Raw genomic sequence first — 56,786 nt, 5'->3', positions numbered from 1 at the left:
GCCGAGAGTGCCGAGCGTTTCGGCGCGCAATGCGAGGCGCCGCGCCGCCATGCTTCCTACCAGGCGCTGGCCGATGACGCCGGCGTCGACGTGATTTATATCGCCACGCCGCACACCCTGCATGCGGAAAACGCGCTGATGTGCCTGGCCGCCGGCAAGCACGTGGTGTGCGAAAAGCCGTTCACCATGAATGCGCGCGAAGCGCAAGGCGTGATCACGCTGGCGCGCGATAAAAAACTGTTTTTGATGGAAGCCATGTGGAGCCGCTTCCTGCCGGCGGTGCTGGAAGCACGGCGCCTGATCGCCAGTGGCGAAATCGGCACCGTGCAGCAGCTGCAGGCCGATATCGGCTTTGTCGCCAATTTTCCACCCGAGCACCGCTTGCTGAACCCGCTGCTTGGCGGCGGCGCGCTGCTCGATATCGGTATCTACCCGCTGTCGATGGCGGCCTTCTTTCTCGGCCCTGTGACGCAGGTGCAAACCCTGGCTGAAATGGGGCCGACCGGCGTCGACGAGCAGGCCGTGTTCAGCCTGCTGCATGAAGGCGGCGGCAGTTCTTCCTGCGCCTGCACCATGCGCGCCTTGAGCCCGACCGAGCTGACGATTACCGGCACTCTGGGCCGCATCCGCCTGCCGGGGCGCTTCTACAAACCCGATCACCTGACCGTCGAGCCGATGGACGGCGAGCGCCGCGTGGTGGCTGCGCCTTTTATCGGCAACGGCTATACGCACGAGGCGATCGAAGCGATGCGCTGCATCCGCGCCGGCCTGCTGGAAAGCCCGTTGATGCCGCACGCGGAAACGCTGGCGCTGATGGCCGTGCTCGACACCATGCGCGCGCAGGTGGGCCTGGTGTACGACGCCGACCGCAGCGTGGCGGTATGAACACGGCATCGCGCCCCAGCCTGAAAACCGTGCTGATCGCCAGCGGCGTCGTGCTGACGCTGGCAATGGGCGTGCGCCATGGCCTGGGTTTCTGGATGCAGCCGATCTCGCAAGCGAATGGCTGGACGCGTGAAACCTATTCGCTGGCCATGGCCATGCAGAACTTGATGTGGGGCGTGTTCGGGCCGTTTGCCGGCATGGCGGCCGACCGTTTCGGCACCATGCGCGTGGTGATCGTCGGCGCCATCAGCTATATGGCCGGCCTGGTCTGGATGGCGCTGGTGACCGACCCGACCCTGTTCATTATCGGCTCGGGCGTGTTCATCGGCCTGGCGCTGGCCTGCACCGCCTTTGGCGCCATCAGCGGCATTATCGGACGCAGCGCGCCGCCCGAGCAGCGCTCGTGGGCCTTCGGCATCTCGTCGGCGGCCGGCTCGTTCGGCCAGTTCCTGATGATGCCGATCGAGCAGCAGCTCATCTCTGCCATCGGCTGGCAGAACGCGTTTTATGTGCTGGCCGCACTGGTGGTGGCGGCCATGATCCCGATGGCCTTCTACCTGCGCGAGCCGCCCGTCACGCACTCTGGCGCCGCGCAGCAGAGCGTCGGCGAAGCCTTCGGCGAGGCGATCGGCAACCGCTCGTTCTGGCTGCTGCTGGCCGGTTATTTCGTGTGCGGCTTCCAGCTGGTCTTTATCGGCGTGCACCTGCCGGCCTACCTGAAGGATCAGGGCCTGATGAACCCGAACATCGCGGTGACGGCGCTGGCGCTGATCGGCCTGTTCAATATTTTCGGCTCCTACTACGCGGGCAAGCTGGGCGGAAAATTCGCCAAACGCCATCTGCTGTCGGCGATCTACCTGTCGCGCGCGGCCGTCATCGGCCTGTTCCTGGCCGCGCCCTTGTCGGCATGGACGGTGTACCTGTTCGCTGCCGGCATGGGCGTGCTGTGGCTGTCGACCGTGCCGCTGACGAACGGCATTATCGCCGGCATCTTCGGCGTCAAGCATTTGTCGATGCTGGCCGGCATGGTTTTCTTCTCGCACCAGGTCGGCAGCTTCCTCGGTGCCTGGCTCGGCGGCTTCCTGTACGAACGCATGGGCAATTACAGCGCGGTGTGGATCATCACCATCGGCCTGGGACTGCTGGCTGCGCTGATCAACCTGCCGATCGATGAACGCGCCGCTCCGCGCACGGTGGTGGCGTAATGAGCACGCGGCGCATCTGGCTATGGCGCCTGGCTGGCGCGGTGGTGCTGGCCTTGGTATTCATGGCGTATCTGCGGCCCGATTTCATGCTGGACCTGGCGAACCGTTTCTGGATGTGTTTGTAGGCTGTGCGGGAGCAAGTCTGCTGGTGGTTTGTCGGATTATGCTGAACGTCGGATTGCGCTGAACGTCGGATTACGCTACGCTAATCCGACCTACCCGACCTACCCGTAATTTTCGCGTAGGTCGGATTAGGCCAAAGGCCGTAATCCGACAACACCCGAACCCATGCGATACCGACGCTCATTCCAGCCAGGCGGCAGCTTTTTCTTTACGGTGGTGACGGCCCATCGCCGGCCGATTTTTGCTTCTGCAGTTGCGATTGCTCTGCTGCGCGAGGCTTTCAGGGTGGTCCGCAAAGCCCGCCCCTTCGATATCGACGCCATCGTCATCCTGCCCGACCATCTGCACTGCATCTGGACCCTGCCTGATGGCGATGCCGATTTCATGACGCGCTGGCGCTTGATCAAGACGTGGTTCAGCAAACACTCGGCATTCAAGAATATATGGCAGCAGCGCTACTGGGAGCATGTGTTGCGCGATGAACGGGACTTTGCTCATCACGTCGACTACATCCATTTCAATCCGGTCAAACACGGGCTGGTCGACAGCGTCGTCGAGTGGCCGTATTCGAGTTTTCACCGGTATGTGGCGCGAGGGATTTATGCGGCGGATTGGGGTGGGGCGTTTTTGGAGAGGGTGGGAGTAGGCAGGGAGTGAGGCCAACACAGTTGTCGGATTACGCGCGGAGCGCTAATCCGACCTACACTTTCAAAAACTCTTCCTTGTTGCCCAGCCAGCGCGCCAGGTGCGCTTCTACCGTTGCCGCGCTGGCCGGCGAGGTGGCGTGCAGCAGATCGTGCGCGACGTCGCGCGCCCGGTCGACCAGCCATTGATCGGTTTCCAGGTCGGCGAAGCGCAGCATGGCCTGGCCCGACTGGCGCGCGCCGAGAAATTCGCCGGGGCCGCGAATTTCCAGGTCGCGGCGGGCGATTTCAAAACCGTCGGTGGTTTCGCGCATGGTCATCAAGCGCTGGCGCGCCACGCCGCCCAGCGGGCCCTGGTACAGCAGCAGGCAGACGCTGGCGGCCGAGCCGCGGCCGACGCGCCCGCGCAGCTGGTGCAGCTGCGACAAACCGAAACGCTCGGCGTGCTCGATCACCATCAATGACGCATTGGGCACATCGACGCCGACCTCGATCACGGTGGTGGCTACCAGCACGTGCAGCTGGCCGGCGATAAAGGCGTCCATTACTTCCTGTTTTTCGGCCGGCTTCAATCGCCCGTGCACCAGGCCCACCTGCAGCGCGGGCAGGGCCTCGGCCAGCATCATGTAGGTGTCGGTGGCCGTTTGCAGCTGCAGCGCTTCCGATTCTTCGATCAGCGGGCAGACCCAGTACACCTGGCGGCCCTCGAGCGCGGCGGCATACACGCGGGCGATCACCTCGTCGCGCCGGTTCTGGTCGATGGCGCGCGTGACGATCGGGCTGCGTCCGGGCGGCAGTTCGTCGATCACCGACACTTCCAGGTCGGCGTAGTAGGTCATCGCCAGGGTGCGCGGGATCGGCGTGGCCGACATCATCAACTGGTGCGGCACGGCCGCGCTGTCGCCCTTGTTGCGCAGGGTCAGGCGCTGGCCGACGCCAAAGCGGTGCTGCTCGTCGACGATCACCAGGCCCAGTTTCGAGAACTGCACGTTGTCCTGGATCAGCGCGTGCGTGCCGATCACCAGCTGCGCTTCGCCCGATTCGATCAGGGCCAACGCCGCGGTTTTTTCCTTCTTTTTCAGGCTGCCCGTCAGCCAGGCGACTTTGACGCCCAGCGGCTCCATCCAGCCGGCGATCTTGCGAAAGTGCTGCTCGGCCAGGATCTCGGTCGGCGCCATCAATGCTGCCTGGTAGCCGCTGTCGATCGCCTGCGTGGCGGATAACGCCGCCACCACTGTCTTGCCGCTGCCGACGTCCCCCTGCAGCAAACGCTGCATCGGATACGGCTGGCGCAGGTCAGCGCGGATTTCATCGAGCACGCGCGCCTGCGCGCCGGTCAGCCTGAACGGCAGGGCAGCCTGGAAGGCAGTCGACAGGCTGCCGACGAACGGCAGGGCGGCCGCGCCCTTCGAGCGGCGGTCGCGCTGGGCGCGTTTCAGCGACAGCTGCTGGGCCAGCAGTTCATCGAACTTCATGCGTATCCAGGCCGGGTGCGAGCGGTCCATCAGCGCGCTTTCATCGATCTGCTGCGGCGGGTAGTGCAGCAGGCGCACGGCGGCCTGGAATGGCGACAACTGCATCTGACGCAGCAGGGATTCGGGCAAGGTGTCGGCCCAGTCGATGCGTTTCATCGCCTCGGCAATCTCGCGCCGCAACACATGTTGCGACAGGCCTTCGCCGGACGGATAAACGGGCGTCAGGGCGGTCGGCAGCGGCGCGCCCTCGTTGACCACCTTGTAGACCGGGTGGACCATCTCGGCGCCGAAAAAGCCGTGCTTGAGTTCGGCGCGTGCGCGCACCCGCGTGCCCTCGGCCAGTTGCTTGACCTGGCTGCCGTAGAAATTCATGAAGCGCAGCAGCAGGTCGCCGGTCTCATCGGCGATGGTGACGAGCAACTGCTTGCGCGGCTTGAAATTGACTTCGCACTTGGTAACCACGCCTTCGACCTGCCACGATTCGCCGCCGCGCAAGCAGGCGTCGCGTATCGTGTACACCTTGGTCTCGTCCTCGTAGCGCATCGGCAGGTGCAGCACCAGGTCCATATCGGTGCGCAAGCCCAGCCGGGCCAGCTTGGTGTCCGTGCTGACCACTTTTTTGACGGCTTTTGGCTTCGGTGCTGGCTTCGGTGCTGGCGGTAGATCTTGCTTTTGATCAGGCATATAAGAGATTTTGCTGCCGCTAGCGTAAAATAGAGGGTTGTCCGGCACACCCTGTGCGTACCGCAGAGATAATCTTGCGGCGGATTATTGTAATGCCTGTATAGGCGCACAGTATAGTGCCACACGCCGCATTGCGCACTCCTAATCATTGTTGACGTACTTTTCAAGCAAAACGCATGTATTCGCTTTCCGATTTCGATTTCAATTTGCCGCAAGAAAATATTGCGCAAACTCCCCTGGCCGAGCGCAGCGCTTCGCGCCTGTTGCACCTGGACGGCGACGCCGTGGTCGACCGCAGCTTTGCCGATATCGTCAATCTGCTGCAAGCCGGTGACCTGCTGGTGATGAACGACACGCGCGTGTTGAAAGCGCGTTTCTTCGGCGTCAAGGAAAGCGGCGGCAAGATCGAGGCCCTGGTCGAGCGCGTGCTTGATGACCGCACGGTGCTGGCCCAGGTGCGCGCCTCGAAGTCGCCGCCACCGGGCTGCCTCATCCGCCTGGCCGACGCCTTTGACGTCACGGTCGGCCAGCGCGCCGGCGAATTTTTCACCTTGCACTTCGAGGCCGACGTGTTCGAGCTGATCGAAGCGCATGGCCGCCTGCCGCTGCCGCCGTATATCGAGCACGACGCCGACGAGTTCGACGAAACGCGCTACCAGACCGTGTTCAACAAGGTGCCGGGCGCCGTCGCCGCGCCGACCGCCGGCCTGCATTTCGATCAGGCCCTGCTCGACCAGCTCAAAGCCAAGGGCGTCAATTTCGCCTATGTGACCCTGCACGTGGGCGCCGGCACCTTCCAGCCGGTGCGCACCGAAGTGTTATCTGAACACAAAATGCATACCGAGTGGTACACCATGCCGCAGGAAACCGTGGACGCCGTGCGCGCCACGCAGCAGGCCGGGCGCGACGTGGTGGCCGTTGGCACCACCAGCCTGCGCGCGCTGGAATCGGCTTCGCAAAGCGGCCAGCTGGAAGCGGGCAGCGCCGATACGGCCCTGTTCATCACGCCCGGCTATGCGTTTAAAACCGTCACGCGCCTGATCACCAATTTCCATTTGCCGAAGTCGACCCTGCTGATGCTGGTGTCGGCCTTTGCCGGCTATGAGCCGATCCGCCGCGCCTACGCGCATGCGATCGCGCAACACTACCGTTTCTTCAGCTATGGCGATGCGATGTTGCTCACCACGCAATCGCGCGCTCCGTTGAACATCACTCCTTCCGTGAAAGACTGACATGCTGGAATTTACATTACTCAAGACCGATACAAGCGGGTTGACCCACGCCCGCCGCGGCACCTTGAAACTGAACCATGGCGTCGTGCAGACGCCGATCTTCATGCCAGTGGGCACTTACGGTTCCGTGAAAGCCATGTCGCCGCTGGAACTCAATGAAATCGACGCGCAGATTATCCTTGGCAACACGTTTCACCTGTGGCTGCGCCCGGGCAATACCGTCATGGAAAAATTCGGCGGCCTGCACGGCTTCATGGGCTGGAACAAGCCGATTCTGACCGACTCGGGCGGCTTCCAGGTGTTTTCGCTGGGCGCCATGCGCAAAATCACGGAAGAGGGCGTGCATTTCAATTCGCCGATCAACGGCGACAAACTGTTTTTGTCGCCGGAAGTGTCGATGCAGGTGCAGCGCGTCTTGAATTCGGACATCGTGATGCAGTTTGACGAATGCACGCCATATGAAATCGCCGGCCGTCCTGCCACGCTGGAAGAAGCGGCCAAGTCGATGCGCATGTCGCTGCGCTGGGCGCAGCGCTCGAAGGACGAATTCCACCGCGGCGAAAACCCGAATGCGCTGTTCGGCATCGTGCAAGGCGGCATGTTCGAGATGCTGCGCGACGAGTCGCTGGCCAAGCTCGAAGAGATCGATTTCCCCGGTATCGCCATTGGCGGCCTGTCGGTCGGCGAGCCGAAGGAAGACATGATGCGCATGCTGGCTCACGTCGGCCCGCGCCTGCCGGCCAACAAGCCGCATTACCTGATGGGCGTCGGTACGCCGGAAGACCTGGTGGCCGGCGTGTCGAACGGCATCGACATGTTCGACTGCGTGATGCCGACCCGCAATGCGCGCAATGGCTGGCTGTTTACGCGTTTTGGCGACATCAAGATCAAGAACGCCAAGTACAAGGAAGACCAGGCGCCGCTGGACGAAACCTGCGGCTGCTACGCCTGCCGCAATTTTTCGCGTGCGTATCTGCATCACTTGCACCGCTCGAAGGAAATCCTCGGCGCGCGCCTGAACACCATCCACAACCTGCACTACTACCTGGACCTGATGCGCCAGATGCGCGAGGCGCTCGACGAAGACCGTTTCCACGCATTTACCTTGCAATTCCATGCGGAACGGGCACGCGGAACTTAAGAAATCCTTAGAGCAAGGACAACATCGGCGTGGCCGTATGTTTTCTGTCTTGCCGCTTGGTTGGGGGGGCAAAGCATTGCATAATGCTTTTTTAGCCCCATTTGGAGCTGCCATGCCTGCATTTGGGCAAGGTGGACGACAGCCGATGCTAGAATACAGCGCTATTTTTCCAAACTGATTAGAACTGGAGTCACCGTGTTTTTCATTTCCAACGCTTACGCGCAAGCCCCTACCGATGCCCTTGGCCTCGGCGGCAACCTGACCAGCTTCTTGCCGCTGGTATTGATGTTCGTGGTCATGTATTTCCTGATGATCCGCCCACAGCAAAAACGCGCCAAAGAACAACGGGCGATGATGGACGCGCTGGCCAAGGGTGACGAAGTCGTTACCGCCGGCGGCATGCTGGGCCGTGTTGTCAAGGTCGTGGACGCCTACGTCACCATCGAAGTGGCCACCGCTACCGAGATCACGGTACAGAAGAGCTCCATCACCACCTTGCTGCCTAAAGGCACGCTGAAGGCGCTGTAATTACCGCGGTAGTTATGTGACATGGGCGGCTATCCGCCGCCCAATGTGCTGCTTTCGACGCCTCCGACGCTCAACACTGAACGCTGAATCAATATGAATCGCTATCCTGTCTGGAAATACATCCTCATCGCCGTCGCCTTATTGCTGGGCATACTGTATACGGTGCCCAATTATTTCGGTGAATCACCGGCGTTGCAAGTAACCAGCGGCAAGTCCACCGTCAAGGTGAGCAGCGAGCTGATGACGCAAGTCGAGCAGGTGTTAACGAAAGAGAACATCAAGTCGGAGGCCATTACCTATGACGGCGTCGGCAACCTCGCCTCCGTGCGCGTGCGTTTCGCCGATCCCGATACCCAGTTCAAGGCCAAGCTGGTGCTGGAAAAGGATCTCAATACCGATCCGGCCGACCCGACCTATGTGGTGACGGTCAACCTGCAAGCCAATACGCCGCACTGGCTGCAGAAGATCCATGCTCTGCCGATGTTCCTCGGCCTGGACTTGCGCGGTGGCGTGCACTTCCTGATGCAGGTCGATGCAAAAGCCGTGCTGACCAAGAAAGTGCAAGGCATCCAGTCTGCCGCGCGCAGCGTCTTGCGTGACAAGAATATTCGCCATGCCGGCATCGACCGCGTGGGCGACAGCATTGAAATCAACTTCCGCGACGCCGATACGCGGCTGAAGGCCAAAAATACACTGGCCGACCAGATGACGGAACTGGCGTTTGCCGACACCGGCAGCGGCAGCGACCTAAAACTGGTGGTGACCCTGAAACCGGCGGCACTGAAAGCCACCGTCGACGAAGGCGTGAAACAGAATATTTCGACCCTGTCCAAGCGCGTCAACGAGCTGGGCGTGGCCGAGCCGCTGATCCAGCAGCAAGGTCCTGACCGCATCGTGGTGCAATTGCCTGGCGTGCAGGACGTGGCCCGCGCAAAAGCCATCATTGGCCGCACCGCCACCCTGGAAGTGCGCCTGGTCGACGAGACCATCGTGCCGGGCACCGAAATGTCGAGCGCGATTCCATTCAATTCCGAGCTGTTTACCGTCGGCAAAGGCGTGCCTGTCGTGCTGTCGAAAGACGTGATCCTGACCGGCGACTATATCTCCAGCGCCACCGCCAGCTTCGACCAGAACCAGCAGGCAGCCGTGTCGATCGACCTGAACGGCGACGGTGGCCGCAAGATGCGCGAAGCGACCCGTGAAAGAGTCGGCAAGCGCATGGCCATCGTGCTGTTTGAAAAAGGCAAGCCTGAAGTATTGTCGGTCGCCACCATCCAGCAGGAACTCGGTTCGCGCTTCCAGATCACCGGCATGGGCGGCGCCGAAAACGCCAACGAACTGTCGCTGCTGCTGCGCTCGGGCGCCCTGTCGGCACCGATGACCGTCATCGAAGAACGCACGATCGGACCGCAACTGGGCGCTGAAAACATCGCCAAGGGTTTCCATTCGACCATGTACGGCTTCCTGGCGATCGCCATCTTCATGATCATCTACTACATGATGTTCGGCGCCTTCAGCGTGCTGGCGCTGGCGTGCAACCTGTTGCTGCTGATCGCCTTGCTGTCGATGATCCAGATTACCCTGACCTTGCCCGGTATTGCCGCGATTGCGCTGGCGCTGGGCATGGCGATTGACGCCAACGTCCTGATCAATGAACGTATCCGTGAAGAACTGCGCGCCGGCAGCACGCCGCAGGCGGCGATCTCGGCCGGTTTCGACCGCGCCTGGGCCACCATCCTGGACTCGAACGTCACCACCCTGATCGTCGGCGTAGCCCTGATGGCCTTCGGCAGCGGTCCGGTACGCGGCTTTGCCATCGTGCACTGCCTGGGCATCCTGACCTCGATGTTCTCGGCCGTGTTTGTTTCGCGCGGCGTGGTCAACCTCTGGTATGGCCGCAAGAAAAAGCTGACCTCGCTGTCGATCGGCACGGTCTGGGTCCCTGGCATCAGCAAGTAAGCGGCCCGGCCTGACCCCATTAGCGTCATAGCGAAAGCGTCCGGTGGCCCAGCCGCCGGACGCACAGAATAGAACTCAGAGGATTTCATGGAATTTTTCCGGATCAAAAAAGATATTCCCTTCATGCGCCATGCGTTGATTTTCAACGTGATTTCGGCCCTGACATTTGTGGCTGCGGTCTTCTTCCTGTTCCACAAGGGCTTGCACCTGTCGGTCGAATTCAAGGGCGGCACGGTGATGGAGGTCAAGTACCCGAAGGCGGCCAATCTCGAAGGCATCCGCGGCACGCTGATCAAGATGGGCTATGAAGAGCCGGGCGTGACCAGCTTCGACACGGCGCGCGACGTGATGATCCGCCTGCCGGTGGAAAAAGGCGTGTCCGCCGCCAATACCTCGCTGCGCGTGTTTGAAACGCTGTGCAAGGTCGAGCAGGGCAGCACCAAGGCGATCGACACCGTCACCGAAAAAGGCGAGCACGTGCTCAAGAGCGCCTGCGTGGACGCGGCCGGCAATGAAGCGCTGGTGATGCAGAAAGTTGAATTCGTCGGCCCGCAAGTGGGCGAGGAACTAGCGCAGAACGGCCTGAACGCGCTGGTCATGGTGATTATCGGCGTGATGATCTACCTGGCGATCCGCTTCGAATGGAAATACGCCGTCTCGGCGATTTTCGCCAACCTGCACGACGTGGTGATCATCCTGGGCTTCTTCGCCTACTTCCAGTGGGAATTCTCGCTGACGGTGCTGGCGGCGATCCTGGCCGTGCTTGGCTACTCGGTCAATGAATCGGTGGTGATCTTTGACCGTATTCGCGAAAACTTCCGCAAGCAGCGCAAGGCGTCCGTGCATGAAGTGATCGACAACGCGATCACCAGCACCATCTCGCGTACCATCATCACCCACGGCTGTACCCAGATGATGGTGCTGTCGATGCTGTTCTTCGGCGGCCAGACCCTGCATTACTTCGCCGTTGCGCTGACCATCGGTATCTGCTTCGGCATCTACTCGTCGGTGTTCGTGGCGGCGGCGATCGCCATGTGGTTGGGCGTCAAGCGCGAAGACCTGATCAAGCCGGTCAAGGAAAAAGACGAAACCGACGGCGCCGTGGTGTAAGCCAGCGTTGTATGTCGAATGACAAGAACGGTCACCGCAGGTGGCCGTTTTTTTATAAGTGAGCGCATCATGAGCCGCAGCGGCCGCCTGTTTTTATTGATGGACGCCATGCGCGCCAAGCGGGTGCCGGTGACGGCGGCGCAACTGGCGCAGCAGTTGGGGGTATCCGAACGCACCATCTACCGCGACATCCAGACCCTGGCCGAGCTGGGCGCGCCGCTGCAGGGCGAGGCAGGGGTCGGCTATCTGCTGCGCCGTGGCGCATTCCTGCCGCCGCTGATGTTTGACGCCGACGAGCTCGAAGCGCTGGTGCTGGGCGCGCGCTGGGTACGCCGCCAGGGTGACTCTGCGCTGGCGCAGGCGGCCAGCAAGGCGCTGGCAAAAATCGCCGCCGCCTCGCCGCGTGACTTGCGCGACAGCATGGCCGAGACCAGCCTGTGGGTGCCGCTGGGCCAGGCGGCCGATGGTGGCGCCGTGGCCGACCGTTTCGTGCAGCCGGTACGCGAGGCGATCCGCCATGAATGCAAGCTCACCCTCGGTTACCAGGACGAGCACGGCAGCGCCACCGCGCGCACCGTCTGGCCGTTCGCGCTGGCCTATTTCGAAGGCAAGCGATTGCTGGCCGCCTGGTGCGAATTGCGCAGCGACTACCGCCATTTCCGCATCGACCGCATCGCCAGCGTCGACGGTGGCGAGCGCTACCCGAAGCGGCGCCACGAGCTGCTTGGCGTCTGGCGCAAGATGTACGATATCGAGCCGGAAACGTAAGCTGTTCTCCTGACAAAAACTGTCAGTGCCGGCTCTTACCATGGTGGCTTCTTTACTGACCGGAGCCATCATCATGCGCCTGTATCACAACCCCATGTCGTCCAACGCCCGCCGTACCCTGATGACGGCGATCCACCTCGAGCTGCCGCTGGAACTGGCCGAAGTCGACCTGATGAACATGGATGACCGCCGCCGCCTGGCCGAGCTCAACCCCAACGTCAAGGTGCCGGTGCTGGCCGATGGCACGTTTCTGCTGTGGGAGTCGTGCGCCATCATGCAATACCTGGCAGGCAAGGCGCCGGGCCAGACCCTGTATCCGGAAGCACCCCAGGCGCGCGCGGACGTCGACCGCTGGATGTTCTGGTGCGCCCAGCATTTCGCGCCGGCGATTGGCGTCTTGACCTGGGAGCGGGCGTGGAAGGGCATGACGGGCTGCGGCGACGCCGATCCACTGGAAGTGGCGCGCGGCGAACGCGAACTGGCCGAATGCGCCTTCGTGCTCGACAACCACCTGGCTGGCCGTGCGTGGGTTTGCGGCGAGCAGCTGAGCCTGGCCGACTTCGCGCTGGCCGCGCCGCTGATGTACCGCGACAAGGTGGAGCTGCCGCTGGCGCAGTACGCGCATCTGCAAGCCTGGTTTGCCCGCGTGCAGCAACTGCCGGCCTGGCAGGAAACCAATCCACTTTGGTAAGGCATGCTGTTTTAAGTTAGCCAGCGCACGGAGTGCGCCAGGCGGCGGCCATATGATGGAACTGTCTCTTTCAGGACATCCCTAGCTTTGGACTTTACCCGCTTTCGAGCGGGTTTTTTTTGGCTGCTTGAAAAGTCGATCATCGGCTGCATCTGGGCAGCATGCGACTTCTACAAGGAACGCCATGTTCTTCCCACGCCATCCCAAGCCCCTGCTCAGTACCAAAGCTGTTGCCACGATGGTGGTGCAGCAGCGGCAACGCACGCCGGCGATGGACAAGCATGTGCTGATTGTCGAGAGCGCCAAGCCGCTAGCAGCACCATTGGTGCCGGTGAAAAAGGATTAATGCACCAGCACGCGCAGCAGCGACTGTACTTCCTCGTCCGCATCAGCCAGGATGCTCGACAAGGTTGCATCGTCGCCGATCAGGCAGTCGATGCTGCGCGCGGCGCGGGCAGAGCGCACGGCAATCGCCGCCGGGCTTTCGTTCAAAGGCGATGAGACGGGCGCCAGGTCGTTGGCCAGCAGCAAGGTATCGCCCAGCGATTCAGGGGGAATTGCGCGCATGCCTTCCCACAGCGAAGCGATGGCGTTCATCACCGCTTCGGGCACCTTCAGCTTGGACAGCACGCCGTGGCCGATCGCCTGCTCGCCGTATTCCATCCATTCATGCGGCTCGCCATCGAGCAGGCCAGGAAACTCGGCCGCGCGCGACAGCAGATAAAAGCCGCCCACTTCATGCATGATGCCGGAAAACAGCGCCGTATCGGCGTCGACCTTGGTGACGCGGCGCGCGATCACCTGCGACAGCGCCGCCACATGGGCCGTGTGTTCCCACAGCTGGGCCGCCTTGGCCTGCAGCACCGGATCGGTGATGGTGCTGCCCAGCTGGCGCACGATCAGCGCGGCCACCACCGATTGCAAGGTGCGCACGCCCAGGCGCTGCACCGCGTTGCGCACGCTGGTGATTTCGATGCCGGAACGGTTGAAGGCAGCCGAATTGGCGATCGCCACCGTGCGCGCGGCCAGCAGCGGATCGGCCTGCACCAGCTTGGCGGCCGCTTCGATATGGCAATCGGGATCGGCCAGCGCCTGCTGCAGCTTGAGCGAAGCGTCCACATTGGCAGGGAAAGTCAGCTCGCCACGGCCAGCTGATGCGGCGATACTTTTAAAGGCGTCGAGTCTGTTCATCGAAAAAATTATACTCGCAATATTTCTTTGCGGAACTTTTTTGACTTGAGTTTTTCGCAAATAAAGCAAGTTGGCGCAAGCAACTGCCTGGTAAACGAAAAAGGCATGCTGACAGATACTGGCGCATGCCTGGTTTTACTACAGTCTTTTCAACGCTTAAGAAAACCGTAGCGAGCGGCAGTGATTTGTGGCTAAGAAGCGCAACCGTACTTTAGTACGGTGAGCATCGCAGGCCGCAAAGCGCGACGCGCAGTAGGTTTTATTACGCGTTATCAGAGTACTTCGCTGAAAATGGCGTCGCAGCCTTCCACCAGCTCATCGCTGTCTTCCAGCTCATCGGTCAAACCCAGGTCGAACAATTCCTCGACCGCGTTCATGAAGCTGTTGTGCTTGGTCGCGCCGATCAGGCGGTAGATTTCGCCGTCCTCGTTGCGTACGCCGATAATCAGCTTTTCCTGGCGCACCAGTTCCGGCGTGCTGGCGTTGAGCAGCAGGTTGCCGATAATGTGTTTATCGAAATGGGCAGGTTTTTTGCCGTCGAGCAGGGAGGTTTTCAACTTGGTTTCCTTTGATATTTTTTGGATGCTTGCTTGATGAGTTTTCAGCTGTGGCCGTTTGCAATGGCCTGTTTCAGTCCCGCCAGGGTGTTTTCCAGGCGGACGAAATCGTCTTCGGTATAGCCTTCAAACAAGTGCTGCCCTTGCCTGGTAAGCTTGGGAAACACTTCATGAAACACTTGCTCGCCTTCGCAGCTCAGGCGCACGGAATAGGACCGCTTGTCGTGCGGACAGCGCTCGCGCCTGACCAGTCCTTTTTGCTCCAGCCGTTCGATCACGCCCGTCAGCGTGCCCTTGGTGATCAGGGTTTTCTGCCCCAGTTCCTTGTACGGCATGCCGCAGGTATTGCCCAGCGTGGCGATGATGTCGAACTGCGCATGCGTCAAGCCGTACTGGCGCACGAAGTCGCTCGAAAACCGTTCGAAGCCTTGCATGCACTCAGCCAGCAGCCGGATACTTTTTAAATATCGTTCACCCATAGGCCGTGATTATATCCTTGTGGCCCGCTTTTTTCCGGCGCGCCAAACGCGTGGCCGAACTCCGGTATCATGTGCGCACTCCAGCCCTCGACCTGACTCCGCCTGCCGATGTCCTTTGCCAATCTTTCCCGTATCGGCCTCGATAAACCGCTGCGCTTGCTGCTGATCCATGCCGGCGACGCCGAGTCGATCACCTGGGCCGGCCTGGTGCAGCCGCTGCGCCTGTGCGCGCGCGCGCTGGGGCCGCAAGCGCTGCAACTGGAGATCCGCAGCCCCGAACAGGTGGCGGCCCAGGGCGGCAACTGGCATGTGGCCCTGCTGGTGGCCGACGAGACCGAAGCGCCGCTGGCGCCTGAACTGTGCCGCGCCGTGATCGAGCGCTGCCGCTCGGCGCCGTTCTGGGGCGGCGTGGGCGCGGCCGTGCTGTGGCTGGCCGACGCGGGCGTGATGGATGGCGTGCGCATCGCGCTGCCGTGGGCCTTGTATGCCGATGCGGAAGCCAAGGCCGAGCGCGCCATCCTGACGCCGCATCTGTTCGATATCGACGGCCCGCACATCACCTGTTGTGGCGGCGCGGCCAGCATCGACTTTTCGCTGACCCTGATCGAGACCATCTTCGGTGCCGACGCGCAGGCGCTGGTCAAGGAAGCACTGTGCGTCGACAAGGTGCGCGGCAAGGAAGAGCGCCAGCGCGTCGCCTTGCAGGCGCGTTTCGGCGTGCTGCAGCCAAAATTGTCGGAAGCGGTAACCTTGATGGAGACCAATATCGAGGAACCGCTGTCCACCGACGACATCGCCAGCCTGGTGGGCCTGTCGCGGCGCCAGCTGGAACGGCTGTTCAAGCAATACCTGGGCAGCCTGCCGTCGCGCTACTACCTGGAGCTGCGGCTGCAGCGCTCGCGGCAACTGTTGCTCGATACACACTATTCCATCGTGCAAGTGGGGCTGATGTGCGGCTTTTCGTCGGGATCGCACTTTTCCACCGCCTTCGGTACGCTGTTCGGCAACACGCCGCGCGAAGAGCGACAACGCAAATTGATGCCACCAGGCTAACTACAGCAACGGTTTTCCTGTGATCGATTGTGAAAATCCTTGTCGCAGATTCAAAAGAGTTTTAGCATCCCGCTTTTTATAATGCAGTACACGCGCAGCTGTCGTAGCTGCGGGAGTACCTAACATATTGATGGGGAATGCTATGAATGCCAAGCTTGATTCGACCGTAACGGCTCGTCCAGTCACCCGCGAAACCTATGATCAGGTTCTCGTTCCCACCTACGCTCCCGCTGCCATGGTGCCCGTGCGCGGCGCCGGCCTCGATCTGTGGGACCAGTCCGGCAAGCATTACCTCGATTTCACCTCCGGCATCGCCGTCAACAGCCTCGGTCACTGCCATCCAGCGCTGGTCGAGGTGCTGACCAAGCAGATCAATACCCTGTGGCACCTGGGCAATGGCTACACCAACGAACCGGTGCTGCGCCTGGCGCAGGCGCTGACCGAAGCGACCTTTGCCGACCGCGCGTTCTTCTGCAACTCGGGCGCGGAAGCCAATGAAGCGGCACTGAAACTGGCGCGCAAATATGCGCACGGCAAATTCGGCGCGCACAAGTCGCGCATCATCTCGTGCTTCAGCTCCTTCCATGGCCGCACCTTGTTTACGGTGTCGGTCGGCGGCCAGTCGAAATACACGGAAGGGTTCGAGCCGCTGCCGCCATCGATCGACCATATCGCCTACAACGATATCGAAGCGGCGCGCGCCGCCATCGGCGACGATGTGTGCGCGGTGATCGTCGAGCCGGTGCAAGGCGAAGGCGGCGTGGTGCCGGGCAATCCTGAATTCCTCAAGGAACTGCGCGCGCTGTGCGACAAGACCGGCGCCCTCTTGATTTTCGACGAAGTGCAGTGCGGCATGGGCCGTACCGGCGCGCTGTTTGCCTACATGGGCTATGGCGTCACGCCGGACATCCTGACTGCCGCCAAGGCGCTGGGCAATGGCTATCCGATCGGCGCCATGCTGACCACCGAAGCGCTGGCGCAAACGCTGGGCGTCGGCACCCATGGCACCACCTACGGCGGCAACCCGCTGGCCACCACCGTGGCGTTGAAAGTGCTGGAAACGATCAATACGCCGGCCTTTTTGGCGCGCGTGAAAGAGGCCAGCGTCAACACCATCGCCATGCTGGAAAGCCTGATCAACGACTATCCACAAGTGTTTTCGGTGGTGCGCGGCAGCGGCTTGCTGCTGGGCCTGGTCGTCAGCGACGCCTGGAAAGGCCGCGCGAAAGATATCCAGAAGGCCGCCGAAGCGCAGGGCCTGATGGTCTTGATCGCCGGCATGGATGTGGTGCGCCTGGCGCCGGCGCTGATCGTGTCGGACGAGCAGATTGCCGAGGCCGGCCGCCTGCTGCGGGTTGGCATTGACGGCCTGCTCAAGGCATAAACAACTACCGCGTCACACTTCACCGGCCCGCCGCCTTTGCCGCGGGCCGGCCTGGTTTTACCCTGTGATTAAGGAGTCTCCATGTATGTTGTCCGTCCGGTAGAAATCGCGGATATCGCGGCCCTTGAAGCGCTGGCCGCGATCACCATGCCGGGTGTCCATACCCTGCCGAAGACGCGCGAGAAAATCGCCGCTTCCGTCGAGCGCTCCATCGCCTCGTTTGCCGCCCATGTCGATATCCCCAGCGAAGAATCGTATCTGTTCGTGCTTGAATCGCTGGCCGACAACAGCATCCTGGGCACGGCCGCCATCTTCGCCTCGGCCGGCTCGAACGGCACCTATTTTTCCTTTCGCAACGACGTCATCCAGCAGGTCTCGCGCGACCTGAACATCAGCCACAGCGTGCATGCACTGACCCTGTGTTCGGAGCTGACGGCGTACTCGCAGTTGTCCGGCTTTTACGTGCGCAACATGGAGCAGGCGGGCCTGGAAGCGGCGCTGCTGTCGCGCGCGCGGCTGCTGTTTGCCGTCCTGGCGCCGCACCGTTTCGGCGACCGTTTTTTCGTGCCGCTGGCCGGCATCACCGACGGCAATGGCCAGTCGCCGTTCTGGGATGCGCTGGGCCGCAAGTTCTTCCAGATGGATTTTCTCGATGCCGAAAAAGTCATCGGCGGCGCGCGCAACCGCACCCTGATCGTCGAACTGATGCCGCACTACCCGGTGTATGTGCCGCTGCTGCCCGGCGACGCGCAGGCGGCCATGGGCCAGATCCATCCGAGCGGCGAGCTGGCCTTCAACCTGCTGACGGAAGAGGGCTTTGAAGCCGACGACTACATCGATATTTTTGACGGCGGCCCGATCCTGCAGGCGCACAAGAATTCGCTGCGCTCGTTTACCGGGTCGCTCACACGCCGCGTAACGGCAGGCATGACGCCCAGCCGCACCGGCCTGAAAGTCAATTACGCGATCGCCTCCGGCGCCGAGCGCAATTTCCGCGCCGTCACGTTCGCCTGCGATGCGCTTGAGGCGCAGGACACGGTGGGCCTGCCGGCCGACCTGCTCGACGCGCTGGCGGTGTCCGCCGGCGACAGCGTCATCTGCGTACGCATCTAAGGAGACCATCGCATGCTAGTAGTTCGCGCCATCAACGCCTCTGATCTCGACGCCCTGTATGGCCTGGCCAGCCAGGTCGGCACCGGCATGACCACCCTCAAGCCCGACATGACCATGCTGGGCGACCGGCTGGCGATTGCCTGCGCCTCGTTCGCCGAAACCATCCCGCCTGAAAAGCGCGACTACATGTTCGTCATGGAGGACACCGATTCGGGCCGCCTGGCCGGCGTGTGCGCCATCAAGGGCGCGGTCGGCCTGGAAGAGCCGTTTTACAATTACCGCATCGGCACGCTGGTCCATTCCAGCCGCGAGCTCGACGTGTTTACGCGCATGGAAACGCTGTACCTGTCGAACGACCTGACGGGCAGCACCGAACTGTGTTCGCTGTTCCTGCACCCCGATTACCGCAGCGGCAACAACGGCAAGCTGCTGTCGAAAAGCCGCTTCCTGTTCATCGCCCAGTTCCCGCACCTGTTCACCGAAAAGCTGATCGCCGAGATGCGCGGCTACCAGGCCCAGGACGGCAGCTCGCCGTTCTACGAAGGCCTGGGCCGCCACTTCTTCAAGATGGATTTTCACCATGTCGACGACCTGACCAGCCTTGGTAAAAAGTCGTTTATCGCCGAACTGATGCCGCGCCAGCCGATGTACGTGGCCTACCTGCCCGACGAAGCGCAGGAAGTGATCGGCAAGGTCCATCTGAGCACGGCGCCGGCGCGCCGCCTGCTGGAACAGGAAGGCCTGCACTTTGAAGGTTATGTCGATATTTTCGACGCCGGTCCGGTGCTGCAGGCGCGCGTGTCCGAACTGCGCGCCATGCGCGACAGCCTGCCGGCCGTGCTCGATGCGCAAAGCAGCGCGGAGGCCTGCGCACTGCCGGCCGATGCCGAGCCTTACCTGGTGTCGAACACCGACCTGAAGGATTTCCGCATGATCGTCACCGACGCCATGCCGCAAGGCGGCAAGCTGGCATTGCACGACGATGAATTGCACCTGCTGCGCTGCCGGCACGGCGATACCGTGCGCACGCTGTCACTCAACCCGAGGAAGCATACCCATGTCTGAACTGTTCAATGCAGCATCCGCCCCATCGAACTTCATCAACGGCGCCTGGCTGCCAGGCAGCGGCGCCGAACTGGTGACCATCGACCCGTCCACTGGCCGCCAGACCTGGGCCAGCCTGGCCGCGACCGAACTTGACGTGGAACAGGCCTGCCTGGCCGCCCGCGCCGCCTTTGACGCCTGGGCCGATACGCCTGTCGACGAGCGCATCGCCGCCTGCGTGCGCTTTCGCGACCTGCTGAAAGCCAATGCCGAAGAGCTGGCCCTGCTGATCTCGGAAGAAGTCGGCAAACCCTTGTGGGAGTCGCGTACCGAAGTGGCCACCATGGCCAACAAGATCGATATCTCGGTGCAGTCGTACAACGCGCGCACAGGCGTCACGCAAAGCACCATCGCCGACGGCGACGCGGTGCTGCGTCACCGCCCGCACGGCGTGTTCGGCGTGTTCGGCCCGTACAATTTTCCTGGCCATCTGCCCAACGGCCATATCGTGCCGGCCCTGATCGCCGGCAACACCATCGTCTTCAAGCCCAGCGAATATGCGCCGCGCACGGCCATCAAAACCGTGCAGCTGTGGCAGCAGGCCGGCTTGCCCGATGGCGTGATCAACCTGGTCAATGGCGCGCGCGATACCGGCGTCGCGCTGGGCGCCAACGCCTTGCTCGACGGCGTGCTGTTTACGGGCTCGTGCCAGACCGGCGTCAGCCTGCATCGCCAGTTCGGCGGCCAGCCGGGCAAGATGCTGGCGCTGGAAATGGGCGGCAACAACGCGCTGGTGGTGTGGGATATCCAGGACGTCGACGCGGCCGTGCACCACGCGATTTTTTCCGCGTTTGTCTCGGCCGGCCAGCGCTGCACCTGCGCGCGCCGCCTGGTGGTGCAGGATAACGCTGCCGGTGCCGCTTTCGTCAAACGCCTGGTGGAAGTGGCGGGCAAGCTGGGCATCGGCGCCTCGAACGCCCAGCCCGAGCCGTTCATGGGGCCTGTCGTCTCCGCTGCCGTGGCCAAGCGACTGGTGCAGGCGCAGATGGACATGGTCGCCAAGGGCGGCACCAGCCTGCTGCAGATGCGCCAGCTGAACCCGGAAGCGGGCTTTGTCACGGCCGGCATCGTCGACGTCACCGACGCGAAAGGCATCCCGGACGAAGAATGGTTTGGCCCACTGCTGCAGGTGATCCGCGTGAGCGACTTCGACGCGGCGCTGAAGGTGGCCAACGCCACCGAGTTTGGTCTCGCGGCGGCGCTGTTGTCGGACGATGCGGCACTGTGGAAAAAATTCCAGACGCGCGCACGCGCCGGCATCATCAACTGGAACCGCCCGACCACGGGCGCGGCCAGCACGGCGCCGTTCGGCGGCATCGGCAAGTCGGGCAACCATCGCCCGAGCGCCTATTACGCGGCCGATTACTGCGCCTACCCGGTCGCCTCGATCGAGAACGCGGCCTTGTCCCTGCCGGCCAAGCTGTCGCCCGGTTTGCATTTCTAAGGAGTTTTCATGCACGGCACGCGCGAATACAATTTTGACGGCCTGGTGGGCCCATCGCACAACTACGCCGGCCTGTCGTTCGGCAACGTGGCCTCGTTCAGCAATGTGAAAAGCGCTTCGAATCCGAAGCAGGCCGCCTTGCAGGGCCTGGCCAAGATGCGGGCGCTGGCCGCGCGCGGTTTTGCGCAAGCCCTGCTGCCGCCGCAGGACCGGCCCAATTTCCGCCTGCTGCGCTCCATCGGCTTCACCGGCAGCGACGCCGAGGTGCTGGCGCGCGCGTACAAAGAGTCGCCGGTGATCCTGGCCTGCGCCTATTCCGCTTCGCCCATGTGGACCGCCAATGCCGCCACCGTCAGCCCGTCGGCCGACACCGCGGACGGGCGCGTGCATTTCACCGCCGCCAACCTGAACAACAAGCTGCACCGGGCCTTCGAGCATGGTCAGTCGGCACGCAGCCTGCGCGCGATTTTCAGCGACGACAAGCACTTTGCGGTGCATGATGCACTGCCGTCGACGCCGGCATTTGGCGACGAAGGCGCGGCCAACCATACGCGTTTGGGCGCCTCGCACGGCGCGCCGTCGGTCGAATTGTTCGTGTATGGCCGGGTCGAGTTCGATCCTCCGGCCCCATCGCCGAAACGCTATCCGGCGCGCCAGACCCTGGAAGCGTCGCAAGCGGTGGCGCGCCTGCACGGCCTGGACGCGAAACGCACGGTCTACGTGCAGCAAAATCCGGATGTGATCGACCAGGGTGTGTTCCACAATGACGTGATCGCGGTCGGCAACGGCAATGTGCTGTTCTACCACGAGCAGGCGTTTGCCGACGAAGAGGCCAGCCTGTCGCAGCTGCGCCGCACTTTGCTCGATGCCGGTGCGCAGCTCACCGCGCTGCGGGTCGATACGGGGCAGGTGCCGATCCAGGACGCCGTGACCAGCTATCTGTTCAACAGCCAGCTGTTGACGAAAGAAGACGGCAAGATGGCGCTGGTGATCCCGCAGGAGTGCCAGGAAAACAAGGCGGTGTCGCGCTATCTTGAAGGCCTGGTGGCCGGCGGCGGCCCGATCGACGAGCTGATTCATTTCGATCTGCGCCAGAGCATGCGCAACGGCGGCGGGCCCGCCTGCCTGCGTTTGCGCGTCGCCTTGAGCGAACGGGAGGCGCGCGCCATGCATCAGGGTGTGATCATGACCGAAGCGCTGTACCATAGGCTGGTGGCCTGGGTGGAAAAGCACTACCGCGACCATCTTGAACCGTCCGACCTGGCGGACCCGCAGCTGGCCCTGGAAGTGCATGCCGCGCTTGAAGAATTGACGATCATCCTCAACTTGCCTGGGTTGTACGAATAGCCAGGCGCAGTACCCGATAACAGAATTGGACGGGCCAACCCCGCCCTTGACCAGCACGGCCGGCCAGCCACAAGCGAGCATTGGCCGCGCTGCACACACACTACCGACATGGAGATGCAAGATGAACCAAACGCCACAAGATCTGCGCACGCAAACGCTGCAACTGGTGCAGGCCAGCGCGGCCAGCGGGCCCGTTACCGAACTGGTACAAGCCTGGCTGGACTCGCTCGACGCCGAAGACCTGGCCGATATCGCGCCCGATAGCCTGGCGCCGGTGCTGGTCGACGGCTTCACGCAAGCTGCCACGCGCAACGGCGACGGCTGCCAGATCGCCACCCTGCGCTACGCCGATGGCCGTGGCGGCATGGCGAGCGCCTTGCTGATCCTGAACCAGGACATGCCCTATTTGGTCGACTCCATCGTGATGGCCATGCGCCGCCAGCACCTGGCCGTGCGCGGCGTGATGAATACCGTCTTGCCGGTGCGCCGCGCCCTCGATGGCAGCGTGGAAGCGGTGCGCCAGCCAGGCGACCCGCTCGAGTCCTATGTGCTGGTGCTGCTGGACGAAGAGCTGACGCCGGATGCGCAAGGCGCGCTGGTGGCCGCGATCGAACTGGTGGCGCGCGACGCCGCCGTGGTGCGCCGCGACAGCGCCGCCATGGACGAGCGCTTGTCGGCGGTGGCAGCATCGACCCAGGGCGAGGAAGGGCCGGAAGTGGCCGCCTTCCTGGAGTGGGCGCGCAGCGGCGGCTTTGAAGTGTTCGGTTATGGCTATTACCGCGTCAAGCCCGGCGTGCGCGAACTGGAACGCGACCTGGCCAGCCGCATCGGCGTGCTGCAGGACACGACACATCCCATCTACGACACCAGCCTGGCCAATATTCCCGGCGACTTCGACACCCTGGCCAAGCGCGAATCGAACCTGTCGATCGTCAAGGCCGACGTGGCCGGTACCTTGCACCGCGACCAGCAGCTCGATTTCATCGGCGTGCGCGACACCGACGCGCAAGGCGCGATCCTCGGCGAGCACTGTTTCGTCGGCCTGTTTACGCGCGCCGGCAACTCCACCCCGCTGGCAGCGCTGCCGTTTGCGCGCGGCCGCGTGGCCAAGGTACTGAGCCTGGCCGGCGTGCGCCAGCAAGGCTTCCGCGCCGAGAAATTCCGCGAAATCCTCGAATCCCTGCCGCGCACCGAAGCGCTGGAAGCGGACCTCGACTGGCTGGTGCAGGTGTGCGGCGCCGTCGTCTCGCTGTACAAGCAGCCGCGCACCAAGGTCTTCGCACGCCGCGACGTGTATGCGCGCCACCTGAACGTGCTGGTGTATCTGCCGCGCGAGCGCTACAGCGCCAGCGTCGCCAGCGCCCTGGCAAAAGCCCTGAAAACCAGTTCCGGCGCCACCCATGTCAGCATGCAGACCCTGGTGGCCGACGGCCCGCTGGCGCGCGTCTACCTGATTGCCCATGCGGCGCGTTATCCACTCGACCTGGAAACCGATATCGAGCAGCCGCTGCTGGGCGTGCTCGATGGCTGGCATAACAGCTTTGCCGCCGTTGCCGACGCCGTGCCCGACGTCGCCTTGCGGGCCAGCCTGCGCAAGTTGTGCGCCACCTTGCCGCTCGATTACGTGGCCGCCACCGCGCCGGCCGTCGCCTACCGCGATCTCGATACCATCTTGCGCAATGCCGATGCGGCCAACGTGGCGGTGCGCATCGAGTTCGGTCCCGTTACCACCATCCGCCTGTATTCAGCCAACCGCGTGCCGTCGCTGTCGACCATTTTGCCGGCGCTGCATAACGCCGGCGTGGCGATCGACCGCGAGCAGGCCTATTCGATCTTCTCGCCCGAGGGCACGCGCTACTTCGTCACCAGCCTGACGGTCGATGCGGCCAGTGCCGCCAAGCTGGCGCAGCCGCAGGTAGCGCATGTGGCGGAAGAACTGTTCGCCGCGCTGTTCAACGATACCGTCGAAGACGGCCGCTTGAATGGCCTGGTGATCGAAGGCGGCCTGTCGGCGCGCGAAGTGCAACTGGTGCGCGCCTACACCAGCTACTGGCGCCAGGCCGGCAGCAGTTTTTCGGTGCGCTATATCGCCGAAAGCCTGCGCCGCCAGCCAGCGCTGGTGAAAGCCCTGGTCGACGCTTTCCTGCAGCGCTTCGATCCATCGCTGTCCGATGCACAGCATGCCGCCGCGCTGGAAACGATGGCCGGCATCAAGGCCGGCCTGGCATCGGTCAACCATGCCGATACCGAGGAAATCCTGGCCGCGCTGGCCGACCTGATGGCCGCCACCCTGCGCACCAGCTATTTCCAGAACAACCAGGCCGGCGACAAGATCATCTTCAAGTTCGACACCAGCAGCCTGGCGCTGGTGCCGGAGCCGCGCCCGTACCGTGAAATCTTTGTGTTCTCGCGCCGCTTTGAAGGCGTGCACCTGCGCGGCGGCCCGGTCGCCCGTGGCGGCCTGCGCTGGTCCGACCGCATGGAAGACTACCGCACCGAAGTGTTGGGCCTGGTGAAAGCGCAGATGGTGAAAAACGCCGTCATCGTACCGGCCGGCGCCAAGGGCGGTTTTGTCTGCAAGCAGATGCCGAAGGATGCCGTGCGCGAAACCATCGCGGCCGAAGGCGAAGCCGTTTACCGCCTGTTCATTGCCAGCCTGCTGGAAGTGACCGACAACCGCTCGCTGGGCAATATCGTGCCGCCACAGGACACCGTCTGCTACGATGAAGCCGACCCTTACCTGGTGGTGGCCGCCGACAAGGGCACGGCGACGTTCTCCGACATCGCCAACGGCATCGCGGTGCAACGCGGCTTCTGGCTTGGCGACGCGTTTGCCTCGGGCGGCTCGAACGGCTATGACCATAAAAAACTGGGCATTACCGCCAAGGGTGCCTTCGAAGCCGTGAAACGTCATTTCTATGAAATGGACCACGACATGAATACCACCCCGATCACCATGGTCGGCGTGGGCGACATGTCGGGCGACGTATTCGGCAACGGCGTGCTGCTGTCGCGCCAGCTGAAACTGGTGGCCGCGTTCGACCATCGCCATATCTTCCTCGACCCGGCACCGGACGTCGCCGTCTCGTTTGAAGAACGCGCCCGCATGTTCGCCTTGCCGCGCTCGTCGTGGGAAGACTACAACAAGGAACTGATCTCCGAAGGCGGTGGCGTGTATCCACGCAGCGCGCGCTCTATCGAATTGTCGCCGCAGATCCGCGCCGCGCTCGATATTGCGGAGACCTCGTTGCCGCCGGAAGAGCTGATGCACCGCATCCTGAAAGCACCGGTGGACCTGTTCTACAACGGCGGCATCGGCACCTATATCAAGGCATCAAACGAAACCCATGCGCAGGTCAAGGACCGCGCCAATGACCATATCCGCGTCAACGGCAACGAGCTGCGCGTGAAAGTGGTGGCCGAGGGCGGCAATCTGGGTGCGACCCAGGCCGGCCGCATCGAATTCGCGCTGGCCGGTGGCCGCATCTTTACCGATGCGATCGACAATTCGGCCGGCGTCGATTGCTCGGACCATGAAGTGAACGTGAAGATCTGGCTCGACGTCGAAGTCAACGCCGGTAAACTCTCCGAAGAAGACCGCAACCGCGAGCTGTATGCGATGACGGACGATGTCGAACGCCTGGTTTTGCGCGACAACACGCAGCAGACGCATTTGCTGGTGCGCGAACTGCAGGCGCAAAGCGAAGGCGCGGTGCAGGACGGCTATGCAGCCCTGATCGCCAGCCTGGAAGAAGAGGGCGCCCTGTCGCGCGACCTGGAGCAGCTGCCGGCGGTGGCCGAACTGGCGCGCCGCAAGCAGGATGGCCGTGGCCTCACCACGCCGGAACTGGCGGTGGTGATCGCCAACGTGAAAAACCGCTACAAGCGCATCCTGGCGACCTTGCCATTGATTGAGGAAAGCTGGGCCGAGCCGGTCCTGAAACCGTATTTCCCGGCGCTGCTGGTGGAAACGCGTTCGGCGCTTGACCACCCGCTGGCCAACGCCATCCTGGCCACCGTGCTGGCCAATGAAGTGGTCAACCGTTGTGGCCCGCTGATGCTGCGCGAACTGGCGTCCGAGTACAACGTGGATGAGTCGACCGTAATCCTGGCCTGGGGCCAGGCCTGGGTAGCTTTGAACCTGGCGCCGGTGTTCGACGCGCTCGATGCGGACGCCTTGACGATTCCACGCGAGGTGTCGATCAAGGTCGATGCGCAAACGCGCGCGCTGCAAAAAACCATGATTGCCGGCGTGCTGTCGGTGCCCGGCGAGCAACTGCGCGGCGCCGGCCTGGCCGAGCTGACCGGCCTCTTTGGTGCGCAGTCGAAGCGCGACCTGCTGAAAGCCGTTGGCATCAAGTCGGAAGCGGCGCTGGTACCGGGCTTGACGCCGGCCTTTGTACAAGCCTGGGATGCGGTCGATGCGCTGGACGTGGTGGCAGGTTTCCTGTTCCCGGCCCTGTCGGTGCCGCGCCCTGCGGCGATGGACCTGGCGGCGTTCCTGCAAGTGGGCCTGGCCCTGCGCAGCCAGGCCGGCATCGATACGCTCGAGCGCGGCCTGAAACTGGCGGCGCAAGGCAAGTCGCAGGAACAGTTGCGCAGCTATGCGCAGCAAGCCCTGCGCCGCACGCAACAGCGTTTGCTGACACAGGTGCTGGCGCGCGCCGAGCAAGGTGACGGCAATGCGGTCGATGCGGTGACCAGCGCGCTGGGCCTGTCGGCGTATGTGGTGGCGACGGAACTGGAGCAGGCCATGCTCGATGTGTGGACCTTGTCCGAGACCGTCAACAAGGGTGTACCGGCGGAAGTGGCCGCGTAATGACTGCCGACGCAATCACGGCGACAGCGGCAAGCCCCTTGCCGCCGGCGGTGCAGGCGCTGGCGCAAGCGGACTTCGGCGCGGTGGCGCAACTGTTCGCCGATGCCGGTTTTGCCGTGGCGCTGCCAGCGCCCGGCATGCTGCAGGTGAAGTCTCGCCAGCCAGATGCGCAGCGCACCAGCGTGGTGCTGTCGGTTGGCGTGCATGGCGACGAAACGGGGCCGATCGAGGTCCTGGCGCACCTGCTCGACGCCTTGTCTCGTGACGCGCATGCGCTGGCGGTCGACCTGCTGGTGTGTGTCGGCAATGTCGATGCGATCCGCGCCGGCAAGCGCTTTATCGACGCCGACCTCAATCGCATGTTCCGTCCCGTGCGCGGTAGCCTGGCGCAAGCGGCGGAAAGCGCGCGCGCCGACCAGATGATTGCGGCGACCAGCGCGTTCTTCGGCGATGCGGGGCCAGGGCGCTGGCACCTGGACCTGCATACCGCCATCCGTCCATCCGTCTACCCGACCTTTGCCATCGTGCCGGACCTGGTGGAAGAGGGCGCCAAGGCAGTCTTGATCGACTGGCTGGGCCAGGCGGCAATTGGCGCCATCGTCATGAATCCGCAATCGGCCGGCACCTACAGCTATTACTCGGCCGAGCATTGTGGCGCGGCCGCCAGCACGGTGGAACTGGGCCGCGTGGGCATGCTGGGGCAGAATGACTTGAGTCCGTTCGACGACGTGTCGCAGGCGCTGGACGGCTTGCTGCGCGGCTTGCCGGCCCGGCCTGTCAAGGCGGCGCCGCATGTGTTCAAGGTGGCGCAGGAAATCATCAAGCACAGCGAAGAATTTCGCATGGCGTTTGACCGCAGCACCCGCAATTTCACGTCCCTGCCGCAGCATGCCGTGATCGCCAGCGATGGCGAAACGGTCTACACGGTGCGGCATGCGGAAGAGCTGGTGGTGTTCCCGAATCCCGATGTGCGCGTGGGCCTGCGCGCCGGGCTGATGGTGGTGCGCGTGGCCTGATTTTTAGTGACGCACAAGGCTATGGCGCCAGCGCGGGGTTTCCTGCCTGGCGCCATTTTTCATTGTTTGATTCCGCACGGCAATAATTATCCATCGAGCAATTATTTCATTTAAAATAACTGTCTTCCCATTGTGATTGACTGGATACCCCATGTTGAAACATTTGCTGGCCGTATTGTGCCTTTCCCTTGCCGGCCTGATGGCCAGCGCCCATGCCGCAGACAAGCCGGCCGCGCCGGAAATGACCGAGGAACAGTTTCTCGCCCAGCTGAAATTCCAGCGCGGCAAGATCACCCTGCCAGGCGGTATCGCCACCCTCGACTTGCCCGCCAATTTCCGCTATCTGTCGCCGGCCGACGCCGAGCGCGTGCTGGTCGATGCCTGGGGCAATCCACCGGGTTTCGAGTCGCTGGGCATGATTGTGCCGGCGGCCACCAGCGTACTCGAGCGCGACAGTTGGGGCGTGATCGTGACGTATGAAAAGGAAGGCCATATCAAGGACGACGATGCGGACAGCATCAAGTACGACGAGCTGCTGAAAGACATGCAGGCGTCCGTATTGGAAGGCAACAAGGAGCGCAAGGAGCAGGGCTATCCCGGCATCCATCTGATGGGCTGGGCGGAAAAACCGAGCTATGCCAAGGATACGCATAAATTGTACTGGGCCAAGGACCTGATGGCCGATGGCGGCGAGCATTCGCTGAACTACAATGTGCGCGTACTGGGCCGCGAAGGCGTGCTGAACCTGAATGCGATCGCCAGCATGGGCCAGATCGAGGCCATCAAGAAAGAGATGCGGCAGGTGACGGCTTTCACCGATTTTACGCCGGGCAATCGCTATGCCGACTTCGACAGCAAGACCGACAAGGTGGCCGAATATGGCCTGGCGGCGCTGGTGGCCGGCGGCGTGGCGAGCAAACTGGGCCTGTTCGGCAAGCTGATTGCGCTGCTGCTGGCCTTCAAAAAAGTACTGCTGGTAGTGCTGTTTGGCGGTGCGACGGCGATCTGGAAATTTTTCACGGGCAGGCGCAAGCAAGCGCCGCCTGTCACGCTGCCGGAACACCAGCCACTGCATGCAGCAGACGGCAAGGTCAATCTGGACAAGTAGCCCGTAGCTGCGTGCGCACGGGTTCGGCTGGCCTCGGCTACACTCGCTTATCGCCAACCCAGAGGAGTGAACAATGTCCGTATCCATGTACCAGGCCACCGTGCCAGTTTTCGTGCGCGGCTTGCGCGTCGTCTCTGGCCTGCTGGAAAAAGCGCAGGCCCATGTCGAGCAGGGTGGTATCGTGCCGGAAATTTTACTCGGTGCGCAGCTGGCGCCCGACATGCTGAACCTGACGGCGCAAGTACAGCGCGTCAGCGATACGGCGAAAATGTCGGTCGAGCGCCTCAGTACCATACCGGCGCCGCGCTTCGAGGACAATGAAACGTCGTTCGAACAACTGCAGCAGCGTATCGCCGATACGATTACCTATGTGGACGGCGTGAACGCCGGCCAGATGGCGGGCAGCGCGCAGCGCGAAGTGGTGCTGAACTGGACCGACGAGGGCAAGTGCTTCAATGGTGATGATTACCTGCTCAGCTTTGCCCTGCCAAATTTCTACTTCCATATTTCGATGGTCCACGCCATCCTGCGCAACAACGGCGTGGCCATCGGCAAGCTCGACTATCTCGGCCCGTATGATTGATTAGCGCTTAGCGCTGCGGCTGCTGCACCTGGTTCTGCACCGCATTGCCGAGGAAGCCGCCGCCGATCACGCCGGCCACCGTTGCCAGCGCCTTGCCACGGCCGCCACCGACCTGGTTGCCGATCAGGCCACCGATCACGGCACCGGTGCCGATGCCCACGTAGTTCGGTTGCGCAGGGGCTGGCGCCGGCTGCTGCTGGCGTACCGGTTCGCGGTAGGCGTAGTCGTCGTCACGGCTGGCAGGGCGCGCTTGCGCCACACGATGGACCACGCGTTTATGCACCACCGGTGCTGGCGCTGGCGCGGCTTGCGCAACCACAGGTGCGGGTGCGACGACTGGCGCGGCTACCGGTACCAGTGCCTGCGGCGCCACCAGATTGTTTGCCGCCAGGTCCGTTGCGACGGCAGGCGCTGGCGTATTCATGGCGCGTGAATTGGGCAGGATGCCGGCAATCGATGCCGCGCCGACCAGGCACAAAACCGTGGCGGAAATGGCGGCGCCGGCCATCAAGGGGTGGATGCGTGCGCTAGTGGTGGTGGCGGTGTTGTTCATGCTGGTCTCCTGGAACTGGTTGGTGTTGCTGATGTGTCCAGAGTAACGGCGCATCGCGCGCCAGGATAGACCTTGCGCTGTATCAAACGTAAGCAGGTGTAATCCGGAAATTTTCCCGTCGCAGTAAAATCAGTGCTTCACCAAGCCGGAGTCACCCATGAGCCACTTATTCACGCCCTATCAGCTGGGACCTTTGTCCCTGGTCAACCGCATCGCCATCGCCCCCATGTGCCAGTACTCGGCCGAGAACGGCAATGCCACCGACTGGCACATGATCCACCTGGGCCATCTGGCGCTGTCGGGTGCTGGCGTCTTGATGACGGAGGCGACGGCGGTCTCGCCGGAAGGGCGCATTTCAGCCGATGACCTGGGCCTGTGGTCGGATGACAATCAGCAAGCGCTGGGCAAGGTGGTGCAGGCGATACGCCGCCATTCGCGCATGCCGCTGATCGTGCAGCTCGGCCACGCGGGCCGCAAGGCGTCGAGCCGCGCGCCGTGGCAGGGCGGCAACTGCGTGCATGTGTCGGAAGGCGGCTGGCAGACGGTGGCGCCGTCGGCGCTGGCCCATGCGCCCGGCGAAACCGTGCCGATCGCGCTCGATGATGCCGGCTTGCTGCAGGTGAAGGCTGCGTTTGTCGCCGCCGCCAAACGGGTCCATGCGCTCGGCATCGAAGGCATCGAACTGCATGGCGCACATGGTTATCTGCTGCATCAATTTTTGTCGCCGCTGGCCAACCAGCGCACCGATGCGTATGGTGGCAGCCTGGAAAACCGCATGCGCTTTCCGCTGGAAGTCCATGAAGCCGTGCGTGCGGCCGTGCCCGCCAGCGTGGCGGTCGGCATGCGCATCTCCGCCACCGACTGGGTCGAGGGCGGCTGGGAGATCGAACAAAGCGTGCAGCTTGCGCACGCACTCAAGCGCCTCGGTGCCGACTTCATTCACGTGTCGAGCGGCGGCGTCTCGCCACTGCAGCAAATTCCGCTCAGCCCCGGCTACCAGGTGGGCTTTGCCGAGCGCATCAAGGCGGAAACCGGCATGCCGACCATCAGCGTGGGCCTGATCACGGAAGCGCAGCAGGCCGAAGACATTATCGCCAGCGGCCAGTCCGACATGGTGGCGCTGGCGCGCGCCATGCTGTTCGATCCGCGCTGGCCCTGGCATGCTGCGGCCAAGCTCGGCGCCCAGGTACAGGCGCCGCCGCAGTACTGGCGTTCACAGCCGCGCGAGTATAAAAACCTGTTTGGCGAGACGACAAAATAAGAGGCATGGATGGGCGCGGCGGATTGCCTGCCGGCCAAGCTCCCGCCATGCTTGCCATGCTACCGCGCATCGAATACCTCGGGCTGCGCTTGCGCCAGCTGTACCAGCATATCGACGGCAACCCTGACTTTGGTTTGCAGATGCCAGGTCTTTTGCCACAGGACATGGATAGGCATCGAGCCGCCGGAAATGGCCGGAAGTATCTGCACCAGCTCGCCTGTGCGCAGGGCCTCAGCCGCCAGCCACTTGGGAAGTTGCGCCAGTCCGTGTCCACCAAGACATGCGCCCAGCAACGCATCGCCGTCAGGCAGCTCATGCCGTACGGGGATCTCGTGTGGCGTGATCACGCCGCTGGCATTCCTCAGCAGCCAGGCAGGCCTGGCAGTGCGGCGCCATCCCGCCATGCAGTCATGCCGCAACAGGTCGGCATGGTTTTCAGGGGTGCCCTTGCGTGCGAGGTAGGCGGGTGAGGCGCAGATCACCATGTGCTGTTCGCCAAGACGGCGGGCGACCAGGTCGGGGTAATCGCCAAGCGTGCCGATGCGCACGGCCATGTCGATGCCTTCACTGACCATGTCAACCGCCTGGTCGCGCAAGGTAAACGACAAATCGAGGCGTTCATGACGCGAGGCCAGTGCCAGCAAAGGTGGAACGATGTGCCGCCGGCCGAATGTGGTCGGCAGGTCAATGCGCACGCGCCCGATCGGCTCCTGGTGGCCGGTGGCGAGAAATGACTCTGTCTGGTCCAGCTCTTCCAGGATACGCCGGCAGCTCAGCAGGTACGCCTCGCCCTCGTTGGTGAGGGCAATCCTGCGGGTAGTGCGATGGAGCAGCTGCACGCCCAGCCTGGACTCAAGCCGGGAAATATTCTTGCCCACGGCCGATCCCGTCAAACCGAGCTGCGCTGCCGCTGCCGTCAGGCTGCCCTTGTCGATGGCCAGGACAAACTCCCGTATGCCTGCAAAGCGATCTTCCATGGTGTATGCCCTATTCTGGAATCTAAGGATGGAAACTGAAGAATTTTAGCTACTTACTGAATGCATGGGAAGTAATTAGACTGCTCTTCGTTGAGCCGCATTCCGGTTCACTTTACTTGGAGAACAATATGCAAGCATGGCTGCTGAAAGATTTTGGTTTGAACAATCTGCAACTGGGAGAAGTGCCAACCCCGGTTCCACTGCCCGGCGAACTGCTGGTCAAGGTCGGCGCAGTGTCGCTGAACTTTCGTGACAAGGCCATCGTCGATGGATTCTATGAGCCACATCTGGTGCCGAAAAATCTGATACCTGTATCGGACGCAGCCGGTACCGTGGTCGCCGTGGGTGAGGGCGTGACGCGCTTCAAGGTTGGCGAGCGTGTCAATTCCCACTTGTATTCGCGCTGGATCGATGGCGAACCCGGCCCGGACGAGCCAGCCTATTGCTTCGGCATGCCGCTGCCTGGCGGCCTGGCCGAATTCATGATCATTCACGAGGACAGCGCCGTGAGGGCGCCCGAGGGCCTGACTGACGAGGAGGCATCGACCCTGCCGATCGCCGCGCTGACGGCATGGTATGCGCTGATGGACGTTGGCAACTTGCAGCCGGGGCAGACCGTACTGGTGCAAGGCACCGGCGGCGTGTCGATCTTTGCGGCGCAGATTGCCGCTGCGCACGGCGTCCACGTCATCGCCACATCGAGCAGCGACGCCAACCTGGAAAAAGTCAAGGCGCTTGGTGTGAGCGACGGTGTCAATTACCGCACGCATCCCGACTGGGAGAAAGAAGTCCTGAGGCTGACCGATGGCAAAGGCGTGGACATCACGATCGACGTCGCCGGCGGAGAAGGCCTGAACAAATCAGTGCTGGCGACCAAGGCGGCCGGCGTCATTGCACAGGTCGGTTTCCTGACCGGCCAGATGACGCAGTTGCAACTGATGCCGGTGATCTTCCGTCAAACCACCATTCGCGGCATTGCCGTGGCGCCACGCACCTCGTTTGACCGCATGAATCCCTTCCTGGAGCAGCACGGCATCAAACCCGTCATCGACAAGGTCTATGCGTTTGACGAGGCGCTGCAAGCTTTTGAGCACCTGGCACGTGGCCCCTTCGGCAAAGTCGTCATCAAAGTTGCCGATGATGGCGCTACCCGGGGCCAGCGCTAGTCAGTCACAGGATGTCGTGCTGCAAACGCCGCCATCCTCTGCTAGACTCGTGCTTCTGCATCCAATTTCTCCAGGACGATACGACATGCGCCATTGATACTGCCGTGCTTGTGCACGGCCCAGCCCATCCCGCCACCGCGCGAGTTCGCCAGCCTTGTACAAGGAGTATCCGCATGCCTGCATTACTGCAACTCGATCGTCTTTCTTTCACTTTGCCTGACGGCACCAGCCTATTCCATAATCTGCAATTTGCCTTCGCGCCGCACCGCGTCGGCCTGGTCGGCGCCAATGGCGTGGGCAAGAGCGTGCTGGCGCGGCTGCTGGCCAACCAGATGCTGCCCGCCAGCGGCGCCGTGCGCTGCGATGGCGGTATCCATTACGTGGCGCAGGAACTCGATCCCGGCCTCTTTCCCACAGTCGCTGCGCTGGCTGGCATCGATGGCGTGCTGGGTGCGCTGGAGCGCATCGCTAACGGTTCCATCAATGAGGCGGACTATGCGCTGGTCGGCGACGCCTGGGATGCGCCGGCGCGGCTGCAGCAGGCGCTCGACGAGATCGGCCTGGGCCAGTTGCGCCCCGATACGCTGACGGTATCGCTGAGCGGTGGCGAGCGCCAGCGGATCGCGCTGGCCGGCGCCTGGCTGTCGCAGGCCGACTGGCTGATTCTCGACGAGCCGAGCAATCACCTGGACGCGACCCGGCGCGCCCGGCTGGTGCAGCAGGTCCGGCGTTGGCCGCGCGGCTTGCTGCTGCTCAGCCATGACCGCGGCCTGCTGGCGCAGGTCGATGAAATTGTCGAGCTGTCGCCCCAGGGCTTGCGCAGCTATGGCGGCAACTACGCGTTTTACGCCGAGCAACGCGCTTTGGAACAGACCGGTTTTGCCAACGCCCTGCAGGCCGAAAAAGCCGGTGAAAAACGCGCGCAGCGCGCGGCGCAGGCACTGGCCGAACGCCAGCAGCGCCATGTGGCGCGCGGCGAACGCGACGGCCGCCACGCCAATCAAAGCAAGTTGCTGCTTGATGCCCGCAAGGAGAGCAGCCAGGACAGCCAGGGCAAGCTGCACCTGCGCGCGCAGGCGGCCCAGGCCGAACGTCGGCAGCGCGTGCGCGAGGCGAGCGAACGCTGCGCGCTTGATGCCGAACGGCTGCTGCTGGTGCCGGCCGGCAGCGTACCGAATGGCAAGCTGATGCTGGAATTGCGCGGGCTGGTCTTGCCGCATGGCCAGGCACAGCCGATTGATCTGGTGCTGTCCGGGCCACGCCGGCTGGCGGTGATGGGCGACAATGGCAGCGGCAAGTCGACCCTGCTGCGCGTGATCGCCGGCCTGCTGGCCCCGCGCAGCGGCGAAGCCATCTGCCATGGCCGCCTGGCCTGGCTGGACCAGCATGCGGGTGGGCTGGAAGGCGAACTGAGCGCGGTGCAGCGCTTGCAGGCGCGCAATGCCAGCATGGCCGAGGGAGAGTTGCGCACGCGGCTGGCGCTGCTGGGGATTGCCGGCGCACGCGCCACCATGGCCAGCGGCCTGCTGAGCGGCGGCGAGCGCATGAAGGTGGCGCTGGCGGCCGAACTGTATGCGCAAATACCGCCGCAAATGCTGCTGCTCGACGAGCCCGACAATCACCTGGACCTGGCCAGCTTGCAGGCCCTGGAGCGGATGCTGGCGCAGTACCAGGGCGCCTTGCTGGTGGTCTCGCATGACCAGGCCTTCCTGCAGCAATTGCGCCTGGACGAACCCGGCCTGCACCTGGCCGTCAAGGCGGAAAATTGGTGATAGTCGGTATAATCCACTGAATAACCACGCCTATTTGTGAACTTAAACTGGGCATTCCCCCCTATGATGGGGTTTAATCTGGAATTGTTGTCACAGTTATATTCCACTCTTTGTTCTATTGGAGAAATAGCATGTCGTTTTACGAAAAACTGAAAACCCTCAATATCGAATTGCCGACCGTTGCCGCGCCAGCCGCCGCCTATGTGATGCATGCGCGCACCGGCAATACCGTGTTCCTGTCCGGCCACTTGGCCAAGAAGGACGGCAAGGTCTGGGTTGGCCAGCTGGGCAAGGACACCACCACGGAAGAGGGCAAGCTGGCCGCGCGCGGCATCGCCATCGAACTGATCGCCACCTTGCAGGATGCCTGCGGCGGCGACCTGAACAAGGTCAAGCGTATCGTCAAGGTGATGAGCCTGGTCAATTCCACGCCTGACTTTACCGAGCAGCACCTGGTTACCAATGGCGCCTCGGAACTGTTTGTGGAAGTGTTTGGCGACAGCGGCAAGCATGCGCGTTCCGCGTTTGGCGTGGCACAAATTCCGCTCGGCGCTTGCGTCGAGATCGAATTGATCGCAGAGTTGGCCGAGTAAAGCAGCAAAGTTAAAAGTGGCAAATGCGCGCCGGCCCGCCGGCGCGTCATAAAAAAATAACGGAGACAAGTAATGAAATCGAATGCGCAAGGCTTGCACCGTGGCCTGGGTGAGCGACAGATACGCCTGATGGCGCTGGGCGCCGCGATTGGCGTGGGGCTGTTCCTGGGTTCGGGCAATGCGATCCGCATGGCCGGTCCCGGCATCATGCTGTCGTATATTATCGGCGGCGCGGTGATCTTCATGATCATGCGCGCGCTCGGTGAAATGGCGGTGCATAATCCCGTCGCCGGCTCCTTCAGCCGCTATGCCCAGGATTACCTGGGGCCCCTGCAAGGCTACCTGACGGGCTGGAATTACTGGTTCTTGTGGCTGGTCACCTGCGTGGCAGAAATTACCGCCGTCGCCATCTACATGGGCATCTGGTTTCCCGACGTGCCGCGCTGGATCTGGGCGCTGGCTGCCCTCGGTTCCATGGGAGCGGTCAACCTGCTGGCCGTGAAAGCCTATGGCGAATTTGAATTCTGGTTTGCGCTGATCAAGGTCGTCACCATCATTTTGATGATCGTCGGCGGCGCCGGCATGATCATCTTTGGCCTGGGCAACGACGGCGTGGCGATCGGCATTTCCAACCTGTGGACGCACGGCGGCTTTTTCCCGAATGGCGCGCAGGGCGTGCTGATGTCGCTGCAGATGGTGATGTTTGCCTACCTGGGCGTGGAAATGATCGGCCTGACGGCCGGCGAAGCGGCGAACCCGAAAAAATCGATCCCCGACGCCATCAATTCCGTGTTCTGGCGCATCCTGATCTTTTATGTCGGCGCGCTGTTCGTGATCCTGTCGATCTACCCGTGGAATGAAATCGGCACCACCGGCAGCCCGTTCGTGATGACCTTCGAGCGCCTGGGCATCAGGACGGCCGCCGGCATCATCAACTTCGTGGTGCTGACGGCTGCCCTGTCGTCGTGCAACGGCGGCATCTTCAGCACCGGGCGCATGCTGTACAACCTGGCGCTGCAAGGCCAGGCGCCGAAGGCGTTTGCCGAAACCACGGCCAGCGGCGTGCCGCGCCGCGCCATCATGGTGTCGGTGCTGGCGCTGCTGATCGGCGTGCTGCTGAACTACCTGGTGCCGGAAAAAGTGTTTATCTGGGTTACCTCGATCTCCACCTTTGGCGCCGTCTGGACCTGGGGCATCATCCTGGTGACGCAACTGCAGTTCCGCAAGACCTTGAGCCCGCTGGAAATCAAAAACCTGGCGTTCCGCATGCCGTTCGCGCCGTACGGTTCGTGGATTTCGCTGGCTTTCCTGGCGCTGGTGATCGGCCTGATGGCGTATTTTCCCGATACCCGCATCGCGCTGGTGATCGGCCCGGCCTGGCTGATTTTGCTGACCGTGCTGTACTACGTGCTGGGCCTGGCGCCGAAAGAGCGTGGCGAGGAAGTGCCGCAAGGTTATGAGGCGGGCTGGCCGCCGGCGGACACCAAGCTGCCAGACAGGAAATAAGTTCAGCTGCTGCCGATACCGGCGCGCCCTGCGATTGCAGCGGCGCGCTTTTTATTGGCCGCGACGTTGTTTCCTTGCATCAAAGATCTGTTTGGCTGGGCCGGTGAAAGCCCTATAATCGCTTAGTTTTGAAAATGGACTGTATTGTTTCCGGGTTTTTGCCAGGCAGGGCCGGTGCACCATTTTCATGCGTTTTCAGTCGTCATGACCCGCCTCCTAAAAGGATTGCTAGTGAGCCAAACCCTGGTCCAGAAACTTTGCCGCACCAAACCGATCGATACCACGAGCGGCGCTGGTGAAGGCCTCAGCAGCAGCGGCTTGAGCCGTTCCATCGGCCTGTTTTCCCTGACCATGATCGGTGTCGGCGCCACCATCGGCACAGGCATTTTCTTTACCATGGTCGAAGCCGTGCCCAAGGCCGGCCCGTCCGTCATCCTGTCTTTCCTGATCGCCGCCGTCACGGCCGGCCTGACGGCCCTGTGCTATGCGGAATTGTCGTTCCGCATTCCCGCCTCGGGCTCGTCCTACTCGTTTGCCTACGCCACGGTCGGCGAATTCCTGGCCTTTATCATGGCCGCCTGCCTGCTGCTTGAATATGGCCTGGCGGGCAGCGCGGTGGCGATCGGCTGGTCGTCCTACCTGAACAACTTCCTGCAAAATGCGTTTGGCTGGCATATCCCGGAAATGCTGCGGTCCCCCATGATCGTCTCCGGGCCGAACGGCATGGAGTTTCACGCCGGCCATATCAACCTGCCGCCCATCTTCCTGATTTGCATGTGCTGCTTCATGCTGCTGCGCGGCGCCAAGGAATCGGCCCTGATGAACGCCATCATGGTGCTGATCAAGCTGGCCATTTTGGTGTTCTTTATCGTCGTGGCGTTTTCCGGCTTTAACGCCGACAACTTCTTCCCCTTCTTCAATACCGACAACAGCAAGGGCTTTGCCGGCATGACGGGCGTGACCGCCGCCGCCGGCACGGTGTTTTTCTCGTTTATCGGCTTGGATACGGTGGCCACCGCCGGCGATGAAGTAAAAGATCCTACGCGCAATGTGCCGCGCGGCATCCTTGGCGCGCTGTTGATCGTCACCGTGTTTTATCTGCTGGTGGCCGTGGCGGCTCTCGGCGCGCAGCAGGCCAAGTTGTTCGAAGGCCAGGAAGCGGGCCTGGCGGTGATCCTGCAAAACGTCACCGGCCACGCCTGGCCGGCGCTGGTGCTGTCGGCCGGCGCCGTCATCTCCGTGTTCAGCGTGACCTTGGTCACGATCTACGGCCAGACGCGCATCCTGTTCGCCATCAGCCGCGACGGTTTGATTCCGAAATCGTTCCAGAAGATCCATCCGCGCACCCTGGTGCCGGTCAGCAATACCCTGATCGTCTGCCTGGTGGTGGCGCTGGTCGCCGGCTCGGTCGATGCAACCTATCTGTGGGACATGGTCAGCATCGGCACCCTGACGGCTTTCATGGTGGTGTCGATTGCCGTGCCGGTGCTGCGCCACAAGCAGGGCGCCAACCGCATCGAAGGCTTCAGCGTGCCGTTCGGCCCGTATGTGATACCTGGCCTGAGCGTATGTGCCTGCCTGTACATCATGCGCGACTTGCCGCATACCACCTTTGTTGTTTTCAGCGTATGGATGGCGATCACGGTCGCGATCTATTTCCTGTACAGCATACGCCACTCGCACCTGGGCAAGAAGGGCGCCTGAGCGTAATGTGATCATGCAAAACCGCCGCGCTTGCCGGCGGTTTTTTTCATTTATAACTGGAAATTACACGATGAAAATAACTGATATTGCCAGCGTTGGCGTCCTCGCCGGCGCCCTGTTTGCCGCTGACGCGCAGGCCGCCGCTCCCCAGACGATTCGCGACTACCGCGCCGTGGCCCTGTCCGGCAACGGCCAGCGCGTCGTTGCCATCGAGTCCAGCGACACGGGCGGCCAGGCAAAGCGTCCGCACGGCGTGTTGGTCGTGCGCGATGCGAATAGCGGCGCCATCGTGCAGCAGTTCGATCCCTGCGCCGTATGTTCCTACGACAAGCCCAGCTGGTCGCCCGACGGCACGCAGCTGGCCTTTGTCGGCTACGACGCCAAGGCGGGCAAGGCCAGTCTGTTTCGCGCCACCCTGGGCCAGTCCCAGACAAAAGAATTGTTGAGCTTGAAGGGCGTGGCCAGCACGGCGCGCTGGTCGCCCGATGGCAGGCAGCTTGCCTTGCTGGCGACAGTCGGTGCGCGCAAGCTGGCCGGCGCGGTGGAAGCGGGCGCGCGCCAGGTGGGCGAAGTGGGCAGCGAAGATGACGCCCAGCGCATCGGCGTGGTGGCCGCCAAGGGTGGCGAGCTGCGCCTGGTTTCACCGGCCGACACTTATGTGTACGAATACAACTGGACTCCGGACGGCCACGGTTTTGTGGCCACCAGCGCGCAGGGCAATGGCGACAGCAACTGGTGGGTGGCCAAACTGAGTCATGTCGATGCGGCCAGCGGCGCGCTGCGCGAGATTGCCGCGCCGGCCATGCAGCTGAACCTGCCATCGGTGTCGCCAGACGGCAAGACGGTGGTGTTCGTTGGCGGCCTGATGAGCGACTTCGGCTCGATCGGCGGCGATATCTATACCGTGCCGCTGGCCGGCGGCACGCCGCACAACCTGACACCGGACTATCGCGGCACCTTCAATGGCGTCGTCTGGCGCGGCAATGGCTTGCTGGCCACGGCACTGGTCGGCTCGCAGCTGGCGCTGGTGAAACTCGATCCGCAAACCGGGCCGGCTGCACCGCAACTGCTTGGTGAGATCAGCAGCGGCGGCTCCGACGGCCGCCTGTCGTTCAGTGCCGATGGCACGCAAGCCGCTGCCGCGCAGGAAGACTTTACGCATGCGTCGCAGCTGGTGGCGGGGCCCTTGAACGCGCTGAAAAAGATCACGCAGGACAATGACAGCCTGGCACCGCAGCTGAGCGTGCAAAACGTCGGCTGGACCAATGAAGGCTACCAGGTGCAGGGCTGGCTGCTGGGACCGTTGAAGGCCGAGGCGGACAAGCGGCATCCGATGATCGTGGTGGTCCACGGTGGTCCTGGCGCGGCCGCCTCGCCGCGCTATGTGGGGCCGGGCGAACTGGCCAGTGCGCAGGTGCGCGAACTGACGGAAAAAGGCTATTTTGTTTTCTTTCCCAATCCGCGCGGCAGCTTTGGCCAGGGCCAGGCATTTACGCGCGCCAATATGCGCGACTTTGGCGGCGGCGACTGGCGCGATATCCTGGCCGGCATCGACGCGGTGGAAAAAATCGCCCCCGTCGATGGCCAGCGCCTGGGCTTGACGGGCCACTCCTACGGCGGCTTCATGACCATGTGGGGCGTGACCCACAGCACGCGCTTCAAGGCGGCCGTGGCCGGCGCCGGCGTGTCGAACTGGATCAGCTACTACGGCCAGAACGGCATCAATCAGTGGATGATCCCGTTCTTCGGCGCCTCCGCGTATGACGACCCCGAGGTGTACCGCAAGGCGTCGCCGATCTCGACCATCAAGGCGGCAACTACCCCGACCCTGATCTATGTCGGCGAGCGCGACGTGGAAACCCCGGCCGCCCAGTCGCTGGAATTCTGGCACGGCCTGCGCGCCATGGGCGTACCGTCCAGCCTGTTCATCTATGACGGCGAAGGCCATTCCTTCCGCAAGCCCGAGCACCAGCAGGACCTGCGCCAGCGCACGCTGGCGTGGTTTGAGCGCTACCTCAAGTAGGTCGGATTAGGCCGCAGGCCGTAATCCGACAACATTGTTGGCGTCTGTGGTGGGTGTCGGATTACGCGAGGTGAGGCCTCGCTAATCCGACCTACGCCCTATACAAGCTCCGGTTTTTACACGTCCAGCTTCAGCTGCAAGCCCGTCGCAGTATAAGTCGGCGTGACCTTGAAGCCATCGACGGTTATGCTGTCGAACTTGCCCTTCAGGCTGGCCGCGCCGATGACGCTCAAGGTGTCGCCGGCGGCCGGCTTGTAGCCGTTCTGGAACGTCACCTTCAGGCTGCCGCCGGCCACCGTCATCGCGCCGGCCACCGTCAAACGGCCGCCTTGGCCGCTGCCCAGTTTCAATTCCAGGTTGCCGGTTGCCAGCTGCGTGTACTTTGCCGCCAGCGCCAGGCTGGTGGCCGCACTGCTGACCAGCGTGCCGCCGCTGACATACACGTCGCCCTTGCCGAAGGCCGTGGCCGACAGCGCTTCCAGGCGGCCGGCTTCGACTTGTGTGCCGCCGCTCCAGCTGTTGTTGCCGGCCAGTTTCAGGGTGCCCGTGCCTTGCTTGTTCAGCTTGCCTGCGCCGCTGATGTCGTTGCGCCAGCGGTCCATGGCATTGAAGCCGCCCTTGGCCGCATCCATCGCCACCACCACATTGCCGGTCAATACGCCATAGCCATCGGCGGCGGCAAACAGGTTCAGGCGGCCCCAGCCTTCAGCATCGTCCATCACCGGGTAGCCCGATGGCATGGCCGTGGTTTTCAGCACCACGCGGCGCTGCGCGTCGGACAGATACGGCAAGCGTGTTTCCAGCAGCACTTCCGCGCCTTTCGGCACCACGGCGGGCACAGTAGCCGAACCGGTCTGGGCAAAGCCAAACGTCATGCGGCGGATATACGCGGCCTTGTTGGCGGCGTAGTCGCCAAAGCGGTCGTTGGCGCTGGTGCCCGAGTGGGCGTAGTCATAAAAGTTGTCGGCGGTGGTGCCGGTCTTTGCCATCAGGGTGGTGTGCGCCTGCGTGACGGCGGCGGCCTTGGTGGCGGCCGTGGCGCTATCCAACAGGTTGGCGGCGGCAATCGCTTGCGCCTGCACCCTGCCGCTGATCACGTCGAGCGGCGAATGCATGCCGGCGATAATGCGGTTCTCGCCCAGTTCCAGGCCACGCGCCACCATTTCCTGGTAGCGCTCGGGCAGCACATAGGCCATGCCCACCGCGCCGCGCACGGCTTCGGCCGAGTGGCCGCTGGTAAAGCCGCCGTCAGTCGATGGCGTGGCGCTCTTGGCCGGCACCAGTGCCGGGATCAAGACCACATTGCTGCTCCAGCGATATGGACGTGCATATTTGTAGAAGCGCTTGGCCGGTTCGGTCGAGCCATTGTTGCCCATGGCGTTGACCAGCGCGACCACGTTGCCGAATTCGGCATTGCTGCTGCCGGCCACGCCGGTGTTGCTGCCGCTGTCGTTGTACAGCACGGTGGTGGCGTCCGGCGCGATGGCCGTGATGCTGGTGCTCTGGCGCGCGGCGCTGCGCCAGGCGTCGGTCAGAGGGCCCATGCCGTCGGTAATGCTGTAGCCCTTGCCGCGGCGGTCGTCCAGATAGGCCGCCAGTTCCTGCGCCGGGGTGCGGCTGGTGGTGGCTTTCACCACGTAATCGATATTGGCGTTGTGCACCGCTGCGTTGACGATGGTGCCGCCTGGCGTGCCATCGTTCGGCACGCCGGTCCAGGCCGATTGCGTCACGGCCGGGAAGGCGCCGACGGCGGGCGCGGTGACGCCGGCGTCGACGATTTCCGTCAGCGGTTTCCAGATATCGAGCATGCCGATCAGCACGCGCACGCCGGCGTTGCTGGCGGCCGTGGCGTAGCGGGCGTCGCCGCGCTGGTTGCTGGCGACATTGTCGACAAACGGCAAGGCCGTGGCCGATGGCAGCGCCGTATCGGGCGCGCCCTGGTCGGCCGGGGCGGCTGGAATCATCAGCGCGGTATCGTCATTGTGATCGGAACCGCCGCAGGCGGCGAGGGCGAGGGCGGCGCTGATGGCCAGCGCCAAGGGCAGGCGGCGGGTCATGGGAAATGCGTGCATGTGGAAACCTTGACGTAGTGGGAGGCTGGAAAAAACCTCCGCAGCATAGCCGCGCTTTATGACGCCTTCATGACGCCGCCGTAGCGTGCCGGGCCTTACCTTGGCGCCACGATATGCACGATCGCCGCGCTATGCACCACGATCTTGTCGGCATCGGCCTGCAACAATCGAATGCGCCGCTGCACCAGCGGCCAGCCCGACCAGCTTGGGTCGGCCACAGAAGGCGCTGGCAACGCCGGCTGCGGTGCGCTGATGGCGGCCTGGTTGTCAAGCTGATCCAGCGCGCGTGACAGGGTTCTGCACACTTGCGTATGGCTATGCGTCAATAGCGCATTGACGGGCGCCACCGGCAGCTCGCTGGCGTGGCGGCCCAGGATCGAGCGCAGCGCTGCCACATGCGCCACCAGCAGATAGTTCTGCACGATAAACAGGTTGATGTCTTCCACCGCGCGCTGCTTGCTGGCTGGCTCGTCGAGCATGCGCACCAGTGCCGAACTCAGCGCAGCCAGGCTGTCCATCAGGCGCTTGCGCTCGATGCGGTAGGCAAAGTCGTCGAAACACTTGCCTTGCAGCAGTTCGAAGCTGGCCTCCATATAGGACAGATTCACGGTCAGTACCTGGCGGATCAATCGTGGCAGGCTCTGGTATTCCCAGTTGGCCAGCACAAAGCTGAACACGGTGGCCACCGCCGCGCCGATCAGGGTGTCGATCAGGCGCTCGCTGACCAGGTTCGGATTGCTCGGCGCCACCAGGTGCATCTGCAGCAAAATCATCAGGCTGACGGCAATTGCCGTATAGCGGTAGCGCAGGTAGATAAAGGTGGGCGTGGCGACGATCGACAGGAACAGAATTGCCATCAGCGCGATATTGCTGTGCACGTAGCGGATCACGATAGCGGTCGCCACGCAGCCGATGATGGTGCCGATAATGCGGTCGGCGCGGCGCTGTCGCGTCATGCTGAAGGTAGGCCGCAAGATAATGACGATGGTCAGGACGATCCAGTAGCTGTGCGCCGCATACGGCAACCAGTGGCCGATCAACAGACCGACCGAAATGGCCATCGCCACGCGCAGCGCGAAGCGAAAGATCGGCGACTCCGGGCGCAGCTGCGACAGCAGGGTGGTCAGTTCGTATTTTTGCTGCGACAGGAACGGTGCCATGTCGGCGCCGCTCCAGAACGGCACATCGGCATAGACCTTCTGGCTGGCCAGGTGCAGCTCGCCGATCATTTTCAAAATGGCGCGGATCTTGTTGCGCTGCGCGCGCAAGGTCGCCAGCGCTTCCTGCGCGCTATCGCCTTTGGCCTGCAGGCGGGCAATTTCCGCCTCGATATCAAGCCATTCCTTGTCGTAACTGATCTGCGCATACGAGGCACGCTTGCGCGTGACGGCGTAGGCGACGGACTCGATATCGCGCGCCGCCTTGTAGGCCAGGTCATGCAGGGAATTCAAGACCTCGGAATCGGCCAGGTGCTGGCGCAGCAGCGCGTAATCGGTGTGGGTCGACAGGATCAGTTCGTACAGGTCCAGCATGCAGACATGAACCTGCACCACGATGGCGTCCTTGCTGTTCTTGTGGCTGCGCAAAATCAGATCGCGCGAGGCCTGCTGGCGGTCGGCCAGGATGCTCTGGTGGCGCACCAGTTTGTTGAACTGTTCCGTCAGGTTGAAACGCGCATCATAAAAATCGGCCTTGATATCGATATACGCGGCCAGTTCGAACAGCGCCTCGGCCAGCACCTGCTGCTTGATACGGTGGCGCAATACCCAGGCCACCGCCATTGCATAGGCCAAATACGCCAGGCCGCCCAGCATGAACAGGCCCGCATGGTGGAACGACTGCTGCCATGTCATCTGGTGCTCCATCGACATAGTCATGATGAACAGCGCGGCCAGTTGCAAAGGCATCGACTTTTTGCCGTACACCACCATCATGCTGGCCAGGAAGCTCACCAGCACCAGCACCGTCATCAACAACCATTGCACCGGGCCGCACAGGCTGATCAACAGGGTCACAAAGCTGCACAGCAGCACCGAGGCCAGCATTTCGTTGAATTTGTGGCGCAGCGGGCTGGGCATGTCCATCAGGGTGGTGCATAGCGCGCCGATGCCGACCGTCATGGCGGTAGCGCTGTCGCTGATTTCCAGCGTCAGCAAGGTAAGGCCGACCAGGCCGATGGCCACGCGCAAGCCCAGGTAAAAATAATGGCTGTAAATAAAGGTGCGCAGGTTCAGTGCGTAGTGCATGGTTGTACCTTGTGGGCAGAGCACAGAAAGAGGCGCTGCACCGGGGTCTCCGCTGCAGCGCCAGGATAGTACGATTTCTTGCAGCCCGGATCAGTTCAGGGCCAGCACCGGGTAGCGCCGCCACTCAGGCTCGGCAAAGCGCTGGCAGTTTTCAAAGATAAAGTCGAGCACGGCTTCCTGATTGCTCAGCAAATCGGGGTTGGCCGTTTTCCATTCGGCAAACTTGGCCGCCAGTAGCGGTTCGTCGCGCAGCAATTCGAACGCCATGTCCTCGAATACATAATCGGAAAACGCTTCCTTCTTTTCCAGCACGCTGTTGAAAAAGCCCCAGCGGAAAAAGCTGTCGTGCGCCTGCGGCTCCAGGGTTTCGACCACATAGCGCGCCTGGTCCTGGTCCAGGCTGACCATATAGTCGCCCGCCACCAGGGTGAACTGCGCCGTGCGCGCTTCCACTTCCACGGTGTCATGGAACATATGGCCTTCGTAGGCGGTAGCGCGCGTGCCGACTTCCTCGATATGGTAGTAGCGCGCCGTTACGGTCTGTTCGCTGGTGATGCGGCTCATTTCAACGCCATTCCAGCGCAGGCGGTCGATCACTTCGCGCCAGGCTTGCGGCACCACATAGGCTTTTGGCGCCGGCACCACCACATCGGCGTCGAAGCGGTTGTAATACTTGATATCGGCTTCCCACGGCTGCGAGCGGTCGTACGACAGGCGCTGGTAATCACCGATCACGCTGGGCGTATATTGCGCCTGATAGCCCTTGAAGCGGAAGGTCGACGGCTGCTCTTCGTTCATGCGCCAGCTGACCGGCCATTCGCGCTGCTGGCGGCCGGCGGCTTTTGCTTGCGCGCGCAATTGACGGATCTGCTCGCCATGCTCGACCGTAAACGCCATAGTGATGTCGAGCAGGGCGCGCATCGAGGCGTAACGGTCGGCGAACGGTTTCAACATATGCGTTTCGGGCATGAAGCCGATCACATGGTGCAGGGCCGCAAAGCCGGTCGAAAAGCGCGGCACTTCCAAAAATTCCGCAATCCCATGGTCGGGGCTGTCCTTGAGCGGATTCACATACGGGCAGGTCGGCCAGCCTGCTGCTTCCATGTGCGCGAAGATATGCGGCAGCATGGTGTCTTGCAGGAAGGGGCCCAGGCCATTGCCCAGCTTGTCCGTCTGCGTGTGGATCAGGGTCATGGTGTACGGGTAGTCAGCACCGTTGGACGTATGGGTGTCGACCATCACGTCCGGGTCCCAGCTGGCCAGCAGGCGGTTGAATACCTGCGCGTTCAGGCTGTCGCACTTGATGAAGTCGCGGTTCAGGTCCAGGTGGCGGCTGTTGCCGCGAAAGCCGAACTGTTCCGGGCCATCCTGGTTGACGCGCGAAGTATTGGCACGGTTCAGGCTGCCATCGACGTTGTAGATTGGAATAAACAGCAGCACGGTGCTGCCCAGCGCCGCCAGGCGGGCCGGGTCGGTGCACAAGTCGCGCACGATGGCCATGCAGGCGTCAATGCCTTCCGGTTCGCCCGGGTGGATGCCGTTGTTGTTGAAAAATACGGTACGCCCTGCCTGCTTGATCTGCGCGCGGTCGAACACGCCGTCGGCGCTGACCACGCCAGCGTGGATCGGCACGCCCGAATCGGACAGGCCGATCTGTTCAAAATGCAGCACTTGTGGATAGCGTGCGGCGAGTTCTTTGTAGAAAGTGATGCATTCCAGCCAGGTCGTGGTCTGGTTGTGGTTACCGAGTTCGTAGGTTGTGCGCAAGTCTTGTGGCATGGCGGTCTGAGTCTGAGGGGGCGGAAAGCACGCTGGATAAGCGCGCTCGCAAGGGGGCAATTGTAGCACCGGCGTCTTCGGCTTGATGCGGTGCAGAAGGCGGTATCAAAGGCCGTGTTATCAATAAGCCTCACAAACGGGAGGCGCCATGCGCACCATCATCATTATCCTGCTGTGCTGGTACGCCAGCAGTGCTGCCGCCCATGACGGTTCGGTGACCATCGCCGCCGATGGTGCATTGATACGCTATCGCGGCATGCTGCTGGCGCTCGATGGCGCAGTCGCCGAACCAGCCGGGCAAGCCGTCGATCTGCGCTTGAGGTCGGGCAGCTTGCCGCTGTGGCAGTCGATGACCCGGCGCAAGGGCAAGGTGCGTGTGGAAATCACGGCGTTGCCAGGCCCGGGCGACTTGCCCGCCCTGTTGCTGGACTTTGGCGACAATGGCTACCGTATCGTGATCCCGGCCGCCAGCATGGAACCGGTGGATTATCCCCTGCTGGCGCAGCGCTATCCGGGCGCCGACCTGGCCCTGCCACTGGAGCATGGCCAGCGCGTGATCCTGCATGGCGTGCAGCGGCAAACCTCGCCATACCGGTTTTCCAATCTCAGGCGCTAGACGAAAAAAAGCCACTTCCGAAGAAGTGGCCCAGGCTGCAACTGCCCGTCGCCGGGCTGGTTGACTACTTATTCAGCGCCCATTTCTTTCAGCAGATTGTCGGCGTGATCGACATGCTTCATGTTCCACAGCATGTAACGCAGGTCGACCTGGATCGAACGGGTGTTGGCCTTGTTGTAGTCCCAATCGGAAATGATCGAGTCCAGCGTGCCATCGAAGGCCAGGCCGATGAATTCACCTTTCGAGTTCAGCGCAGCCGAACCGGAGTTGCCGCCGGTGATGTCCAGGGTGGCCAGGTAATCGACCGGCACGGTTTTCAGTTTCGGATCGACAAATTTGCCGAAGTCCTTGGCCTTGATCGCTGCCAGCTGGTTCGCAGGCGCGTTGAATTCGCCTTCGCCGGTGGCTTTGGCGACCACCCCATTGACGGTGGTAAACGCGGTCCAGGTGGTGCCGTCGGCGCCGTGGTCACGCGAAGCAACTTTGCCGAACGTCACGCGCAGGGTGCTGTTGGCGTCAGGATAGACGGCTTGGCCCTTGCTCTTCATGTAGGCGATCTTTGCTTTCATGTAGTTGGCGTACGACTGCTGGATCTTGCCCGACAGCTCTTCGTCTTCCGCTTCGTTTTTCAGCGAATCCGGATACATGGCAACGGCTGCCTGGATAAAGGTATCCTTGCTGGCTTGGAATTCGGCTGGCGTGCGTTTCAGCCATTCCGTGCGTTCTGCCTTGTCGCCCAGCTTGCTGCCGGCATACAGCTTGTCCAGTGCTGCTGCCAGGTCGGCTTGCGACATGCCGTCCTTGATGCCGATGGCGGCGTCAAAGCTGGCGCGGCGCTGGGCTGCTGGCTGGGCGGCGTACTTGGCCAGGCTGTTCAGTACCAGCGCCTTGTCGACTTTTTCATCGTAGGTGCGCTCGACCGAGGAGATGCTCGATTCCAGGCGTGGCAGGTCGCGCGTCTGGTAACCCGATTTGCGCTCGGTATCGGCCTTGGTGCTTTCATTGGCCAGGCGGTACAGGCTGCGTGCCGTGCTCAGCAGGCGTGGCTGCGCGTAGCCCAGGAAGAAGTCGCGCTTGGTGTCGGCGTCGCGCTCGGCGATCAGCTTTTCCACCTGCTCGATGTCGCCGGCGAACTCGGCCTTGCGGGCGGCGTTGGCGTTGACCCAGGTTTTCAGCGCTTCATGTTCGGCCGTCTTGCGGGCCAGGAAGTCGCTGCCCGCGTAGGAGTCCAGCATGCCCTGGCGGTTCTTGTAGTAATTGTTCACGCCGGCAACTTGGCCCGCGTATTTCAGCGCGACGTCCTTGTTGTCTTTGGTTTCGCGCGCGATGATGGCCAGCGTTTCGCCCGAGGCTTTGACAAACGCAGGGTAGTTCCAGTCAAACGTGAACGCTACTTCCGACGGCAGGCGGTGACGGTTGGTGCGGCCGGGGTAGCCCAGCGCCATCACGAAATCGCCTTCTTTCAAGCCATCCTTGGCCAGTTTCAGCACGTGTTTCGGCTGATACGGCACGTTGTCCTTGCTGAAGTCGGCAGCTTTGCCGTCGCGGCTGACATAGGCGCGGTAGAAACCGTAGTCGCCCGTGTGGCGTGGCCACATCCAGTTGTCGGTGTCGCCGCCGAACTTGCCCACGCCGGCCGGTGGTGCATGGACCAGGCGCACGTCGCGAATTTCCAGTTGCTTGATCAGGTAGAACTCCAGGCCGCCGTAGTAGGCCGACACGGTGCAGCGGAAGCCCGCTTCTTTTTCGCATTCGGCGACCAGTTTCTTCTGGTTTTTTTCGATCGCGTCGATGCGTGCCTTGCCTTGCAGCTTGGCCACGTCGGCGGTGATGATCTTGTCGCTGACATTGGTTACGGCCGAGGTGACGAAGATGCGGCTGCCTGGCGCGGCCGGCAGTTCTTCAGCGAAAGTCTTGGCCAGGAAACCGTTGGCCAGCAGATCGCGCTCCTTGGTGGAATTGATCGCCACGCTGTTGTAGACGCAATGGTGGTTGGTGGCAACCAGGCCTTGCGGCGAGACAAACGAGGCCGAGCAGCCGCCCAGGCTGACGATGGCGCCCATCGGGAATTCGGTCAGCTTGGTCAGGGTGGCCGGGTCCAGTTTCAGGCCGGCGGCTTTCAATTCCTTGGCTACTTGTGGCAGCTGTTGTGGCATCCACATGCCTTCGTCGGCGTGTGCAAAATTGCTCAGGATAGCGAGCGCAATCAGGGATTTTTTCATTCGAGTTCTGGTCTTTTACATGAAGGGAAGTCGGATTTTAGCGGCTGTACCCGCTGATTTTTTCAGCGGGCGACCTAGAGTATCCGTATCACCGTGTGACTAGTCAATGACATTTTCCGTATCACAAGGTCAACCGTGTCGCATGCGCCAGACAAAGAATGACCATGGCCGGGCGCTTGCGCGGCCCGGCCATGGTGAAAGTTATTGCTTTTCGGCTATCGTATTGACAGCCGCACGACAGGCATGCCGGCTTAACGCATCTTGCCTCGACGCAGCAAGTTGACAATGCCCAGCAGGATCACGGCGCCCAGGAAGGAAACCAGCAAGGATGCAAGGCTGAAGTTGTCGCTATTGATGGTGCCCGTGCCGAACAGTGGGGCCAGCAGCCAGCCGCCGAGGAAGGCGCCAACGATGCCGACCACGATGTTCAGGAAGATGCCTTGTTGCGCATTGGTTTTCATGACCATGCTGGCCAGCCAGCCTATCACGCCACCGATAACTATCCAGATAATGAAATTCATGTGATCCTCCGCCCGATCAAGAAATGGTTGTGGTTTGCGCCAGCAGTGCTGATGGCTGATCACATCTTGCGCCAGCTGCGCGCTTCGGTCGGTGCGGCAGTGCACATGCATGACAACTTGCTACGCCGTCGCCGCATGAAAAAAGCCCGCCTGGCTGCTGGCAGCGAGGCGGGCTTTTTGACCAACGACTATCTTAATCAGCCTTGATGGCTTCCACCTGAATCGCCAGCTTGACTTCCGGCGAGAACGCCGGCAGGCCGAAGCTCAGGCCAAAGTCGTCGCGCTTGAATTGGGCCGTGGCGTTTGCGCCGCACACTTCACGCTTGTAGCGCGGGTGCATGATGCACTTGAACTTGTCCACCTTCAGTGTTACCGGTTTGGTCACGCCCAGCAGGGTCAGTTCGCCGTCGACTTCGGTCAACTGATCACCGGTGAACTTGAGCTTGTTGCTCTTGTAGGTGATTTGCGGGAATTTTTCCACGTTGAACATGTCCGCTTTCTTGGCGTGGGTATTCATCGCATCGAGGCCGAAGTCGATCGAATCGGCTTCGATCACCAGGTCCAGCGAGCCGGTCTTGGCAGCGCGGTCCAGGGTGACCGTACCCTTGGTCTTGTTGAACTTGCCGCGCCAGACGGACATGCCCATGTGATCGGCTTCAAAGCTGGGGAAGGTATGGGTCGGGTCGAGGTTGTACGTATCGGCGGCGGCCATGGCCGAACCAGCGCTGGCGGCGGCCAGCATGGCGATCATCAAGTGCGAAATTTTCATTGAAGTCCTAAAAGGTTTACCGTCGGGATGGTTTTTACTGCGCTGCTACGTGGAATTTAATCGTTACCTCGTCGGCGACCATGCTGGTGTCTTTCCACTCGCCTTCGCCGATGTTGTAGGTCAGGCGCTTGATCGGCAGGGCGCCGTCAAACGTGTACTTGCCGCCTTCGGCTTTCACGGTCAACGGGAAGCTCACGTCGGTGGCCTTGCCCTTGATGTTGAGCTTGCCGGTGACGGTCAGCTTGCCGGCGCCGGCCGCCTTGATGCCGCTCGACACAAACGTCGCTTTCGGGAACTGGGCCGCGTTGAACCATTCTTTCTTCGCTACCTCCTTGTTGTATTCCGGGTCGCCAATGTCGATGCTGGCCGTGTCGATTTCCACGGTTGCCTTGGAGGCGTCCGGCGTGGCCGGGTTGTAATCGATGGCGATATTGAATTTCTTGAACTTCGCTTCGACCGGCACATTCATTTGCTTGAAGACGGCCGAGACGCTCGACTTGGCGGGATCGGTTTTCAGCAGGGTGGCGGCGGTGGCGGCCACGGACAGGCCCAGCAGGGAAGCGAGGACAATGCGTTGGGTGGTTTTCATTTTATTTTTCCTGGTAGTTCAGTAAAGGGAGGTGCGCGATCACGGAAGCATGCGTTTGAGGACGCCATCCTTGTCGATGAACTGGTGCTTGAGCGCCGCCAGTACGTGGGCGGCAACGGCCGCGGCCATTGTCATGTTCAGAACATAGTGAATGTCTTTTAAGAGCGGCTTAAGCTCGGGATTGGGTGCCATGATGACGGGCAGCTGGAACAGGCCCAGGTAGACCACCGGCACGCCTGCCGCCAGGGTGTACAGATAGCCGGAAACTGGCACGGCAAAGATCAGGATATACAGCAGCACGTGCATGGCGTCGGCCGCCTTTTTTTGCCAGGCGACCATGCTGGCCGGATGCGGTGGCGGCACATTGGCTTTACGCCACAGCAGGCGGATGGCGGCGATCGCCAGCACCGTCACGCCCAGCCATTTGTGCCAGGAAAAGTATTTGAGCTTGGTCGGCGTCAGGCCCGGGATATCGACCATGACCAGGCCCATGGTGAAGGCGCTGATGATGAGCAGGGCGGTCAGCCAGTGCAGGAGGATGGCGGTGTTGCTGTAGCGATGCATCGATTGCTTTCTTGAAAGTAGTACGTGTTAGGACTAATCCAGCCTAATATACCAAAGAAAAACAAAGTGCGCAGGGGCGCTGCAGATTCTACAAGAAAGACCGGCATAAAAACCGCGGGGCGGGCGGCATTTGTTTGCCGGCCGCCCCGCAGGGAGTGAAAGCACCTGTCGCCAGGCGCCGATGTGCAGTACTTAGATGGCCTTGGCCAGCTGCGCCGCGATACCGATGTAATTTGCCGGCGTCATGGTCAAGAGCACGTCTTTCGCGTCCTGCGGAATGGCCAGGCCGTTGACGAAGGTTTGCAGCGCTTCTTTCGAAATGCCCTTGCCGCGCGTCAGTTCCTTCAGTTGCTCATATGGGTTTTCAATGCCATAGCGGCGCATCACGGTCTGCACCGGTTCGGCCAGCACTTCCCAGGTCGCATCCAGGTCTTGCGCCAGGCGCGCGTGGTTTACTTCCAGCTTGTTCAGGCCGCGCAGGCAGCTGTCGTAGGCCAGCAAGGTGTAACCCAGGCCGACGCCGATATTGCGCAGCACGGTCGAATCGGTCAGGTCGCGCTGCATGCGCGAGACCGGCAATTTTTCCGACAGGTGTTTCAGCACGGCGTTGGCCAGGCCCAGGTTGCCTTCCGAGTTTTCAAAGTCGATCGGGTTGACCTTGTGCGGCATGGTCGACGAGCCGATTTCGCCGGCCTTCAGTTTCTGCTTGAAGTAGCCCAGCGACACATAGGTCCAGATATCGCGGTTCAGGTCCAGCAGGATGGTGTTGACGCGCGCGAAGGCGTCGAACAGTTCGGCCATGTAGTCATGCGGCTCGATCTGGATGGTGTACGGATTGAATACCAGGCCCAGGCGCTGTTCGATCACGGCTTGCGAAAACGCCGGCCAGTCGAATGACGGGTAGGCCGACAAATGGGCATTGTAGTTGCCTACTGCGCCATTCATCTTGCCGAGGATTTCCACCTGTTCGATACGTTTCACGGCGCGCTGCAAGCGCGCCACGACGTTGGCAAATTCCTTGCCCAAGGTGGTCGGGCTGGCTGTCTGGCCGTGCGTGCGCGACAACATTGGTACGTCGGCATTGGCGTGGGCGATCTGCGTCAGCTTGGCCACCAGGCCGCTCAAGGCTGGCAGCATCACGCCGTCGCGCGCAGCTTTGAGCATCATGCCGTGCGAGGTGTTGTTGATGTCTTCCGAGGTGCAGGCAAAGTGGATGAACTCCGAGGCGGCCACCAGTTCCGGCACGTCGGCGACTTGCTCCTTGAGCCAGTATTCAACCGCTTTCACGTCATGGTTGGTGACCGCTTCGATGGCCTTGATGCGGGCCGCGTCGGCTTCCGAGAAGTCAGCCGCCATTTTGTCGAGCAGCGCGTTCGCTTGCGCCGAGAACGGCTTGATCTCGTCGAAGCCCGCTTGCGACAGCGCTTGCAGCCAGGAAATCTCCACTTTCACGCGGTGGTGCATGAAACCGGCTTCGGACAGGATCGGGCGCAGCAGATCGGTCTTGCTGGCGTAGCGGCCATCGAGCGGAGACAGGGCCGACAGCGTGGAATACGGAGTAGTAGAGGTCATGAGAGCGGACGCAAGTTAATGAAACGGTGGGCGCGTGGCGCGCAGCAGAGCCTGGGCAAGCGCGCTGGTCACGCGCTGGCAGAGGGAAGGCGCCACGGGAAAACAGCGATTTTACCACTGCTGGCCACCCTTTTGATGCTGGCGGCCGGTGCGCGGGCCGAATGCGGCATGTCCGCCACACTGGCCGACAGGCATGTCGCACGCTGCCAAATGCGGGCCGCGCCGATGCTATACTGATAGCACCTCGTCTACTTTAAAGTGTCCATGAAACTGATCGGTTCCCTCGCCAGCCCGTATGTCCGCAAAGTCCGCATCGTGCTGGCAGAGAAAAAGCTCGACTATGCTTTCGAGCTGGAAAACGTGTGGGTGCCCGAGACGCGCATCGCCGAAGCCAATCCGCTGGGCAAAGTGCCTTGCCTGGTGATGGAAGACGGCAGCGCGCTGCTCGATTCGCGCGTGATCGTCGAATACCTCGACACCCTCACGCCGGTGTGCAAACTGCTGCCGGCCGGCGGCAATGGCCGCGAGCGCGCCGACATCAAGAACTGGGAAGCGCTGGCCGACGGCATCCTCGACGCGGGCGTGCTGATGCGCCTGGAGCGCGCCCAGCGCCCGCCCGAACAGCAGAGCGAAGCGTGGATCGCGCGCCAGCACGACAAGGTCACGCGTGGCCTGGCCGTGCTCGACGCGCGCCTGGGCGAGAGCGTGTATTGCGCCGGCAAGAACTACACGCTGGCCGACGTGGCGGTCGGCTGCGCGCTGGGCTGGCTCAGCTTCCGCTTTCCTGAAATCGACTGGCGCGGCGAACACCCGGCGCTGGCGCGATTGTTCGACAAATTGTCCGAGCGGCAGTCGTTCAAGGACACCGTACCGCAGGCTTGAAACCGCGGACGAAAAAAAACCGGCAGGCTTGCCGGTTTTTTGTTGGGCGCTGAAGATTACTCTTCGACCGCCATTTGGCTCTGCAGGTAATTTTGCAGGCCGATCTTGGCGATCAGGTCGATCTGTGTTTCCAGCCAGTCGATATGCTCTTCGGTGTCTTCCAGAATCATCAGGAACAGGTCGCGCGACACATAGTCGGCGGCCTTTTCGCTGATGGCGATGCCTTCCTTGACGGTGGCGTGCGCGGCGCGTTCCAGTTTCAAATCGCATTCGAGCATTTCCGGTGTGTTCTCGCCGATCAGCAGCTTGTGCAGCGCTTGCAAGTTAGGCAGGCCGTCGAGCATCAGGATGCGGTCGATCAGCTTGTCGGCGTGTTTCATTTCGCCGATCGATTCTTCGTATTCTTTCTTGCCCAGCTTTTCCAGGCCCCAGTGCTTGTACATGCGTGCATGCAGGAAGTACTGGTTGATGGCCGACAGTTCGTTGGTGAGCTGTGCGTTGAGCATGCGGATGACTTCTTTATCGCCCTTCATGGGATTTCCTTTGTTCTGTGCTGCGGTCAATGATGAAACCGGATCTTGGGGCGGTCACTACCGGGTGGCGCCAAGGCTGCCTGGTGACGCATGCGATTGCTTGTTTGCCGGTCTCGCTATGCCCGCATGATAGCGCAAAATGTTAGTCATTTTTGACCTGAAACATGGTTTTTCCGTATTTTTAACGTAAATATCGCGCGAATAAAACCCATTCTCAAATGGATTGCCACACTCGGCCAATTTTTATTCGTCAAGGCAAATGAAGGCCATACTCATTCGCATTTCAGATGCCCGTTGCAAGCTGTGCGGTTCTTGCTTTCAAGCCTGTTTTGGCATGGTGGCCGGTGCGATAATCGGGTAATGATTTTTATTTACAAAGGAAAGCAAGATGATGCTGCATATACCTGGCGTGCTGACGCCTGAACAGGTGTCGTATTTCCGCCAGCGCCTGGCGCAGACCGACTGGGTCGATGGCCGCGCCAGCGTGGGCGAGCAGGGCGCCAAGGTCAAGCGCAACCGACAGCTGGCCGAAGGCTCGCCGCTGGCGCTGGAGCTGGGCGAGATCGTCAGCCGCGCCCTGATGGCCAATCCGCTGTTCTTTGCCGCCGCGCTGCCGCTGCGCATCCTGCCACCCTTCTTCAACAGCTACGCCGGCGGCGAGCACTATGGCCTGCATGTCGACGGCGCCATCCGCACGCCCAAGGGCGGCATGCAGTCGATGCGCGCCGACGTCTCGTCGACCGTGTTCCTGAGCGAACCGGAAGAATACGAGGGCGGTGAACTGGTGGTGGTCGATTCCTACGGCACGCATGAAGTCAAGCTGCCGGCCGGCGACGTCATCGTCTATCCGTCGACCAGCGTGCATCGCGTGCTGCCCGTCACCAGTGGCGAGCGCATCTGCTCATTCCTGTGGACCCAGAGCATGGTGCGCGATGACTGGAAGCGCAGCATGTTGTTCGAGCTGGATCAGAATATCCAGCAAGTGCGCGGCACGCATGGCGATTCGGAGGCGACGGTGGGGTTGACGGGGCATTATCACAACCTGCTCAGGATGTGGGCGGAGATTTAGTGCTCGCTATAAGCTGTCCAATGCATTTAAAGATGCAAGGCCTAAAATGGCGGGCCGGAGTGAACTGACCCCAAATAGTTGGACGGTTTAATTTGCTAGCTGCTCAAGAACTGAGTTCTGTACTGCACAGGACTCAGCCCTTTTAGCTTGAGCT

General features: G+C 62.2%; 49 protein-coding genes (1 of these 49 running past the window's edge). 33 read left to right on the top strand and 16 right to left on the bottom strand.

Annotated elements, in window-relative coordinates:
• The 4 genes from AC0Z42_RS28230 to AC0Z42_RS28215 all read left to right on the top strand — a co-directional run.
• Positions 1 to 885: the 3' portion of a Gfo/Idh/MocA family protein gene (locus AC0Z42_RS28230; protein ID WP_485471385.1), read on the top strand. It extends 114 nt beyond the left edge of the window; the window shows 885 of its 999 coding nt (coding positions 115-999); its start codon lies beyond the left edge, outside the window; it ends in the stop codon at positions 883 to 885.
• Positions 882 to 2,090 (top strand): MFS transporter, encoded by a 1,209-nt coding sequence (locus AC0Z42_RS28225; protein WP_485471384.1) that lies wholly within the window; start codon positions 882 to 884, stop codon positions 2,088 to 2,090. The genes AC0Z42_RS28230 and AC0Z42_RS28225 overlap by 4 nt, the downstream gene beginning before the upstream one ends.
• Complete coding sequence (locus AC0Z42_RS28220) at positions 2,090 to 2,215, top strand: hypothetical protein (RefSeq protein ID WP_485471383.1); 126 nt, start codon at positions 2,090 to 2,092, stop codon at positions 2,213 to 2,215. The genes AC0Z42_RS28225 and AC0Z42_RS28220 overlap by 1 nt, the downstream gene beginning before the upstream one ends.
• Positions 2,216 to 2,378: 163 nt before the next feature.
• A complete protein-coding gene (locus AC0Z42_RS28215) occupies positions 2,379 to 2,870 on the top strand; it encodes an REP-associated tyrosine transposase (protein WP_485471382.1) in 492 nt (163 codons plus the stop codon).
• A 43-nt stretch (positions 2,871 to 2,913) separates the two neighbouring features.
• On the opposite strand, the gene recG is transcribed toward AC0Z42_RS28215, so the two are convergent.
• Positions 2,914 to 5,016: an ATP-dependent DNA helicase RecG gene (recG, locus tag AC0Z42_RS28210; RefSeq protein WP_485471381.1), complete on the bottom strand. Its 2,103-nt coding sequence runs from the start codon at positions 5,014 to 5,016 to the stop codon at positions 2,914 to 2,916.
• 176 nt (positions 5,017 to 5,192) lie between these two features.
• On the opposite strand from recG, the gene queA reads away from it, so the two are divergent.
• From queA to AC0Z42_RS28170, 8 genes are all read left to right on the top strand, one after another.
• Positions 5,193 to 6,248: a tRNA preQ1(34) S-adenosylmethionine ribosyltransferase-isomerase QueA gene (gene queA / locus AC0Z42_RS28205; RefSeq protein WP_485471380.1), complete on the top strand. Its 1,056-nt coding sequence runs from the start codon at positions 5,193 to 5,195 to the stop codon at positions 6,246 to 6,248.
• Position 6,249: 1 nt separating this feature from the next.
• A complete protein-coding gene (tgt, locus tag AC0Z42_RS28200; protein ID WP_485471379.1) occupies positions 6,250 to 7,389 on the top strand; it encodes a tRNA guanosine(34) transglycosylase Tgt in 1,140 nt (379 codons plus the stop codon).
• A gap of 195 nt (positions 7,390 to 7,584) precedes the next feature.
• Entirely contained in the window at positions 7,585 to 7,917 is a 333-nt protein-coding gene (gene yajC, locus AC0Z42_RS28195; RefSeq protein WP_308924027.1) for a preprotein translocase subunit YajC, read from the top strand.
• Positions 7,918 to 8,010: 93 nt separating this feature from the next.
• Positions 8,011 to 9,876, top strand: a complete 1,866-nt coding sequence (gene secD / locus AC0Z42_RS28190; protein WP_485471378.1) for a protein translocase subunit SecD — start codon at positions 8,011 to 8,013, stop codon at positions 9,874 to 9,876.
• Positions 9,877 to 9,963: 87 nt separating this feature from the next.
• On the top strand, positions 9,964 to 10,986 hold the full coding sequence (gene secF, locus AC0Z42_RS28185; protein ID WP_485471377.1) for a protein translocase subunit SecF: 1,023 nt from the start codon (positions 9,964 to 9,966) through the stop codon (positions 10,984 to 10,986).
• 69 nt (positions 10,987 to 11,055) lie between these two features.
• Positions 11,056 to 11,754, top strand: coding sequence for a helix-turn-helix transcriptional regulator (locus AC0Z42_RS28180; protein ID WP_485471376.1), 699 nt, complete (start codon positions 11,056 to 11,058; stop codon positions 11,752 to 11,754).
• 40 nt (positions 11,755 to 11,794) lie between these two features.
• Complete coding sequence (locus AC0Z42_RS28175) at positions 11,795 to 12,445, top strand: glutathione S-transferase family protein (protein WP_485471375.1); 651 nt, start codon at positions 11,795 to 11,797, stop codon at positions 12,443 to 12,445.
• Between the two features lie 184 nt (positions 12,446 to 12,629).
• The gene (locus tag AC0Z42_RS28170; RefSeq protein WP_485471374.1) at positions 12,630 to 12,791 is read left to right on the top strand and encodes a hypothetical protein; all 162 of its coding nucleotides are present in this window, start codon (positions 12,630 to 12,632) and stop codon (positions 12,789 to 12,791) included.
• Here AC0Z42_RS28170 and AC0Z42_RS28165 read toward each other — a convergent pair.
• The 3 genes from AC0Z42_RS28165 to AC0Z42_RS28155 all read right to left on the bottom strand — a co-directional run bounded on the left by AC0Z42_RS28165 (position 12,788) and on the right by AC0Z42_RS28155 (position 14,627).
• A complete protein-coding gene (locus AC0Z42_RS28165) occupies positions 12,788 to 13,636 on the bottom strand; it encodes an HDOD domain-containing protein (protein ID WP_485471373.1) in 849 nt (282 codons plus the stop codon). The two genes, AC0Z42_RS28170 and AC0Z42_RS28165, sit on opposite strands and share 4 nt — an antisense overlap.
• A 272-nt stretch (positions 13,637 to 13,908) precedes the next feature.
• Positions 13,909 to 14,193, bottom strand: coding sequence for a hypothetical protein (locus tag AC0Z42_RS28160; protein ID WP_308924034.1), 285 nt, complete (start codon positions 14,191 to 14,193; stop codon positions 13,909 to 13,911).
• Between the two features lie 44 nt (positions 14,194 to 14,237).
• The gene (locus tag AC0Z42_RS28155; RefSeq protein ID WP_485471372.1) at positions 14,238 to 14,627 is read right to left on the bottom strand and encodes a MarR family winged helix-turn-helix transcriptional regulator; all 390 of its coding nucleotides are present in this window, start codon (positions 14,625 to 14,627) and stop codon (positions 14,238 to 14,240) included.
• Positions 14,628 to 14,780: 153 nt separating this feature from the next.
• On the opposite strand from AC0Z42_RS28155, the gene AC0Z42_RS28150 reads away from it, so the two are divergent.
• From AC0Z42_RS28150 to AC0Z42_RS28105, 10 genes are all read left to right on the top strand, one after another.
• Positions 14,781 to 15,725: a GlxA family transcriptional regulator gene (locus AC0Z42_RS28150; protein WP_485471371.1), complete on the top strand. Its 945-nt coding sequence runs from the start codon at positions 14,781 to 14,783 to the stop codon at positions 15,723 to 15,725.
• 142 nt (positions 15,726 to 15,867) lie between these two features.
• The gene (astC, locus tag AC0Z42_RS28145) at positions 15,868 to 17,109 is read left to right on the top strand and encodes an acetylornithine/succinylornithine family transaminase (RefSeq protein WP_485471370.1); all 1,242 of its coding nucleotides are present in this window, start codon (positions 15,868 to 15,870) and stop codon (positions 17,107 to 17,109) included.
• Positions 17,110 to 17,190: 81 nt separating this feature from the next.
• Positions 17,191 to 18,222: an arginine N-succinyltransferase gene (locus AC0Z42_RS28140; protein ID WP_485471369.1), complete on the top strand. Its 1,032-nt coding sequence runs from the start codon at positions 17,191 to 17,193 to the stop codon at positions 18,220 to 18,222.
• A 12-nt stretch (positions 18,223 to 18,234) separates the two neighbouring features.
• Entirely contained in the window at positions 18,235 to 19,287 is a 1,053-nt protein-coding gene (gene astA, locus AC0Z42_RS28135) for an arginine N-succinyltransferase (protein ID WP_485471368.1), read from the top strand.
• Positions 19,280 to 20,770 (top strand): succinylglutamate-semialdehyde dehydrogenase, encoded by a 1,491-nt coding sequence (astD, locus tag AC0Z42_RS28130; protein ID WP_485471367.1) that lies wholly within the window; start codon positions 19,280 to 19,282, stop codon positions 20,768 to 20,770. The genes astA and astD overlap by 8 nt, the downstream gene beginning before the upstream one ends.
• A 9-nt stretch (positions 20,771 to 20,779) precedes the next feature.
• On the top strand, positions 20,780 to 22,117 hold the full coding sequence (gene astB, locus AC0Z42_RS28125; RefSeq protein ID WP_485471366.1) for an N-succinylarginine dihydrolase: 1,338 nt from the start codon (positions 20,780 to 20,782) through the stop codon (positions 22,115 to 22,117).
• 121 nt (positions 22,118 to 22,238) lie between these two features.
• Complete coding sequence (locus AC0Z42_RS28120; protein WP_485471365.1) at positions 22,239 to 26,936, top strand: NAD-glutamate dehydrogenase domain-containing protein; 4,698 nt, start codon at positions 22,239 to 22,241, stop codon at positions 26,934 to 26,936.
• The gene (locus tag AC0Z42_RS28115) at positions 26,936 to 27,952 is read left to right on the top strand and encodes a succinylglutamate desuccinylase (protein WP_485471364.1); all 1,017 of its coding nucleotides are present in this window, start codon (positions 26,936 to 26,938) and stop codon (positions 27,950 to 27,952) included. Before AC0Z42_RS28120 ends, AC0Z42_RS28115 begins: the two co-directional genes overlap by 1 nt.
• 151 nt (positions 27,953 to 28,103) lie before the next feature.
• Positions 28,104 to 29,060, top strand: a complete 957-nt coding sequence (locus AC0Z42_RS28110; protein ID WP_485471363.1) for a DUF2167 domain-containing protein — start codon at positions 28,104 to 28,106, stop codon at positions 29,058 to 29,060.
• Positions 29,061 to 29,133: 73 nt separating this feature from the next.
• The gene (locus tag AC0Z42_RS28105) at positions 29,134 to 29,643 is read left to right on the top strand and encodes a DUF1993 domain-containing protein (RefSeq protein WP_485471362.1); all 510 of its coding nucleotides are present in this window, start codon (positions 29,134 to 29,136) and stop codon (positions 29,641 to 29,643) included.
• A gap of 7 nt (positions 29,644 to 29,650) precedes the next feature.
• Here AC0Z42_RS28105 and AC0Z42_RS28100 read toward each other — a convergent pair whose 3' ends face one another.
• Complete coding sequence (locus AC0Z42_RS28100; RefSeq protein WP_485471361.1) at positions 29,651 to 30,196, bottom strand: glycine zipper 2TM domain-containing protein; 546 nt, start codon at positions 30,194 to 30,196, stop codon at positions 29,651 to 29,653.
• 157 nt (positions 30,197 to 30,353) lie between these two features.
• Here AC0Z42_RS28100 and AC0Z42_RS28095 point away from each other — a divergent pair, with 157 nt between their 5' ends.
• Positions 30,354 to 31,457 (top strand): NADH:flavin oxidoreductase/NADH oxidase, encoded by a 1,104-nt coding sequence (locus AC0Z42_RS28095; RefSeq protein ID WP_485471360.1) that lies wholly within the window; start codon positions 30,354 to 30,356, stop codon positions 31,455 to 31,457.
• A gap of 59 nt (positions 31,458 to 31,516) precedes the next feature.
• Here AC0Z42_RS28095 and AC0Z42_RS28090 read toward each other — a convergent pair whose 3' ends face one another.
• Positions 31,517 to 32,434, bottom strand: a complete 918-nt coding sequence (locus AC0Z42_RS28090; RefSeq protein WP_485471359.1) for a LysR family transcriptional regulator — start codon at positions 32,432 to 32,434, stop codon at positions 31,517 to 31,519.
• A gap of 128 nt (positions 32,435 to 32,562) precedes the next feature.
• On the opposite strand from AC0Z42_RS28090, the gene AC0Z42_RS28085 reads away from it, so the two are divergent.
• The 6 genes from AC0Z42_RS28085 to AC0Z42_RS28060 all read left to right on the top strand — a co-directional run bounded on the left by AC0Z42_RS28085 (position 32,563) and on the right by AC0Z42_RS28060 (position 41,198).
• On the top strand, positions 32,563 to 33,600 hold the full coding sequence (locus AC0Z42_RS28085; RefSeq protein WP_485471358.1) for a zinc-dependent alcohol dehydrogenase family protein: 1,038 nt from the start codon (positions 32,563 to 32,565) through the stop codon (positions 33,598 to 33,600).
• A gap of 173 nt (positions 33,601 to 33,773) precedes the next feature.
• Complete coding sequence (locus tag AC0Z42_RS28080; RefSeq protein ID WP_485471357.1) at positions 33,774 to 35,372, top strand: ATP-binding cassette domain-containing protein; 1,599 nt, start codon at positions 33,774 to 33,776, stop codon at positions 35,370 to 35,372.
• 131 nt (positions 35,373 to 35,503) lie between these two features.
• A complete protein-coding gene (locus tag AC0Z42_RS28075) occupies positions 35,504 to 35,965 on the top strand; it encodes a RidA family protein (protein ID WP_485471356.1) in 462 nt (153 codons plus the stop codon).
• A gap of 72 nt (positions 35,966 to 36,037) precedes the next feature.
• Positions 36,038 to 37,471 (top strand): amino acid permease, encoded by a 1,434-nt coding sequence (locus AC0Z42_RS28070; RefSeq protein WP_485471355.1) that lies wholly within the window; start codon positions 36,038 to 36,040, stop codon positions 37,469 to 37,471.
• Between the two features lie 231 nt (positions 37,472 to 37,702).
• Positions 37,703 to 39,175, top strand: coding sequence for an amino acid permease (locus tag AC0Z42_RS28065; protein ID WP_485471354.1), 1,473 nt, complete (start codon positions 37,703 to 37,705; stop codon positions 39,173 to 39,175).
• A gap of 70 nt (positions 39,176 to 39,245) precedes the next feature.
• A complete protein-coding gene (locus tag AC0Z42_RS28060) occupies positions 39,246 to 41,198 on the top strand; it encodes a prolyl oligopeptidase family serine peptidase (RefSeq protein ID WP_485471353.1) in 1,953 nt (650 codons plus the stop codon).
• 116 nt (positions 41,199 to 41,314) lie between these two features.
• Here the strand turns inward: AC0Z42_RS28060 and AC0Z42_RS28055 are convergent, their stop codons facing one another.
• From AC0Z42_RS28055 to AC0Z42_RS28045, 3 genes are all read right to left on the bottom strand, one after another.
• Complete coding sequence (locus tag AC0Z42_RS28055; RefSeq protein ID WP_485471352.1) at positions 41,315 to 43,270, bottom strand: phosphatase PAP2 family protein; 1,956 nt, start codon at positions 43,268 to 43,270, stop codon at positions 41,315 to 41,317.
• A 95-nt stretch (positions 43,271 to 43,365) separates the two neighbouring features.
• On the bottom strand, positions 43,366 to 45,516 hold the full coding sequence (locus AC0Z42_RS28050) for an FUSC family protein (protein WP_485471351.1): 2,151 nt from the start codon (positions 45,514 to 45,516) through the stop codon (positions 43,366 to 43,368).
• Between the two features lie 90 nt (positions 45,517 to 45,606).
• On the bottom strand, positions 45,607 to 47,295 hold the full coding sequence (locus AC0Z42_RS28045; protein WP_485471350.1) for a M14 family zinc carboxypeptidase: 1,689 nt from the start codon (positions 47,293 to 47,295) through the stop codon (positions 45,607 to 45,609).
• 148 nt (positions 47,296 to 47,443) lie between these two features.
• Between AC0Z42_RS28045 and AC0Z42_RS28040 the strand changes: the two genes are divergently transcribed.
• Positions 47,444 to 47,911 (top strand): hypothetical protein, encoded by a 468-nt coding sequence (locus AC0Z42_RS28040; protein WP_485471349.1) that lies wholly within the window; start codon positions 47,444 to 47,446, stop codon positions 47,909 to 47,911.
• A gap of 68 nt (positions 47,912 to 47,979) precedes the next feature.
• On the opposite strand, the gene AC0Z42_RS28035 is transcribed toward AC0Z42_RS28040, so the two are convergent.
• Positions 47,980 to 50,133, bottom strand: coding sequence for a S46 family peptidase (locus tag AC0Z42_RS28035; protein WP_485471348.1), 2,154 nt, complete (start codon positions 50,131 to 50,133; stop codon positions 47,980 to 47,982).
• Between the two features lie 251 nt (positions 50,134 to 50,384).
• Positions 50,385 to 50,654 (bottom strand): GlsB/YeaQ/YmgE family stress response membrane protein, encoded by a 270-nt coding sequence (locus AC0Z42_RS28030; RefSeq protein ID WP_312437788.1) that lies wholly within the window; start codon positions 50,652 to 50,654, stop codon positions 50,385 to 50,387.
• 51 nt (positions 50,655 to 50,705) lie between these two features.
• On the opposite strand from AC0Z42_RS28030, the gene AC0Z42_RS28025 reads away from it, so the two are divergent.
• Entirely contained in the window at positions 50,706 to 50,861 is a 156-nt protein-coding gene (locus AC0Z42_RS28025) for a hypothetical protein (RefSeq protein WP_485471347.1), read from the top strand.
• Here AC0Z42_RS28025 and AC0Z42_RS28020 read toward each other — a convergent pair.
• The 4 genes from AC0Z42_RS28020 to purB form a co-directional block, all read right to left on the bottom strand.
• On the bottom strand, positions 50,848 to 51,423 hold the full coding sequence (locus AC0Z42_RS28020; RefSeq protein WP_485471346.1) for a YceI family protein: 576 nt from the start codon (positions 51,421 to 51,423) through the stop codon (positions 50,848 to 50,850). The genes AC0Z42_RS28025 and AC0Z42_RS28020 overlap by 14 nt on opposite strands.
• A gap of 34 nt (positions 51,424 to 51,457) precedes the next feature.
• A complete protein-coding gene (locus tag AC0Z42_RS28015; protein WP_485471345.1) occupies positions 51,458 to 52,012 on the bottom strand; it encodes a YceI family protein in 555 nt (184 codons plus the stop codon).
• 39 nt (positions 52,013 to 52,051) lie between these two features.
• Positions 52,052 to 52,576: a cytochrome b gene (locus AC0Z42_RS28010; protein WP_485471344.1), complete on the bottom strand. Its 525-nt coding sequence runs from the start codon at positions 52,574 to 52,576 to the stop codon at positions 52,052 to 52,054.
• Between the two features lie 192 nt (positions 52,577 to 52,768).
• Positions 52,769 to 54,148, bottom strand: a complete 1,380-nt coding sequence (purB, locus tag AC0Z42_RS28005; protein WP_485471343.1) for an adenylosuccinate lyase — start codon at positions 54,146 to 54,148, stop codon at positions 52,769 to 52,771.
• Between the two features lie 264 nt (positions 54,149 to 54,412).
• Between purB and AC0Z42_RS28000 the strand changes: the two genes are divergently transcribed.
• Positions 54,413 to 55,030: a glutathione S-transferase N-terminal domain-containing protein gene (locus AC0Z42_RS28000; protein ID WP_485471342.1), complete on the top strand. Its 618-nt coding sequence runs from the start codon at positions 54,413 to 54,415 to the stop codon at positions 55,028 to 55,030.
• A gap of 56 nt (positions 55,031 to 55,086) precedes the next feature.
• Here the strand turns inward: AC0Z42_RS28000 and bfr are convergent, their stop codons facing one another.
• Positions 55,087 to 55,563, bottom strand: a complete 477-nt coding sequence (gene bfr / locus AC0Z42_RS27995; RefSeq protein WP_485471341.1) for a bacterioferritin — start codon at positions 55,561 to 55,563, stop codon at positions 55,087 to 55,089.
• Positions 55,564 to 55,951: 388 nt separating this feature from the next.
• On the opposite strand from bfr, the gene AC0Z42_RS27990 reads away from it, so the two are divergent.
• Positions 55,952 to 56,632, top strand: coding sequence for a Fe2+-dependent dioxygenase (locus tag AC0Z42_RS27990; protein ID WP_485471340.1), 681 nt, complete (start codon positions 55,952 to 55,954; stop codon positions 56,630 to 56,632).
• The last annotated feature ends 154 nt before the right edge of the window (positions 56,633 to 56,786 follow it).

The sequence above is a fragment of the Janthinobacterium sp. 1L-D-8-B-C4 genome, from assembly GCF_057291295.1.
The sequence above is the reverse complement of the archived record's forward strand: the minus strand, read 5'-3'. Positions and strand labels throughout refer to the sequence as shown.

Excerpts from the sequence above, each read along its gene's own strand:
- AC0Z42_RS28150 (WP_485471371.1), top strand. The coding sequence starts at position 14,781 with ATGTCCTTTGCCAATCTTTCCCGTATCGGCCTCGATAAACCGCTGCGC.
- AC0Z42_RS27990 (WP_485471340.1), top strand. The coding sequence starts at position 55,952 with ATGATGCTGCATATACCTGGCGTGCTGACGCCTGAACAGGTGTCGTAT.
- AC0Z42_RS28115 (WP_485471364.1), top strand. The coding sequence starts at position 26,936 with ATGACTGCCGACGCAATCACGGCGACAGCGGCAAGCCCCTTGCCGCCG.
- AC0Z42_RS28110 (WP_485471363.1), top strand. The coding sequence starts at position 28,104 with ATGTTGAAACATTTGCTGGCCGTATTGTGCCTTTCCCTTGCCGGCCTG.
- AC0Z42_RS28070 (WP_485471355.1), top strand. The coding sequence starts at position 36,038 with ATGAAATCGAATGCGCAAGGCTTGCACCGTGGCCTGGGTGAGCGACAG.
- AC0Z42_RS28040 (WP_485471349.1), top strand. The coding sequence starts at position 47,444 with ATGCGCACCATCATCATTATCCTGCTGTGCTGGTACGCCAGCAGTGCT.
- AC0Z42_RS28105 (WP_485471362.1), top strand. The coding sequence starts at position 29,134 with ATGTCCGTATCCATGTACCAGGCCACCGTGCCAGTTTTCGTGCGCGGC.
- AC0Z42_RS28030 (WP_312437788.1), bottom strand. The coding sequence starts at position 50,654 with ATGAATTTCATTATCTGGATAGTTATCGGTGGCGTGATAGGCTGGCTG.
- AC0Z42_RS28095 (WP_485471360.1), top strand. The coding sequence starts at position 30,354 with ATGAGCCACTTATTCACGCCCTATCAGCTGGGACCTTTGTCCCTGGTC.
- AC0Z42_RS28020 (WP_485471346.1), bottom strand. The coding sequence starts at position 51,423 with ATGAAAATTTCGCACTTGATGATCGCCATGCTGGCCGCCGCCAGCGCT.
- AC0Z42_RS28090 (WP_485471359.1), bottom strand. The coding sequence starts at position 32,434 with ATGGAAGATCGCTTTGCAGGCATACGGGAGTTTGTCCTGGCCATCGAC.
- AC0Z42_RS28220 (WP_485471383.1), top strand. The coding sequence starts at position 2,090 with ATGAGCACGCGGCGCATCTGGCTATGGCGCCTGGCTGGCGCGGTGGTG.
- AC0Z42_RS28045 (WP_485471350.1), bottom strand. The coding sequence starts at position 47,295 with ATGCCACAAGACTTGCGCACAACCTACGAACTCGGTAACCACAACCAG.
- secD (WP_485471378.1), top strand. The coding sequence starts at position 8,011 with ATGAATCGCTATCCTGTCTGGAAATACATCCTCATCGCCGTCGCCTTA.
- AC0Z42_RS28035 (WP_485471348.1), bottom strand. The coding sequence starts at position 50,133 with ATGAAAAAATCCCTGATTGCGCTCGCTATCCTGAGCAATTTTGCACAC.
- AC0Z42_RS28120 (WP_485471365.1), top strand. The coding sequence starts at position 22,239 with ATGAACCAAACGCCACAAGATCTGCGCACGCAAACGCTGCAACTGGTG.
- secF (WP_485471377.1), top strand. The coding sequence starts at position 9,964 with ATGGAATTTTTCCGGATCAAAAAAGATATTCCCTTCATGCGCCATGCG.
- AC0Z42_RS28180 (WP_485471376.1), top strand. The coding sequence starts at position 11,056 with ATGAGCCGCAGCGGCCGCCTGTTTTTATTGATGGACGCCATGCGCGCC.
- AC0Z42_RS28075 (WP_485471356.1), top strand. The coding sequence starts at position 35,504 with ATGTCGTTTTACGAAAAACTGAAAACCCTCAATATCGAATTGCCGACC.
- AC0Z42_RS28080 (WP_485471357.1), top strand. The coding sequence starts at position 33,774 with ATGCCTGCATTACTGCAACTCGATCGTCTTTCTTTCACTTTGCCTGAC.
- purB (WP_485471343.1), bottom strand. The coding sequence starts at position 54,148 with ATGACCTCTACTACTCCGTATTCCACGCTGTCGGCCCTGTCTCCGCTC.
- astC (WP_485471370.1), top strand. The coding sequence starts at position 15,868 with ATGAATGCCAAGCTTGATTCGACCGTAACGGCTCGTCCAGTCACCCGC.
- AC0Z42_RS28000 (WP_485471342.1), top strand. The coding sequence starts at position 54,413 with ATGAAACTGATCGGTTCCCTCGCCAGCCCGTATGTCCGCAAAGTCCGC.
- tgt (WP_485471379.1), top strand. The coding sequence starts at position 6,250 with ATGCTGGAATTTACATTACTCAAGACCGATACAAGCGGGTTGACCCAC.
- queA (WP_485471380.1), top strand. The coding sequence starts at position 5,193 with ATGTATTCGCTTTCCGATTTCGATTTCAATTTGCCGCAAGAAAATATT.
- AC0Z42_RS28225 (WP_485471384.1), top strand. The coding sequence starts at position 882 with ATGAACACGGCATCGCGCCCCAGCCTGAAAACCGTGCTGATCGCCAGC.
- astA (WP_485471368.1), top strand. The coding sequence starts at position 18,235 with ATGCTAGTAGTTCGCGCCATCAACGCCTCTGATCTCGACGCCCTGTAT.
- bfr (WP_485471341.1), bottom strand. The coding sequence starts at position 55,563 with ATGAAGGGCGATAAAGAAGTCATCCGCATGCTCAACGCACAGCTCACC.
- AC0Z42_RS28025 (WP_485471347.1), top strand. The coding sequence starts at position 50,706 with ATGGCTGATCACATCTTGCGCCAGCTGCGCGCTTCGGTCGGTGCGGCA.
- astB (WP_485471366.1), top strand. The coding sequence starts at position 20,780 with ATGCACGGCACGCGCGAATACAATTTTGACGGCCTGGTGGGCCCATCG.
- AC0Z42_RS28015 (WP_485471345.1), bottom strand. The coding sequence starts at position 52,012 with ATGAAAACCACCCAACGCATTGTCCTCGCTTCCCTGCTGGGCCTGTCC.
- AC0Z42_RS28175 (WP_485471375.1), top strand. The coding sequence starts at position 11,795 with ATGGTGGCTTCTTTACTGACCGGAGCCATCATCATGCGCCTGTATCAC.
- AC0Z42_RS28155 (WP_485471372.1), bottom strand. The coding sequence starts at position 14,627 with ATGCAAGGCTTCGAACGGTTTTCGAGCGACTTCGTGCGCCAGTACGGC.
- AC0Z42_RS28140 (WP_485471369.1), top strand. The coding sequence starts at position 17,191 with ATGTATGTTGTCCGTCCGGTAGAAATCGCGGATATCGCGGCCCTTGAA.
- AC0Z42_RS28010 (WP_485471344.1), bottom strand. The coding sequence starts at position 52,576 with ATGCATCGCTACAGCAACACCGCCATCCTCCTGCACTGGCTGACCGCC.
- AC0Z42_RS28050 (WP_485471351.1), bottom strand. The coding sequence starts at position 45,516 with ATGCACTACGCACTGAACCTGCGCACCTTTATTTACAGCCATTATTTT.
- recG (WP_485471381.1), bottom strand. The coding sequence starts at position 5,016 with ATGCCTGATCAAAAGCAAGATCTACCGCCAGCACCGAAGCCAGCACCG.
- AC0Z42_RS28055 (WP_485471352.1), bottom strand. The coding sequence starts at position 43,270 with ATGCACGCATTTCCCATGACCCGCCGCCTGCCCTTGGCGCTGGCCATC.
- AC0Z42_RS28215 (WP_485471382.1), top strand. The coding sequence starts at position 2,379 with ATGCGATACCGACGCTCATTCCAGCCAGGCGGCAGCTTTTTCTTTACG.
- AC0Z42_RS28060 (WP_485471353.1), top strand. The coding sequence starts at position 39,246 with ATGAAAATAACTGATATTGCCAGCGTTGGCGTCCTCGCCGGCGCCCTG.
- AC0Z42_RS28100 (WP_485471361.1), bottom strand. The coding sequence starts at position 30,196 with ATGAACAACACCGCCACCACCACTAGCGCACGCATCCACCCCTTGATG.
- AC0Z42_RS28170 (WP_485471374.1), top strand. The coding sequence starts at position 12,630 with ATGTTCTTCCCACGCCATCCCAAGCCCCTGCTCAGTACCAAAGCTGTT.
- astD (WP_485471367.1), top strand. The coding sequence starts at position 19,280 with ATGTCTGAACTGTTCAATGCAGCATCCGCCCCATCGAACTTCATCAAC.
- AC0Z42_RS28085 (WP_485471358.1), top strand. The coding sequence starts at position 32,563 with ATGCAAGCATGGCTGCTGAAAGATTTTGGTTTGAACAATCTGCAACTG.
- AC0Z42_RS28165 (WP_485471373.1), bottom strand. The coding sequence starts at position 13,636 with ATGAACAGACTCGACGCCTTTAAAAGTATCGCCGCATCAGCTGGCCGT.